We start from the raw sequence: 56,259 nt of genomic DNA, 5'->3' as shown, positions 1-56,259 counted from the left end.
GATTTCCCGTCTCCGCCGTGTATGTCTGGTTGGCCATGGTGGCCTTCGGCGGCATCGCGGTCGAGACGATCGTCATCTATCCCAACGTCTTCCACGACGTTCCGCGGTCGTTGACCGAGGCCAGCGAGTTCTTCGACGTCACCGGACCCGCCGACTTCTTCCCGCCGATGGGCGCGGCCACACTGATCGTCGCCGTGGTCACGTTGTTGCTCGTCAGGAAGGTTCGGGCCGCACGGTGGTGGATCGCGGCAAGCCTCGCATCGCTCGCACTCGGCGAGTTCCTGTTCTCGGTGCTGTACTTCTGGCCCCGCAACGAGATCATGTTCGACGAGGGGGCGGCGATGCACACCGCGGAACTGCTGCGGAGCACCGCCGTCGAGTTCGAGGTCGGCCACTGGTTCCGGCTCGGCATGAGCGCGGTGACCGCAACACTCGCCTTCGTAGGGTTGCAGCGGCTGCACCGCGACCGGATCGCCTCGGAACCGCGAGCGTGACAGCCGACGCCCACGGCCACGTCCGCCACGATGCGGCGGCTGCCGCGGCGGTGCGGCCGCCGCACGGAACGGCCCCCGCACCCGGTCCGGGCGGGCCGAATGCGGGGGCCGGGGACGCGATGCTCCGTCAGTCGTCCCGATCCTGCTCGAACGAGACGATCTTCCCGTTGTCCGCGTCGATCTCGATCTCGTACTCCGCAGCGCCCTTGCGGAGGTCGACCTCCCATTCCAAGCCGTAGCAGCGGTCGAGGTCGATCTCGATCACGCTCGCGCCGGGCACCCGCTGCAGCGCGATCCGCTCCGCCTGCTGCGCGCCGACGGCCGGCTGCTCGCTCGAGCAGTGCTCCGGCCACGGGTTGCCCCAGTGGGACGGCGCCTGCTCGCCCTTCGGGCCCGTGTGGATGTCGTCGGAGTCGGGACCGGTGTAGTGGTCGCCAGGACCCGTGTAGTGGTCGCCGGGTCCGGTGTAGATGTCCTCGGGGTCCGGACCGGTGTAGGGCCGCTCGGACTGCTGCTGGGCCGATGCCGGACGCGAGTCCCCGGACTGGCCGCCGTCGGCCGCGAACGCAACGGCCGTGCCACTCATGGCCAGGACGCCACCTGCGACCGCAATCGCTCCGACCAGCTTCTTCTTGCCCAACACGTCGAATCCTCCTGTGCGTTTCCGTGATGCTCGGGCGGCATCGGCGCCGCCGTCGAGCACGACGTTCCCAGCGGAGGAACTAACCGGGCGCTACTCGAACGTTAAGGCGAGGCTAAAGCGCATCACCGCAGTTCGGGGCGGGTTGACGGGTTCGCGTACCCGAGTTCGACGACCACCCGGGCGCCGCCGCCCGGGGCCCGCTCCAAGGTCACGCCACCACCCGAATCGGCGGCCGCGCGGCGCACGATGTCCAACCCGAGACCGCTCGACCCGCTTCCGCTGGCGCCGCGCCGCAGCGGACCGGTGCTCGTCTCGGGAAAGCCCGTTCCCTCGTCGTCGACCACGAGTCGCACCAGGTCGTCACCCCGCTCCAGGGTCACGGAGAAACCGACGCCGTCCACGGTGTGCCCGAAGACGTTGCCGAGCAGCGCGTCGACGCACGCGGCCAGGTCCGCCTCGCTGACGGCGACCGGCAACGGTCCCTCGGCGAGGTCGGTGCGCACCTCACGGTCGGTGTCCTCGGCGAGCACCGACCAGAACACCACCCGCTCCGACACGACCGTGGCCGCGTCGCAGTGCTCGGCGACGTCGCCGGTGGACGTACCGCTGCGGCGCCCCGCCTCGTCGATGATGCGGGTGACGGCGCGCTGCAACGCGTCCACGTGACCGGTGATCCGCTGTGATTCCACCGGATCGGACAGCGCTTCGGCGTCCAACCGCAGCGACATCAGCGGTGTGCGCAGCCGGTGCGACAGGTCGGCCGCTCGTTCGCGCTCCTCGGCGAGCAGTTCGCGAATGCGGCCTGCCAGGTGGTTCAGGGCGGTGGCGACATCACGCATCTCCCGCGGCGCCGCCACGTGGGCCCGCGCGTCCAGCTCACCGGCGGCCAGCCGGTGCGACACCGCGGCGAGTTCCCGTGTCGGGCGCACCAGGCCACGCGCCATACGGTCGGCGACGAGCACGCTCAGCGCAGCCAGCGCCACCCCCAGCGCGCCCAGCAGCAACCATGCGCGGTGCACCCCGCGCATCAGCTCCTCCTCGCTGACGGCGGTGCGGATGACCGCCTGACCGCCGGAGGCGTCGCCCACCGACACCACCACTTCGACGCCGTTCTCGGTGTCCACGGTCAGGCTGCGACCCCGCTCGGCCAGCCGAACCGCGGACGTGCGGTCGGCGTCCGCGCCGATTCTCGTGCCGTCGCCGAGGAAGACCGTGACCGGGAAGCGTCCCTCGGCGTTCGCCTGCTGGACGCTCAGCTCGAGCACTCGCGGATCCGCTGTGGACACGACCGACGTGAGCGCCTGCGCCTGGACGGTCGCGTCGTTGACCGCCCTGTCGAACGCCACCGTGCGCGCGAGCACGGCCAACGGGATCAGGAACGCCACCACGACCAGGACCGTGGTGGCGACGACTAGCAGGGCGATCCGCCGCCGCATCAGGAGTTCCCCGGTTCCTCGGCCCCGCCGAGCCGCACCCCCACACCGCGCACCGTGTGCAGGTACCGCGCGTTCTTGGCGGTCTCGCCGAGTTTGCGGCGCAGCCAGGACACGTGCACGTCCACGGTCTTGTCGGCCCCGCCGTAGGGCAGCTGCCACACCTCGGTGAGCAGTTCCCGCTTGCTCACCACCTGACCGGGACGTCGGGCGAGATAGTGCAGCACGTCGAATTCGCGCGGGGTCAGTTCGAGCGGCTCACCGTCCAATGTGGCCGTTCGGGCAGCCGGGTCGAGCCGCAGTCCGTCCACGACGAGCGTCTCGGGCTCCGAACGCTGCCCGCCGCGCCGCAGTACCGCGCGAATCCGCGCGTCCAGCTGACCGGCCCCGAACGGTTTGACCACGTAGTCGTCGGCCCCCGAGTTCAGCACGTCCACGATTTCCTCTTCCGCACCGCGCGCGGTGGCCACGACGACCGGGACGTGGCTGACCGCGCGGAGCATCCGCAGCATCTCCCGCCCGTCCAGATCGGGCAGGCCGATGTCGAGCACCACCACGTCCGGACGCTGCGCCACGACCTGGTTCAGCCCGTCCATGGCCGTCCCCGCCGAGGTGACGGCGTGCCCGAGGTCGTGCAGGGCCCTGCTCAGCGAGCTACGAATGGTCGCGTCGTCCTCGACCAACAACACTTGCGCCACGCACCGCACCGTAGCCCGCGCGCCCGCCGGAAGCGGCTTGGCATAGTGGGTCGCATGGCTCGCCCCAACCGCGCCGCGCGCACCGCCCTGGCTGTGGCGGGTTGGCTGGCCGCGGCCGGGGTCGCGGTCGCGGTCGGTCTCGTCGCCGTGTCCGCGCTCGGCCGCGGCATCCTCGCCCCCGGCCCGCCGATGGCCGAACCTGCCGAGGTCGAGGCGGAGCTGAGCAGCCCTGCCTCGTCGGCCACGGCAGACCGGGAAGGCCCCGAAGGCCCCGGCGACCGGCCACGGACACGTCACGTCGAGCACACGCCGGGCGGGACCGTGGTGGCAGCCTGCGACCGGGACGGCCAGGCCTCGCTGCTGTCGTGGAGTCCCGCCCAGGGGTTCCAGGCCGACGATATCGAGGACGGACCCGACGACGAGGTGGAGTTGACCTTCGAATCGGAGGATCGCGACGTGGACGTCTCCGCGGAGTGCCGCAACGGAAAGCCGCGCGCCACCGTCGACGCCGACAACTGACCGCAACCGGCACGGCCGGCCTCCCACGACACCGTCGTTCGCGCAGGCCTGCTCGCCACGGGCCCGCTAGGGTCGCGCCATGTCCCTCGACGACCGGACGCTGCGCTACTACGGCGCCGTCTGTGAGACCGGGTCGATCCGGTCGGCCGCCGAGCAACTCGGCCTCGCCCCTTCCGCGGTGAGCCGAGCGATCGGAGCGCTCGAACGACGGCTACGGACGACGCTGCTCGAACGCAGCGCCCGCGGCGTGCGCCCCACCGAAGCGGGCGAACTGCTGCTGCGCTTCGCCAAGGACCGCGCCCACCTCGAAGAGCTGCTCACCGAGAACCTCGACGAACTGCACGACCTGCGCCGAGGCCGGGTGCGCGTGGCGGCGGGCGAAGGGTTCATCGACGACCTGGTGGAACACGGGCTCAACAGCTTCCTCGCGAACTACCCCGGGGTGTCGGTGGAGCTGAGCACCGGCGGCACCGACGAGATCCGCGACCTGCTGCTCGCCGACGAGGTCGACCTCGCCCTCGCCCTGCACACGACGCCGCACCGCGAGCTCACCGTCGTCCGGCAGGCCCCGCAGCCGCTGCACGTCATCTGCGCGCCGGACCACCCGCTCGCCGACCTCGACGAGGTCACGCCGCAGCGGCTGGCCGACGAACCGGCCACCGTGCTGCCGGCACGTTTCGGGTTGCGCGCGCTGACCGATCAGATTCAGCGCACCCACGGCGTTCTGCTCGACATCCGGCTCGTCAGCAATTCCATCCACGCGATGACCGGCTTCGTACTGGCGGGTCTCGGCATCACGCTGCTGCCGCGGTTCGCCGTCGGCAGGCACCTGACGAGCGGGCGGCTGCGGGCGATTCCCCTCGGTGACGCGGACAGCGGCCGGGTCCACGCCCAGTTGCTGACGCGGGGTGGGCGCACTCCGTCGTTCGCCGCATCGCGGCTCCTCGAACACTGCTCGGAACAGCTCGACTCGCTGAACCCCCGGTGAGTGTTGCCCGAATGGCAACACCCTGGTCCGAAAATTGTCTTCTTGTGCACCACCTGCCGTGAACGTAGCGTCGCCTGCCATCGAGAGTTCCGTCGCCGACCCCCTCATCAGCAGGAGCCGCCATGCGTGCACCGGGCAGCGTGTTGGACATGTGGCGACTGCACGTCGCCGTGCTCGTCGTCGCCGTCGTCGCGCAGCTGATCGACGTGCGGGAGATTCCGATCGGCCCCGCCGCGATTCTGCTGCTTCCGTTGCTCTACGCGTTCCTTCTCAGCGTGCTGATCAATCCGCACGTCGTCCGGGCCGCGTCGAAGTTCATCCGAAAACGGGAAGTGAAAGCGGCTTCGCCGATGATCGTCATCGCGATCATGCCGTTCATCGCGAAATTCGGCACCACCATCGGACCGTCCTTTGAGGAACTGATCGAGGCGGGGCCCGCACTTCTGCTGCAGGAAATCGGAAACCTCGCCACGGTCGCATTCGCCTTCCCACTCGCGATCTGGGCTTTCAAACTCCACCGGGAGGCGATCGGCGCGACCTTCTCCGTCGCCCGTGAGCCGAACCTGGCCATCATCGTCGACCGCTACGGCCTGAAAAGCCCGGAAGGCACCGGGGTCATGGTCGTCTACGTCGTCGGCACCCTGTTCGGCACGCTGATCTTCTCGGTTCTGGCCTCACTGATGGCTTCGCTGGGGATCTTCACGCCCGAGGCGCTGGCGATGGCCTGCGGGGTCGGCAGCGGGTCCATGCTGGCGGCGTGCAGCGGCGCGCTTTCCGGGATGTGGCCGGGAATGGAGGACACCGTCGTCGCGCTGGCCGGAGCCAGCAATCTGCTCACCTACGCCACCGGGCTGTACGTCAGCTTGTTCGTCGCACTTCCCGTCGTCGAATGGCTGTACAAGAAGGCACGCCCCGGCGAGGCGTCGGCGGCACGGAAGGAGAGCTGACCGTGAGCGCAGAAGACACCGCGAGCGGGAGCACCCGGATCCCGCGCGAGAAGATCGCCGTGGTCCCGACGTTGCGCGATCTGGCTCTGGTCAGCGTGCTCGGCTGGGCGTTGCAGCTGCTGGCGACGGACATCTCCGCGCTGGCCGCCGTCGGCGGCATGGCCGGGCTGTACCTGATCTGCGCCGGCGGCATCGTGCTGACGCGCTTCGCCCCGTTCTACCTGCCGAGCATCGCGTGGATCTCCCTGCTCGGCATCGCCGCCACGCTCCCGTTCACGCCATGGGGAAGCGCCGTCACGGCGCTCGTGGCCGACATCGACTTCCTCGCACTGAGCGTGCCCGCACTGGCCTACGCCGGGTTGGCGCTCACCGAACGCGAGATCGACGTCGTCAAGAAGTCCGGCTGGAAACTGCTGCTGATCGCGGTGTTCGTGCTCGCGTCCACCTACATCGGTTCGGCCGTCGTCGCCGACATCGTCCTTCGCATCACCGGCTGACCGGATAAGGAGAGAACCAGATGCACGACTCCGTGGCCGTGATCGGCCTCGGCAACATGGGTGCCGGCATCGCGCGAACCCTCGCGCAGACAGGCCGTTCCGTCCTCGGTGTGGACCCCGCGCCCGAGGCGGCAGCACGCGTCGACGACCTCCTCCCGGTCGTGGACCTCGACAAGGCCGTGGCGGACGCGGACGTACTCGTCCTGTCGCTGCCGGGATCCGAACAGGTCGAACAGCTCGTGGACCGCCTGCTCGAGGCCGAACCGGGACACCGGCTCGTCGTCGACACCTCCACGAGCAGTCCGGTCTCGACCCGGGCGCTCGAGCAACGGCTCACCCGGCACGGCCACAGCCTGCTGGACGCCCCCGTCAGCGGCGGTCCCGCCGGGGCACAGAGCGGCTCGCTCACGGTGTTCCTCGGCGGACGCGACGACGCAGTGGCGGAGGCCGAGGACGTGTTGGCCGCGATCGCCCAGCGCGTGGTCCATGTCGGCGGCCCCGGCGCCGGCAACGTCGCCAAGCTCGTGAACAACCTGCTCTGCGCCACTCAGCTGCAGATCGCGGGCGAGGCCCTCCGGCTGGCGGAAGCGGCCGACATCGACCCGGCACGGGTCGTCGAAGCCGTCAACGGAGCATCCGGACGCAGCGCCGTGACCGAGGTCAACCTGCCCCGCTGGGTGCTGTCGGAGACGTTCGACTCGGGTTTCCCGCTCGGGCTGATGGCGCGCGACGTCGCGTTGGCGACCGAGACGGCGCGTTCGCTCGGCACGCCGTCACCACTCGCCGACGTGGTGTCCGCGGCGTGGCGCGACACCCGCGACCGACTCGGCGCAGCAGAGGACTTCAACCGCATGGCACAGCCGGAGAGGACCCAGAACCGATGAGCGTGACACCGACGAGCGGCACACCGGACCTCACCATGCTCGCCGACAGGGATCCGGGCGAGCGGGCGCGCGTACTCCTCGACCGTCACCTGCCCGACGGCATCGGCGTCCGTGCCGCGGGCGTGACGCATCCGGGCTCGGGCGAGCCGATCGAACTGCGCGACCCCGCGACCGGCGCGCTCGTGACGACCTGGGCGGATCCCGGCGCCGAAGGAGCCGCCGTCGCGGTGGACGCGGCACGGCGGGGCGCCGCGACGTGGGGTGCGGCGAATCCGTTCGAGCGCGCGCGGATCCTGCGGGACGTCGCGGCGGCCGTGTCGGACAACGCCGAGGAACTGGCCGTACTGGAGAGCGCCACCACCGGAAAGCCGCTGCGGGACACCCGGGTCGAAGCGGCGAAGGCGGCCGAGATGTTCGCCTATTTCGCGGGCTGGGCCGACAAGATCATCGGGGACACCATCCCGGTGCCGGGCGAGTGGGCGACCTACACCCGCAAGGTGCCGTGGGGGGTCGTCGCCGCCGTGACGCCGTGGAATGCACCGCTGTTCACCGCGGCCTGGAACGCGGCACCCGCACTGGCCACGGGGAACGCGGTCATCGTCAAGCCCAGCGAGTTCACCCCCGTGACCTCGCTGCGGCTCGCCGCGCTGGCCGAGGACGCCGGCCTGCCGCCCGGTGTCCTCACGGTCGCGCCCGGTCTCGGCGGCACGCTCGGTGCCGCGCTCACCGGTGATCCGAGGGTCGGCAAGATCGCGTTCATCGGCTCGGTGCCCACGGGGCGCGCGGTCGCGAGCGCCGCTGCCGCGGTCGGAACGCCCACGCTGCTCGAACTCGGCGGCAAGAGCGCCAACATCGTCTTCGACGACGCCGACCTGGACCGCGCCGCGCACGGAGCGATCGCGGGCATCTTCGCCGCGGCCGGCCAGTCGTGCGTCGCCGGTTCGCGATTGCTCGTCCACCGGGACATCCACGACGCGCTGATCGCACGGATCCGGGAAGGAGTCCGGCACCTCCGGCTCGGCGACCCACTCGATCCACGGACCGAGATCGGCCCGATCGTCACGCGGGCGCAGTACGACACGGTGTGCTCACTCATCGACACCGGTATGTCCGACGGCGCCGACCGGGTCGCCGGGCACGAACTGAGTCCGCACCTGCGCGAATCCCCGTGGCAGGGCGGCAACTGGGTGATGCCGACCGTGCTGGACGGCGTCGGCCCGGAGCACACGCTCGAACGGACCGAGGTGTTCGGACCGGTGCTGTCGGTCGGCACCTTCACCGACGAGGCCGAGGCCGTCGCGAGGGCCAACGGGACCGGCTTCGGCCTCGCGGGCGCCGTGTGGACGGCGGACGTCTCGCGTGCGCACCGCGTCGCGCACGCGGTCGACGCGGGCACGTTCTGGATCAACTCCTACAAGACCATCCACGTCGCCGTGCCGTTCGGCGGCGTCGGCGACTCCGGTTGGGGACGTTCCTCGGGACCCGGTGTGCTGGACGAGTACACCCAGACCAAGGCCGTGTGGGTGCCGACCGTGCCGACCCCACCGCCGTTCCCTTCGCTCACCTGAGGCGCCCGCACCGGCGCCGCTCGCGGGCCGGGACGGTTCACCGCGGGTCGCGAGCGTGCCGGAGCACGTCCACGACCGGGTCGATCCAGATGTCCGCGTTGCGCCACAACAAATAGGTCGTGAGCGTGGCGCCGAGGTCGTCGACCGGCAGGATCGTCGACTCGGGGTCCAGCGCGAGCACCGTCGCCGACTCCAGCGGTGCGAGGCTGAAACCCTTCGTGCTGCGCAGCAGGACCAGCAGCCCGGACGTGTCGGTGAACTGCGCGTCCTTGTCGACCACCACGCCGTGCGCGGCCAGCCGGTCGGCGCGGTGCGAGCCCAGATCCCAGTGCCGCGGGCCCTGGATGTAGGTGAATCCGCGCAGGTCGGCGAGGGTGAGCGAGGTGCGTCCCGGGAAGCGGCCGGAGTCGACCACGGCGCCGAGCGGCTCGCGGTAGAGCACGAGCGCCGCCAGCCGCTCGTCGCTGGTGCCGACGTGGGACACGGCGACGTCGAGCGAGCTGCTCAGCAGAGCCGACTGCATGTCCAGCGACGGCAACTGCCGGATGGTGACGCGGTAGTGCTCCTCCAGCGAGCGGATCGACTCACTCAGGTTGCGCCGGTGCGTAGGGTTCAGCACGTCGGGCACCGCCAGTCGCACGTCGCACCGCCGGTCGCGTGCGCCGACGAGCCCGGGGATCGCGTCGAAGTTCGACACCACGGATTCGGCCAGCGGCAGCAGGGCGTGCCCTGCCGATGACAGCCGCGTGTGGTGGGTCGAGCGGTCGAACAGGGTCTCGCCGAGTTCGCGTTCCAGGTCGCGGATCCGGCGGCTCAGCGGCGGCACCGACATGTTCAGTGACCGCGCCGCGCGGGTGAAGTTGAGTTCACGCGCGACGGCGAGGAAGTAGCGCAGGTGGTGCATCTCCACGCCTGCAGCCTATGTGGTGTTGCCGCTGTGGACATACCAGCGTGAGGCAGTCGGTCATTCCCTCGTCACTCTCGGCTTTCTAACGTCGAAGGTGAGCTGATCACCCGAGGGAAGGACCGCGATGACCTCGCCCAACCGTTCGGGTCCCGACACCGACACCGCCACCGGCGCACACTCGCCGAGCGACGCGGACACCGGAGCCGGAGCCGCGGACACCGCACTCTCCGCCGAGACCGACACCTCCACCGGCCACCCGGCCTCGACCGGCAGCACAGCCGCAGCCGGCACCACAGGCCCAGCCGGCACCGCAGCCTCAGCCGACGCCGCAGGCCCAGCCGGCACCACCACCGGCAAGGGACCGCTCGACGGCGTGACGGTCGTCGACCTCTCGTCCGCGGTGATGGGCCCCCTCGCGACCCAGCTCCTCGGGGACTTCGGCGCCGACGTCATCCGGGTCGAACCAGTGCGCGACGTCGCGAGGCACTCGCCGGCCAACATCGGCCGCAGTCCCGGCATGGCTCCGCTGCATCTGCAGGTGAACCGCAACAAGCGCAGCGTCACCATCGATTTGAAGGACCCGGCGGGCCGCGAGGATCTCTTCGCCCTGCTCGCCGACGCCCACGTACTGGTCACCAACATGCGCGCGGGAGCACTCGAACGACTCGGACTCGGCTACGCCGAGGTCGCCGAACGGCTGCCACACCTGATCTACGCCCACGCCCAGGGATTCGCCGCCGACTCCTCCCGCGGCGACCGGCCCGCCTACGACGAGGTGATCCAGGCGTCGTCGGGCCTGGTCAGCCTGCAGAACCGAGCGGCGGGCAGCATGCAGTTCGTGCCCACGCTGATCGCGGACAAGACCGCGGCGCTGTACCTGTTGGGCGGCGTGCTGGCCGCGCTGTACCACCAGCAGCGCACCGGCGAGGGGCAGGAGATCACGCTGGCGATGGCCGACGCGATGATCGCCGTCAACCTCGTCGAGCACCTCGCGGGCGAGCTGTTCGTCCCGCCTGCGGGCGAGGTGGGCAACCCGCTCTCGCTCTCGGACACGCACGCGGCCATGCGCACCGCCGACGGCGGCGCGATCGCCGCCGTCCCCTACACCAACGAGGGTGTCCGCATCCTGCTCAAGGGCGCGGGGCTGGACGACGCGGCCGCCGACCCGGCGTGGGACTCCCCGGTGATCGACCGCGAGGTGTTCACGGCGGGTGTCGAGAAGGTGCTGGCCAACTCGACGCATCGGACCACCGCGGAGTGGGAGGAGTACCTCACCGCCCACGACGTTCCCTACGCCCGCGTGGTCGACATAGCGGAACTGCCCGACGACCCCTATGTTCGGGAAGTCGAGTTGATCAAGGAACGGGAACACCCGACGGAGGGCACGATCCGGGTCGTGGAAAGCCCGCTGCACTTCTCGGCAACACCCGTAGGCTTCCGCCGGCACGCCGAGCGGGCCGGACAGAGCACGGCCGAGGTCCTCGCCGCCACACGCGCGGACCGTTGAACCGTCGTCGAAAGGATACCGACGCCATGGATCTGGAACTGTCGAGTGAGGACATCGAGTTCCGGGACGGCTTGCGGGAGGTGTTCCTGCGCGAGATCCCCGAGGAGATCCGCAGGCGCAACGCGCTGAGCCGGATCACGCGCGAGGACATCGTCACCACCCAGCGCATCCTCAACTCCCACGGGCTCGCGGTGCCGCACTGGCCCGTCGAATGGGGCGGCAAGGACTGGACACCGACCCAGTCGCACATCTACGCCTCGGAACTGCAACGAGGCTCCGTTCCGCAGCCGTTGGCGTTCAACGTGAGCATGATCGGCCCGATCATCGCCGAGTTCGGCACCGAGGAGCAGAAGCGCACGTTCCTGCCCGCGACGGCGAACCTGGACATCTGGTGGTCGCAGGGCTTCTCGGAGCCGGAGGCGGGATCCGATCTCGCGTCGCTGCGCACCACCGCACGCCGTGAGGGTGACGTCTACGTGCTCAACGGCCAGAAGACGTGGACCACGCTCGGGCAGTACGGCGACTGGATGTTCGTGCTGGCCCGCACCGATCCCGACGCACCGCGCAAGCAGCAGGGCCTGTCGTTCCTGCTGCTGGACATGACGACGCCGGGGATCGAGCGCCGCCCGATCACGCTCGTCGACGGCAGTGCCGAGGTGAACGAGTTCTTCTTCGACAACGTGCGCGTCCCGGTCGAGAACCTGGTCGGGGAGGAGAACAAGGGCTGGAGCTACGCCAAGTTCCTGCTCGGCAACGAGCGCAACGGCATCGCGCAGATCGGCACGAGCCAGCGGGTCTTCGCCGACCTGGCCGAGGCCGCGGGCGGCATTCCGACCGAGACGGGCGCGCTGGCCGACGACCCGCAGTTCCGCGCGTCGATGCACCGCTCACGGACGACGCTGCTGGCGCTCGAGGCCACGCAGCTGCGGGTGACCGGTGCGTCGGAGAACGGCCAGGCCAGCCCGGTGTCCTCGCTGCTGAAGATGGAGGGAACGAAGGCGCTGCAGGAACTGAGCAAACTGCGCAAGGAGGCAGCGAGCCAGGACAGCATGCTGCTCGACACCGAAGCGGTGGTGGCCGACGAGGCGTCCGCGGTCGCGGCCGCGCAGTATCTGAACCAGCGCAAGCTGTCGATCTTCGGTGGCTCCAACGAGATCCAGCGCGGCGTGATCGCCAAGACCATCCTGGGACTGTGAGAAGGCGAAAGAGGGCACGGCCATGAATCTGGAATTCAACGAGGACCAGGCACTGCTGTTCGAGACCGTCGATTCGGCGGTCGGCCGTGGCTACGCGGCGGGCGGCCGGGCCGAGGCGACCGGCTCGGAGCTCGGCTGGAACGAGGGCGTGTGGCGCACCCTGGCCGAGATGGGCATCACCGGGCTGACCATCACCGGCGAACACGGCGGAGCCGATGCCGGACCGGTCGAGGTGTACGCGACGCTCGAGGCGCTGGGCAAGCACGCCGCAGCCGAACCACTGCTCGACGGCGTGTTCCTGCCGTCGTGGCTGATCACCGCGGTCGGCACCGACGAGCAGGCCAAACAGCTGCTGCCCGCGCTCGCCGAGGGCACGCAAACTGTCGCGGTCGCCCACGCCGAACCGGGCAGGCCCTGGAACGCCACCCCGTCGGTCACGGCGACCCGCCGCGCCGACGGCTCCGTGACACTCGCCGGGGTCAAGGCGCCGGTACGGCACGCAGACCAGGCCTCGTCCCTGTTGGTGACCGCCTCCGACAGCGACGGCACAACCGGCGTCTACGTCGTCGAAGCAGGCGCGGAGGGCATCACACGCGCCGACGGGCGCAGCGCGGACTGGAGCCGCGCCTCGCAGGTCACCTTCGTCGACACCCCCGCCACTCCGCTCGGCACCTCGGGCGCCGACGTGGCCGCGGCGCTGGCTGCGGCGTTCGCACGGGCGCGGGTGGCCGTGCTGGCCGAAGCCGTCGGGCTGATGGAATCCGCACTCACCCTCACCGTCGAGTACCTGAAGAACCGCAAGCAGTTCGGCGTTCCCCTGTCGACGTTCCAGGCACTCGTTCACCGGGCCGCCGACCTCTACGCCCACGTGGAGCTGGCACGGTCCATGGCACTGTGGGCCACCGCGACCGTCGAAGCCGCCGACGGAGGTGCCGACGTCGACCTCGCCGCGATCGCCGACGACGCCTTCGTGTTCGTCGGCGACACCGCCACCGCCGTGGCGGAGGAAGCCGTTCAGCTGCACGGCGGTATCGGCATGACCTACGAGGCCGAGGTCGCGCACCAGGCCGCACGCCTGACCGCGATCACCGAGAGCTTCGGGGGCGTGGCCGCCGCCAGGCGCAGGGCCGTGGCGTCGGAGTCCGCACTGCGGGCGCCGAGCGCGCTGCTCAACAACTCCGGCGCCGTCACGGCGTGAGCCCGCCTGTCCGCCGGCGGCCACACCCATGCCGCCGGCGGGCAGTGCACACCACTCGACCCGCGGGCGGGGGGTCACCCGCGGGCCGGGGTTCGCGGGCCGGGGTTCGCGGCGCGGGCGCGGTACGTCGAAACGCGTAGTACGGAAGCGCGCTGTGACGGACGCGGCGACCGGCACCGGCGGCCTAACGTTCCGTTGGTAACCGCCCGTTCGGATCGATGTGGAGTCACGCCATGAGGTTGCGCCCGTTCCCACCGCGGCACCGAGCCCGCAGCACCGCAGCGGCGCGGTCGTGACCGCCCGCCTGCGCGAGCGGCTCGGCCTCGCCCCGCTCACGATCGTCGCCCTGGCGATGCTCGGCGCGCCGCGGGCGATCGTGCACGACCTCGGGCCCGTCGCCCCGGTGCTGAACGGGCTGCTCGTGTTCGTGCCACTCGCCGTGTGGGTCGCGTTCGTCCTCTGGCGGCGCGTCCCGTCCCCACTGCTGACGCTCTCGGCCGTCGGGGCGGTCTACGGCGTCGTGCTGGGCGTGGTGCACCAGGCCCTGTGGCATGTGGCCCACGCCGAAGCCCCTGAACTCGGCGGCAATCTCGCCGGCGCCCTGTCGCCCGCGCTCGAGGCCGTCGTGCTCCGCTCGGCCGCCTTCGGCAGCAGTGTCCTGACCGGACTGCTCACCGGTGTGGCGACGGGCGCCGTGGCTTGGCTGCTGTCCAGAATGGTCCCCGGATTCCGGCCACAGTGACGCCGGCCGAAACCGGGAGATGATCCACATCGGACCACGCAGCAGCATCGCACGGGGCAGGGAAGCGGCGCCGCCGGACGACCGCAGCCAGCTCGTGATCGACACCGCCCTGGGTGTGGTGGTGCTGATCGTCGTGGGGACGGCCGTCACGGCGAACGTCGGCGGTGACGGCACCGTGAGTCCCGCCGCGTACGCGTTCGGGGCGCTCTTCGGTGCGCTGATGCTCGTGCGCCGCCGCCTGCCGGTCACGGTGCTGATCGTGACCGCGGTCGCGCTGCTCGGCTACTACATGCTCTCCTATCCGCCCATCGGGTTGGCCGTTCCCGTGGCCGCGGCGCTCTACTCCGCCGCGGAATGCGGCCGGCTCTACTGGGCGTGCGGCACGGCGCTGGCGCTGCTCGGCGTGTCCACGGCCGTGCGAATCGGCCAGGGCGACGACCTGTCGTACGTGCTCGGCCTCGAAACCCCGACCTCCGCGACCCTGATGCTCGCCGTGATCGCGCTCGGCGACAGCGTGCGATCCCGCCGTGGCTGGCGGGCCGAATTGGACAGACAGACCGCTGCGGCCGCCCTGGAACAGGAGACCGAGGCGACCCGCCGGGTCGAAGAGGAGCGCGTGCGCATCGCCCGCGATCTGCACGATCTGCTCGCCCACACCGTGTCGGTGATCTCGCTGCACACCGACGTCGCCAGGGAGACATTGCACGACGAGCCCGCCACCGCGGAGCGGTCACTCGTCGCGGCGCGCACGGCCTGCCGGGACGCCGGCAGGGAACTGCGCGCGACGGTCGACGCGCTCCGCGCCCCGGACGCCGAGAACAGCGAGCCGGGAAGCGCAGGCGCACGTCCCGGGCTGAACCGTCTCGAGGAACTCGTCGACACCGCCACCGTCGGAGGGCTGCACGTCGACGTGCACACCGCCGGCACCCCGCGCACACTGCCGGTCGTCTCGGACGTGACGGCCTATCGTGTCGTGCAGGAGGCCTTGAGCAACGTGCTGCGGCACGCCGACGCCACCACGGCGACCGTGGCCGTGGATTACGGCGAGGACGTGGTGACGGTGCGGGTGAGCGACGACGGCCGGGGCGCAGCTGCCGCGGACCCTGCCGGCGGCTGGGGCATCACCGGCATGCGCGAACGCCTGACGCTGCTCGGCGGCACCCTGCGGATCCGAACCCGGCCGGGAGAGGGCTTCAACGTGACAGCACGCATTCCTGCGCGGGAGGACTCGTGATTCGGGTCGTGCTCGTCGACGATCAGCACCTGATCCGCGCAGGACTGCGGACCCTGCTCGAACGGGCTGCCGACATCGACGTCGTGGGAGAGGCCGACAGCGCGGACACCGGCGTCGCCGTCGTCGCCACGGAGCGTCCCGACGTGGTGCTGATGGACATCCGCATGCCCGGCGCCGACGGGCTGGACGCCACCCGGCGCATCGTCGCCGACCCGCGGCTGCGCGCCGTGCAGGTCGTCGTGCTCACCACGTTCGACACCGACGAGAACATCCTGCAGGCGATCCGCGTCGGTGCGGCGGGATTCCTGCTCAAGGACGCGACGCCGGACGAGCTGCGCGACGCGGTGCGGATCGTCGCGCGCGGCGACGCCCTGTTGTCCCCGGCCGTGACCCGGCGCGTCATGCGTGCCGCCGCGGAGGGACCGGCCCCCGTAGCGGCCGGCCGGCTGGAGGTGCTCACCGGGCGGGAACGCGAGGTGCTGGCCGAGGTCGGCGCGGGCCGTTCCAACGGGGAGATCGCCGAGCGCCTTTTCATGAGCCCGGCCACCGCGCGCACGCATGTCGGCAGACTGTTGACCAAACTCGACGCCCGCGACCGCTCACAACTCGTCGCGCTGGCCTACGAGACCGGCCTCGTCGCGCCGGGCCGCCACGACGACTGACGTAACACCGCGTTCCGACCTACCGCACCGCCGTCAGCCGTCAGCCGTCAGCCGTCAGCCGTCGACGATCAGCTTGACCACGTCGTCGATCGCCGGGCCTCATGCCGCACGGTGACCCTGATTTTCCAGCCGGTCCGCGATCCAGACCTTGATGACTGACTGCCGAGTCACACCCAGCCGCTTGGCCTCTCTGTCCAGCGATTCGATCATCCACGCCGGGAAGTCGACGTTGACCCGCCGCTGCTCGGCGTTCGGACGCCTGATCCCGGACAGATCGAGGTCCCCGGTCACGTCCTCGCCACGGTCGAAACGCTCGTCGAACTCCTCAGCCTTCATAGAGCGCTACCTCCTCGTTGCGCGCTCCGCGCACTGAAATGATCCTCGTTCGGCCACCTCGATACGTCACGACCGCCGACCAGTGCTTTCCGTCGATCATGCCGATGACGAGCCACCGAGGTTCGTCGGTGGCACGGGCCGGCACCTCCACGAGCATCGGATCCGACCACAACGCCTGCGCTGCATCGAAGTCGATGCCGTGCTTAACCCGGTTAACTCCGCTCTTGCGCGGATCGAATTCGAAGTCCACGGCTCCCTCGACTTGGTATAGAAACTATACCCATTTGTGGGTCAGCGCGCCACACTTCAGCCGTCAACGATCAGCTTGACCACGTCGTCGATCGCCGGGCCCGCGGCGACCTCGGCAGCCAGTTCGCCTGCGCGGCGGCGGTACGACGGGCCGCTGAGCACGCGGCGAGCGGCCGACCGCAGGGCGGGCACCGGGATCGAACCCCGCGCGTAGCCGAGGCCCGCACCCGACCACGTCACACGCGCCGCCACCTCCGACTTGTCCTCACTCGCGCCCACGACGACCAGTGGCACGCCGTGGCGCAGCGCGTGGTTGACGCCGCCGTAGCCGCCGTTGGTGATCATCAGGTCGCACCGGGGCAGCAGTTCGTCGTACGGCAGGAAATCGGCCACGCGCACGTTGGCGGGCAGCGGATCGACGTCGGGCTCGGCTCCTCCGGTCGTGACGACCACGAGCACGTCGTCGTCGGCGAGCGCCTCGATGGCGGGGTCGACGAGACGTCCGAGGTCGCCGTTCGCGATCGTCCCCTGCGTCACGTGCACCACCGGCCGCTCCCCGCCGAGCTCGTCCCACCACTCCGGCAGTGCGTACTCGCGCGCCGAGCTGGTCGTGGTCGGGCCGATGAAGTGGACCGGCGCGGGCAGCGGGCGCGGATACTCGAAGCCAGGGCTCGTCATCTGCAGTACGCCGTCGCTGCGCATGGGCCAGTCCATGAAGGACAGATCGGTGTCGACACCGACGAGCTCACGGATGTGCCGTCGCGCGGTCGCCCTCGCCGGTGCGGTCATCCAGCCCATGAACCGTCGCAGCGCCGCGCCGTGCAGGCGCTCGCCGAGCCCGCGCGGCGCGGGCCGATACGGCGTCGGCTGCGTCAACGGCACGAACCCGAGCACCAGGACCCGCGGCGCGTCCCGACGGAGGACGAGTGCCATACCGGCGGCGAACAGCGGATCGCAGAGCACGACGTCGACTCCGCGGGCCAGCACCTCGTCGACCGCCCGCAGCTGCCCCGGCATCGCGCCCGCGAACGTGGCGAGGTCGAACCGGCCCAGTTTCGGGCCGCGTAGTCCCGCCCTCCCGGGGATCGAGCCGTTCAGGTCGGTCTCGTCGAAGTCGACCTCGTCGTCGAGCACGGTCACGTCGGCGCCGATGTCGGCGAACGCCTGCTCGTAGCGCGCGCCGGTGACCACCGCGACGTCGTGGCCCGCGGCGAGGAGCGCGGCGACGAGCGGTTTCGTCGGCCCGACATGCCCGCGTGCGGGCTGCACACATACGAGAACCGAAGACATGACAGACCTCCGCGGGCTACCTCGCTGGCGACATTTCGTCGATACGCTGTATCGTCGAATTTCGATGGTAGCCGAATCCGACGCATCGCGCCGCCCTCGTCGGCAGTACGAGTCCCCGGTACGACAGGAACGCGCCGAGCGCACCCGCGCGCACGTGATCGCCACCGCCGGACGACTGTTCGCCGAGCACGGCTACGCGGCCACGAGCATGCGGCGGATCGCCACCGAGGCAGCGGTCGGACTCGAAACGGTGACGCAGACCGGGCGGAAAGCCGACCTGCTGCTCGCCGCGTTCCGCTCCGGCTTCGCTGGCGATCCGGACGCCGTCGACATCACCGCGCTCATCGGCGGCTTCCCGGGCGGCGCCGAACCGGGCCACACAGAACCGGGCAGCGCTGGAGCGGGCAGCACAGGACCAAGCAGCGCTGGAGCGGGCGGCGGCACCGACCTGGTCGAGGCGATCACGACCGCAACGGCCCGGCTGGCCGACGGGCTGCGCGACTCGCTGGGCATCTGGCGTGCGTTCACGGTCGCCGCGGCTGCCGACGAGACGGTTGCCGCCGCGCGGGCGGAACTTGCCGGCCTGCGCCGAAGGGAGATCACCACGTGGCTCGAGGCGTCCGAGAGCGCGGGCATGCTGCCGACCCGGGACGCCACGTCCCGAGCACGCCTCGCCGACATGCTCGGGCTGCTCACCTCGCACGACGCCTACGACCACCTGGTGACCGTCTGCGGCTGGCCCCACGACGACTTCGCCTCCTGGACCTCCGCCGCGATCCTCGACCGGCTCCGCTCGCCGTGACGACCGGCGCAGACTGCGGCGCTGCGGCGCCGCCGCACCCCCGGCGAACTCGGCGAAGCAGCCCCCTCGAACCGGTGACCATGCTCACGAGGCGGCACCTGGACTCGGGCGAACCGGAGCGTGGGCGCTATCCTTCCGCGCGTGGAGATTCTGTTTACGACGCTGCTGATCCTGGCCATCGTCGCCTCGATGTGGTTCGCGGGCTACGTCGTCTACCGGCTGTACACCGACAGCTGAGCCGACACGGTCCGGCAGCAACAGCACCTGTCACCAACGCTGAGTAGGGCTTACTCCGATGTCGAGCGGCGACGAGGCCATCGAGGCCGCAGCGCAACGCGCTGAGAAGACGGCCCACCGCAACCTTCCGCAGCTGGAGGATCTGCCGATCCCCGGCGACACGGCCAACCTGCGCGAGGGCGCCGACCTCAACGACGCGTGCCTGGCACTGCTGCCGCTGATCGGCGTGTGGCGCGGCGAAGGCGAGGTCAACTACCCGACGATGGACGAGCCCGTGCGTGTCGCGCAGCAGCTCACCATCGCCCACGACGGCCGCCCGTTCCTCTACCACGAGGCGCGGTCCTGGCTGCTCGACGCCGACGGGAACATCATCCGTCCCGCCGCGCGCGAAACGGGATTCTGGCGCCCGCAGGCCGACGACACGATCGAGCTCGTGCTGTCGCACTCCTCCGGCATCGTCGAGCTGTACTACGGCAACACCCGTGGACAGTCGGCGTGGCAGCTCGCCACGGACGCCGTCGTGCGGTCGCAGACCGCCAAGGAGGTCACGGCCGCCGAACGGCTGTACGGGATCATGCCCGACGGCAGCGGCAACCTCGGCTACGTCGAGGAGCGCGCCATGGTGGGCCACCCGAAGACCCCGCACGTCTCCCTCGTCCTCGAACGCGTCGTCGGCTGAGGCTCACACCTCCGAGCAACACCCGTTCAGCCCAGCGTGCGCGTGCCCCCAGGGGCACCTTTGCGGCACTCAACGCCACCAAGGCGCCCCTGGGGGCATCTGCCTCAGCCGTGCGGGTCACTCCGCGTGGTTGCGCACCTCGCCCACCTGCGCACCAACAGGGCTCAGGTGGGCGAGGTACTCACTCGTACTGCGCGTCGTAGGCCTTCGCCAGTTCGGCGTGGATCTCCACGGCGGGATCGTCGGCCAGCCGGACGTCGTCGAGCGTGTGCACCCGCGTCAGCTTGCGCACCGACGACGCCAGCATCAGCGCGTCCCCTGTGACCAGTTCGTCGGCCTTGAGCTGCGTCACCTCGGTCTTCCAACCGGCCCGCTCCGCCGCGCGGAACACGTCGCCCTGGGTCGTACCGGGAAGGATGCCGTTCGTGGGCGGCGGCGTGTACAGCGTCCCACCGCGGGCCAGGACGACGTTCGACGTCGGACCTTCGAGCACGTACCCCTCCGTGCTCGTGAAGATCACGTCCGCGGCGCCGCGCCTGCGCGCCTCCCGCTGCGCCGCCATGTTCACCGAGTACGACAGCGTCTTCGCGCCGAGCAGCAGCCACGGCGCGCGCTCCATCAGGTCCGCCTCGAACCCGCGGTTCAGCGTCACCACGCCGATGCCGTCGCGCCGCGCCTGCTTCGTCGACTCCGGGATGTCGGTTCCGTACGCGAACGCCGTCGGCTTCTCGTCTGGGTCACCGTCGATGCCGCGGGTCAGCACGATCTTCAGCGCGAGCTCGACGTCGGCCGGCCAGTTGTCGATGACCAGGCGCACCACCCGCTCCCACGCCTCGCGGTCCGGCGGCGCCATGTCCATCTTCGCGGCGGACCGGGCGAAGCGGTCCAGGTGCGCGTCCAGCTCACGCGGCACTCCGTTGGTCACGAGGATCGTCTCGAAGATGCCGTCGCCACGCACCAGGCCGAGGTCGTCGACACGGATGTGAGCCTGGTCGGGGTCGGCGAAAGTACCGTCTAGGAAAGCGAGGACGCGCATGGGCTTCACCGTACCCAGCGGCGCGGCGAACGCTACCGGCCATCGTCCCGGACTCCGACATACGATCGCGGTATGACGTACTCCTCGCCCCTGTCCGAACTGCCCGGCGCCGTCGCAGCACCCGACGACCACCCCGAGGCAGGCGTGCCGTGGCATTGGGGTGATCCGTTCGCCGAACAGCGCACCGCCGTGCGCGCCGCGGCGGTCGTGGATCGGTCGCACCGGCACGTGATCACCGTCGGCGGTCCGGAACGACTGTCGTGGCTGCACCTCGTGCTGTCGCAGCACGTGTCCGAGCTGCCCGCCGAGACCGGCACCGAGGCGCTCGTCCTCGACGCCCACGGCCACATCGACGCGCACATGGTCGTCGGATACACCGGCGACGTCGTCCACCTCGACACGGACCCCGACTCGCACGCCACGAGCGCCATGCCGAACGGCGGCAAGCAGACCCTGATCGACTACCTGCAGGCCATGAAGTTCTGGTCCGACGTCGACATTCGCGAGGCCACCGGCGAATACGCCGTGCTGACGCTCCTCGGTCCGGACTCCGAGCAGACGTTGGCCGCCCTGGGCGGCGACACTCCCGTCGAGCTGCCGGCCGAGCCGTACGCGATCGCCCCGCTGCCCGGCGGCGGGTTCGCCCGCCGCATGCCGTGGCCCCGGCCGGGCGCCATCGACCTGCTCGTCCCGCGCGCCGACCTCGTCGACGTCTGGAAGCGCATCACCGACGCGGGCGCGCGGCCCGCGGGCTCGTGGGCGTTCGACGCGCTCCGGGTCGAGTCCCAGCGGCCGCGCGTCGGCGTCGACACCGACGACCGCACCATTCCGCACGAGGTCGGCTGGATCGGCTCGGCCGCCCACGTCGCGAAGGGCTGCTACCGCGGGCAGGAGACGGTCGCCAAGGTGTTCAACGTCGGCAGGCCGCCGCGCAACATGCTGCTGCTGCACCTGGACGGGTCGATGGAGGTCTACCCCGAGACCGGCGACCCCGTGCTGCGCGGCGACCGCACGGTCGGCCGCGTCGGCAGCGTCGCCCAGCACCACGAGCTCGGCCCGATCGCGTTGGCGCTGATCAAACGGTCCACCCCGGTGGATGCCGAACTGATCACCGGCTCCGGCGACGAACGACCGCAGGCGGCCATCGACCCCGATTCGGTGCCCCAGGAGGGCGCCGCACCGGGCCGCGAGGCCGTGCAGCGGCTGCGAGGGTGACATGATCACCAGAGCCCCGGAGGTGTCCGGCCTCTGGTCCAGATCGACGACGTAGAGCAGGATGAACCCGTGATCGAAGTCCGGCCCGGCGGGCGACGTCGCATCGACCGCGTCCTCGCACCCGGTTACGCGAGCGAACCGGAGGCACTGCCGCTGCCGACCTTGCGGGAGCGGCGCGACGAGGCCGCCCAGGAGGAGACCGACCTCTCCTACCTGCGCAGACTGCTGCACGCCCGGATCGACATCGTCAAGGCCGAGCAGCTGCGACGGAGCTCGGACGACCCGGGCGACGAGGACGTCGTCGCCCGGCTCACGGCGATCCTGGCCGACAACGCGCTCGGGCCCGCGACGGGTTCGGGCAGACACCAGACGCTCGAGCCGACACGTGCGGGCGAGTACCGCCGCGCGGCCGAGGCTCTGGTCGGCGACGCGAACCTGTCGGACGTCGTGTCGCTGTCCGACGACCGGCTGGCCGAGACGCTCGACTCCTACCGGGAGCAGGAGGGGTCGGTGTCGCAGCGCAGGCGGGAAGTACAGGCCGTCGTCGACACGTTCAACGCCGAGATCGCCCGCCGGTACGCCCGCGGCACGGCGTCGGTCGACGAACTGCTCGACTCCCAGCGTTCCGTGTCCGGCCCCGACAACGAACAGGACCCTGCATGACCGCGCTCGTCGAAGTGGTGCGCTCCGGATTCGTCGAAAGCGTGCACCACGGCAGCGTCGTCGTGACCGCACCCGACGGCTCGGTGCGCGCGTCGCTCGGCGACGTCGACGAGCCGATGTACCCGCGGTCGTCGAACAAGCCGCTGCAGGCACTCGGCATGCTGCGGGCGGGGCTGGACGTGGCCGACGACGACCTGGCACTGGTGTGCGCCTCGCACAACGGGGAGCCCGAGCACGTCGAGCGTGCGCTCACCCTGCTGGCCAAGGCCGGACTCGACGAGGACACCCTGCACTGCCCGCCCGACACGCCCCGCGACCGGCCAGCGGCCGAGCGGCGCAGGGCCGCGATGAACTGCTCCGGCAAGCACGCCGGGATGCTCTCGACCTGCGTGTCGGCCGAGTGGCCTACGGCGACCTACACCGACCCCGAGCACCCGCTGCAGCGCGCGATCGCGGAGACGGTGTCCGAGGCGACGGGCGAACCGATCGCGTGGACCGGCGTCGACGGATGCGGCGCCCCGCTACTGGCCTACTCGCTGACCGGCCTGGCGCGCGCGTTCGGGCGCCTGGTCACGGCGGACTCCGACGACCTGCGGCGGGTGGCCGACGCCATGCGCGCGCATCCGTGGCTGGTCGCCGGCACCGGCAGGGAGGACACGGTGTTGATGGACGCCGTGCCGGGACTGCTGATGAAGGGCGGCGCCGAGGGCGTACACGCGTTCGCGCTGGCCGACGGCACGGCGGTGGCGCTGAAGGTCGCCGACGGCAACGCCCGCGCCCGCGAGCCGATCCTGGTCGAGGCGCTGCGACTGCTCGGTGCGACGCCGGCAGGCGAGGCCGTCGACCGCATGGCCGTCGGCGCCGGTGTCGTCACGGGTGCCGACCGCGACGTCGGTTCACTCCGCGTGACCACCGCGTTGGCGGACGCTCTGAACTGACACTTTTACGCGCCAACGTGTCGGTGGGGGTGGTGGCCGGGCCGGCGGGTGGGCGCCCCGAAGGTGCCCTTCGGGGCACGAGCGGTCTCCGCGCTCAGTTGAAGCGTTCGCGGGCGGCCAGCTCGCCCCAGTAGTCGCGCAGCGTCTGGAAGATCTCGCCGACCTCGTCGACGTCGCCGTTGCGGAGCGCCTCGAGCAGCATGTGCACCTCGTCGGCGGACGTGTCCGACTCGAGCGTCAGGTCGTCGACGAGCTGCACCAGCCCGCCGTAGTCCAGCTCGACCGCAGACGCCGGGTGGAAGTTCCCCAGCCACCGGTGCGTCTCGCTGAGGATCTGCACCGGTCCCGCGTCGTCGCCGAGCGCGTTGCCCACCAGTTCCTCGGCCTCGCCGACCCGGCGCAGGGCGTCGGTCATCGGCGCGCGCCACGACAGTTCCCGCTTCGGATCGCCCTGCCCCGAGCCGAGCTCCAGCCGGAACTGCCTCGGGTCGACGAGCGAGAACCACGGCAGCGGCACCGTCCACGTCGTCGACAGCACGTGCATCGACGTTCCGTAGAGGTCGCGCAACGCCGAGTTGGCGCGCGACTTGATGCGGTCCTCCGGCGCCCCCAGCGCGTCGACCACGGCGCCCCGCAGCGCGGGGTGCGCCTCGCCGAGGAAACCGACGAGCGCGGCGGCCGACCGGGGGCGGATCTCCAGCGGGCACACGAGCGGCCCCGGCCCGACCTCGGCGCTCGCCTCGGTCGGCACCTCCTCGGGATCGAGCACCAGCACATCCGGCAGTGAGGACGACTCCTTGGGCAGGATCCGCGGGTTCTCACCAGCCTGTGACTTCAGCCACATGACCATCTCACGCTCGCCCGCGTCGGGCCGCGTCAGTGCGGCTTCCTCGACCGCGCGAGACAGCCGCTCGTCCGGTGGCTCACCGAAGGCGACGAGCGGTTCGTAGACCCGCAGATAGGCGACGAATGGTCGGAGCACCCCGGAATCCTGGCACGCCGCCGGGGTGGCGCGGGCATCGGCTGGCCCGTCCGAACGTGATCTACATCAGTGTCGCGTCCCGCACACCGCGCCACGTCGCGTCCGGCCCGGGGGACACGGTACGGTGTCCTCTAGGAAATAGTTGTCGAGACGACGCGGGGCCGCCGATTTCCCCCGGCCGCCCCGCCCCTGCGCAAGGGGGTCGAGCCATGGGGCGCGGCCGAGCTAAGGCCAAGCAGACGAAAGTGGCCCGGGAGCTCAAGTACAGCGTTCCCACCACGGACCTCGAGGCACTTCAGCGAGAGCTGTCGAGCAACTCCTCGGACCAGAACGGCCATGAGGACGAGGAGCGGTACGAAGACCCGTACGACGACGGGTACGACGACTATCGTCGATGACGCAGGCGAATGCGGGGGTGGCACCGAGCGGATCGGTCGCCACCCCCGCATTCCGCGTGCCCAATGACACCTCAAGGGAGAGAACGTGCCGGAAATCCAGCGGATCGGTGTTGTCGGTGCGGGCCTGATGGGCTCGGGTATCGCCGAGGTACACGCGAGGGCAGGGCTGGACGTCGTGGTGAACGAGGTCAGCCAGTCGGCGCTGGACGCCGGGAAGGCCAAGATCGAGAAGTCGCTGCAGCGCGCGGCGAAGGCGGGCAAGATCGCCGACGCCGACGTCGAGGCGACGCTCGGGCGGCTGACGTTCACCACGGACATCGAGACGTTCGCCGACCGTGATTTCGTCGTCGAGGCCATCCTCGAGCAGGAACAGGCCAAGACGGAACTGTTCGGCAGGCTCGACAAGGTCGTGGCGAGCGACAGCGCGATCCTGGCCTCGAACACCTCCTCCATCCCGATCATGAAGCTGGGCATGGCGACCCGGCGACCAGAGCACGTCGTCGGCGTGCACTTCTTCAACCCGGTCCCGGTGCTGCCGCTCGTGGAGCTGGTCGCCTCGGTGCGCACGGCCGACGACGTGGTCGCGCGCGCCGAAGCGCACGTCACCGGCGCGCTCGGCAAGACGGCGATCCACTGCCAGGACCGCGCGGGCTTCATCGTCAACGCGCTGCTGGTGCCGTACCTGCTGTCGGCGATCCGGATGTACGAGGCCGGGTTCGCCTCGGCCGAGGACATCGACGAGGGCATGGAGAAGGGCACGGCGCACCCGATGGGCCCGCTGCGGCTGTCGGACATGATCGGCCTGGACACGATCAAGGCCATCGCGGACTCGATGTACGACGAGTACAAGGAGCCGACGTACGCGGCGCCGCCGCTGCTCATGCGCATGGTCGACGCCGGGCTGCTCGGCAAGAAGTCCGGCCGCGGGTTCTACGACTACAGCTGAGCATTCGCGCGAGTGCACGGTCGCGACGCCTGGCACTCCCACGAGTGATCACCGGCCGCCCACGCCCGCGTTCCGGGTCCTACGCTGCGAGACATGAACGACACGCAACTGCGCGTCGGCCTGGTCGGCGGTGGGCCGTGGGCGCGGACCGTGCACGCACCGGGCCTGGCGGATCATCCGGCGACGAAACTCGAAGCCGTGTGGACGCGACGTCCCGAGGTGGCGAGTGAGCTCGCCGAGGCGCACGGCGGGTCGGCGGCAGGCACGTTCGAGGAACTGCTGGACGCGGTCGACGCGGTGGCGTTCGCGGTTCCGCCGTCGGTCCAGGGCGAGTTCGCCGAGCGTGCCGCACGGGCCGGTAAGCACGTCATCCTCGAGAAGCCGTTGGCGGGCGATCCGGAGACGGCCGAGCGCATCGCGGCCGCTGTCGACGAGACCGGCGTGACGTCGCTGATGATGCTGACGATGCGCTACACGCAGCAGACCCGCGAGTGGCTGGCCGGGATTCGCGAGGCCGGCGGCTGGACGGGCGGTGCCGCGCGGTGGCTGTCGGGGGCGCTGCTGGGCGACACCTACGGCACGGCGGGATGGCGCGTCACCGACGGCGTGCTGGTGGACGTCGGGCCGCACGTGATCGATCTGATGGACGCCGCGCTGGGCCGGGTGACGGACGTCGTCGCCGCCCACCGGACCGACGCAGACCTGTGGCACATCGTGCTCGAGCATTCCGGCAGGGCGACCTCGACGGTCAGCATGTCGACCCGCGTACCGGTGCGGCCGACCGCGGCGGAGTTCACGGTGTACGGCGAGCACGGGTTGCGGACACTGGCACGCACCGCGGGCGCCGCGGCCGAGGCGTACACGGCACTGCTCGATGATTTCGCGGCACTCATCGCGACGGGCGTGCGAGACCACGAGTGCAACGCCGCCAGGGGTGTCCACCTGCAGCGGATTCTCGGCAAATGCCTGATGGCCGCCGAAACGAGCCCCGCATAACCGGCCGCGGCCGCTGATCGGTTCCCCGGACACCCGGAGTGGGATAACTCCGCGGGGACCGGCGGACACCGGGCATGCATACCCTTTCTGGACATTCCGGCCGTCGGAGAATACCGGGTGAGTGCCGCGATACCGCGACTTCCGGAAAAGGGGGCCCGCGAATTCGCCCGGCCGGACCACCTACGAACGGATGGTGTCACGGGGCGCGAGGTTCGCCTGCCGGAACTCCCTGTTAACAACGGGAAAGCGCGACGGAAACAGCGGCCGGAAAATCGGGGCAAAACGAGGCTCGGATACCACCGAATCCGATGTCGGGACAAGCTCTGAAAAGTCACGACGATCGACTGTGTGCACCCTCGCGGAACCTTTGCGATTCTTTCCTTGGCGCGCGAAAAGCAAGGGGGTCCGTCGCGTGGAATTCTTGCTGCACCATTTCGGCCGACTCATTCCCGTCGGTGTGACGATGTTGATTCCGGCCTCGGCGGCGTGGCTGATGCTCGTCTCCCGCAGGCGCCGGCGGCTCCCGGTGCGGCAGGCCGTCACGACGGCGAGCCTCGACACGGTGATCTGCCTGGTGATCGGCTGGATCCTGCTGCTGGTCGCGATGCCGACGGCAGGCGAAAGCCGGGTACACCTGATCCCCGGTACGGATCTCCTCCCCGTGACCGCCGACGACGAGGCGGCCTGGCAGTTCGCCGCCAATCTCGGCTTGCTGCTGCCGCCGGCGATGTTGCTGCCGCTGCGGTGGGCGTGGTGGCGCAGCATTCGCCGGGCCACGGCGTGGGCGTTCGCCGCGTCCTGCGGCATCGAACTGTTGCAGTACGTCGCCGCCATCGGACGCGTCGCCTCCGTCGACGACGTCCTGGTGAACACAGTCGGGGCGATGGTCGGCGCGACCGTCGCCGCGTGGATCACGCGGCCGGACGTCGGGGTGCTCCCACCAGTCGCCCACCGCCGCCCAGCCCGGGCAGACGGCTCCCACCGAACAGACGGCCGGACACGTGGCGACACCCGTGTTGCGTCCTCCGGGGCCCGTGTTGCCGATCCGGGTGCCCGTGTTGCGGATTCCGGAGCCCGTGTTGCGCCCTCCGGCGGCCGTGTTGCTCCCGCCCGTCGCCCGACAGCCGCCCCTCACTGACGCGCTGGCGCGCGGCAGTGGGCGTTGAGTGCCTCCTGAGGGCCGCTGTTGCGGATCCGGGTGCATTGCGAGTCGAGAAGAGTCCGTAGCCCCGAACCCCGCACCGAGTGCGCGCGAGCTGACGTGTGACGCCAACCTCGCCGGATGCGGCGGAAACTCAGTCGTCGTTGCGGGCGCGGCGGCCCCGCTTGATGTCCGAACGGCGCTTCTTCGCGGCGATCCGGCGTTCCTTCGAACCCCGTGTCGGTTTCGTCGGCTTGCGCTTCCTCGGCGGTGGCGCGGCCGCCTCGCTCAACACGTTCGCCAACCGCTGCCGGGCGGCCTCGCGATTGCGGAGCTGCTCCCGGTGCTCGGCGGCCACGACCGTGAGCACCCCTGCGGCCAGGCGACGGTCCAAGCGGGCCAACAGCCGTGGCCGCAACGACTCCGGCACGGCGACCGACCGCGCCACGTCGAACGACAACTCGACGCGCGAGGACGTCGTGTTCACCCCCTGACCACCGGGGCCGGAGGCGCGCGAGAACCGCTCCGACAGTTCCCCCTCGGGGACGACGAAGCCCGGCGTCACACGCAGTTCGTTCACGTCAGCCACGATGTCCTGCCCGCCCGGGATGTGTCGAGCGCATTCGACGGCGACGCGGGGCCCACAGCCGGCGTCCGTGGCGGCCCACGCCGAACGGCGGCAGCGATCAGAACCGCGGGTGGTCGCCCGACAGCACGGCACGCGGACCGTCGGCGGTGTCGCCGTCGGCCGTCTTGACCTCGCCGAGCACCCACGCGGGCACGTGCCGCGCGGTGAGCACGGCCAGTGCGCGGTCGACGTCCTCGGCCGCGACGACCGCGACCATGCCGACGCCCATGTTGAACGTCTTCTCCATCTCGGCCCGCTCGACCTTGCCGCGCTGCTGGATCACCGCGAACACGGGCGCGGGCGTCCACGAACCGCGGTCGAGGTGGGCGACGAGGCCCTGCGGCAGCACCCGTTCGAGGTTCGCCTCCAGACCGCCGCCGGTGATGTGCGAGAACGTGCGCACCCCCGCCTCGGCGACGAGCGCGAGGCAATCCTTGGCGTAGATACGGGTCGGTTCGAGCAGCTCCTCGCCGAGGGTGCGGCCGAGCTCCTCGACGTGCCCGTCCAGCGGCAGCCGCGCGATGTCCAGCAGCACGTGCCGCGCCAGCGAGTAGCCGTTGGAGTGCAGGCCGGACGAGCCCATCGCGATGACGACGTCGCCGGGACGGACGCGCTCGGGGCCGAGGACGTCTGCCGCTTCGACGGCACCGACGCCCGTGGCCGAGATGTCGTACTCGTGCTCGGCCATCATGCCGGGATGCTCGGCGGTCTCACCGCCCAGCAGCGCGCAGCCCGCCTGGACGCAGCCTTCGGAGATACCTTCCACGAGCGCGGAGACCCGCTCGGGCACGACCTTGCCGACGGCGATGTAGTCCTGCAGGAACAGCGGCTCGGCACCGGTCACGACGAGGTCGTCGACGACCATCGCGACCAGGTCGATGCCGACGGTGTCGTGCTTGTCCATCGCCTGCGCCACCGCGATCTTCGTGCCGACGCCGTCGGTGGACGACGCCAGCAGCGGTTCCTTCCAGCGGTCGAGCTTCAGCGAAAACAGGCCGGCGAACCCGCCGACACCGCCGACCACCTCCGGGCGGGTCGCACGCGCTGCGTGCGGCTTCAGCAGTTCGACGGCGTCGTCGCCCGCGTCGATGTCGACGCCTGCCGCGGCATACGTGGCACCGGCACCTTCGGTACCGGAGCCGTCAACGACCGGCTCCTGGCCAGACTCGCTCATCGGGACGCGGACTCCTCACTCGGCATTACTGACGGCGTGGTGTTCGGAAACCTACGGACGCCCGACGGCGTCCTCGGCACCGTACCCCGCACCCGCGACGGGCAGTTCCTGCGATGCACCGCCGAGGTTCTCGAGCATGTGCTTGCCGATGAGCGCCTCATCGGGCAGGGCCACGGGGTACTCGCCGTCGAAGCACGCCGCGCACACCCGGTTGCGCGGCTGTTCGGCCGCCGCGACGAGCGAGTCCACGGACGCGTAGCCGAGCGAATCGGCGCCGATGGCACGGCGGATCCCGTCGAGGTCGGCGCCGTTGGCGACGAGCTCGGCGCGCGAGGCGAAGTCGATCCCGTAGAAGCACGGCCAGCGCACCGGCGGCGAGGCGATCCGCACGTGGACCTCGACCGCGCCGGACTCACGCAGCATCCGCACCAACGCTCGCTGCGTGTTGCCGCGCACGATCGAGTCGTCGACCACGACGAGGCGTTTGCCGCGGATCACGTCGCGCAGCGGATTCAGCTTCAGCCGGATGCCCAGCTGGCGGATGGTCTGCGACGGCTGGATGAACGTGCGCCCGACGTAGCTGTTCTTGACCAGGCCCTGGCCGTAGGGGATGCCGGACGCCTGCGCGTAGCCGATCGCGGCGGGCGTGCCGGATTCGGGCACGGGAATGACCAGGTCGGCGTCGGCCGGGTATTCGTCGGCGAGCCTGCGGCCGATGTCGACACGCGTGGCGTGGACGCTGCGGCCGGAGATCGTCGTGTCGGGCCGCGCCAGGTAGACGTACTCGAAGATGCAGCCCTTCGGCTCCGGGTTGGCGAACCGCGTGGAGCGGATGCCGTCGGCGTCGATCGCGATGAGTTCGCCGGGCTCGACTTCGCGGACGAACGAGGCGCCGACGATGTCGAGTGCGGCGGTCTCGCTCGCGGCGACCCAGCCGCGCTCGAGGCGGCCGAGCACGAGCGGGCGGAATCCCTGCGGGTCGCGTGCGGCGTACAGCGTCGACTCGTCGGAGAACGTCAGGCAGAACGCGCCACGCAGGGACGGCAGCAGGGCGGCCGCCGCCGCCTCGATGCCCTGGTCGGCCGCGGTCGCCGCGAGCAGCCCGCAGATCAGGTCGGAGTCGGTGGTGGCGCCGTTCTTGCTGACGACGCCGAGTTCGCGGGCGCGCTCGTGCAGTTCGTGGGTGTTGACGAGGTTGCCGTTGTGGCCGAGCGCGATACCGCTGCCCGCGCCGGTGGTGCGGAACGTCGGCTGGGCGTTCTCCCAGCTGCTGCCACCGGTCGTGGAGTAGCGACAGTGCCCGACCGCCACGTGCCCCTGCAGCGACGACAGCGACTTCTCGTCGAACACCTGGCTGACGAGGCCGAGATCCTTGAACACCACCACGTGACGGCCGTCGCCCGCGGAGATCCCCGCTGCCTCCTGGCCGCGGTGCTGCAACGCGTAGAGCCCGTAGTAGGCCAGCTTGGCGACATCCTCGCCCGGTGCCCACACGCCGAACACGCCGCATTCCTCGCGGGGTTCGGCTTCGGGTTGGCCGTCGGGGTCGGTGACCGACGCCGGCGATGGTTCGTGGTGGTCGCCGAGCAGGTTGTCATGCCTGTCGTTGTGCACCGAGGGGCTCCCTGAGGACGAGAACGGGCCGCCTCCAGTCTAGTCCGCGGAGGCGGCCCGTTCGGGGTGAGATGGCGCTCAGACCGAGCGTCACAGCGACGAGGGGGGAGGTGCACTGCTCCGCCGCGGTCTGAGCGCCGACCAGGGGACACGGCGGCGAACCGGCCGTGTCGAGAAGCGGGACTCGCGATGATCGCGTTCGGAGCCCCGCATCCGGGTTGGCTTCGTCGTGTCGAGTTGTCGGTTCGGTCCGAGGGTCAGGCCGTGGCCTGCAGCCACTTCGCGCGGCCGGATCCGTTCGGCACCCAGCAGCCCTTGCCGGTCCGGACCGGTGCGATCGGCTCGGCGAACTGGTCGTCCGCCAGCTCCAGCAGCTCGTCGACGACGCGGTCCATGTCGCCATTGCGCTGCCACAGCACCTGCTTGGGCTCGAGGATGTTCGGCTCGTCGTAGGGCATCCGCGTGGCGGTGACGTCGTCCTCGGCGTCGAGCCTGACCACGTCCACCACGGCCTCGTGCATGCGCACACCGACGACCGTCACGAGGTCGCCGTTGGTGTCACGAGGGTGCACGAACCGGTAGCCCTTGCTGATGAGCCTGCCGAGGGCGGCCTCGACCTCGCTGGGGGCGAGTTCAGACGAGCATGTCATCGAACTCGCCGTCCTTCACGCCAGCGACGAAGGCTTCGATCTCCGCGCGGGTGTAGACGAGAGCAGGACCCTGAGGATCACGGGAGTTCCGTACGGCGACGTCACCGCCGACGAGCGGTGCCACCTCGACGCAGTTGCCCATCGCGCCGCTGTACCGGCTCTTGCGCCACTGAACGCCGGTGAGTAGCTCCGACGAGACGCCGTTCTCGATCCGCTGCATGATCCTCACCTTCCCGACTTTCAACCTTTGGAGGATGCATCTGCACGTGCATTGACGTGTGCACCGAAGTTAGCACGCGTTAGTGCTCGTGTGAATGCACGTGCAAAAGCCCGTGATGCACTTCGCCCGGATGCAACACAGCGCAGAAACCGCAGGTCAGGGCAAGCCCCAGGGAGGCGACGACTACTCGGCGTCGACGAGCGGGATCATGACTGCGACGAGCGGTTGATCTTTGTCGGCGAGCGGGTGAACGCAATGCGGACACCTGACTGAGGTTCACCCGTCACGGCGAATGGTGACGGACCGTAGCCGCCCATCGCTCCGCGTCACGCGCGCCGTGCGCACACCACGGGATGCGCGGCCACGAGCATCGGAGTGCGAACTCGGCGGCCGCGCCGCCGCCACCACCGGCCGGCAACCGGTCTGCCGACCGGCGACCGCCAGACCGCTAACCTTCAACCGCGAATCCCGGGTGTCGGCGAATCCGGGTGCCGGCGAGCCGGAGTGCCGGCGAGCTGGGGTGCCGACGAGCTCAGGTATCGGCGCGAGCCTTGAGCATCATCTGGCGCGAACGATCCGGCGTCTCGGCGTCGACGGCGAGCCGGTCGAGGGCACGTCCGATGAGCTCGACATCGTCGGACCGGTCGAGGTAGACGCCACCGGCGATGTGCTCGACATAACCGATGTTCGGCAGCTCCGGCTCGGAGAACCGCAACAAGGTGAACGAGCCCTCCGCGGCGTAGCCGCTGCGCTCGTACGGCACGACCTGCACGGTGATGTGCGGCATCGAGGTCAGCTCGATCACCTGGTCGAGCTGTGCCCGATGAACCTCGCGTCCACCGATCGGCCGATACAGCACCGATTCGTCGACGACGGCCCACAGCTTCGGCGCGTCCGGCCGGAACAGCAGCCGTTGCCTGCGCATCCGCAGCCGCACACGCGCATCGGCCGCCTCCGAGGCATGCTCCGGCAACCCGTGAGTCATGATCGCCCGCGCGTACTCCTTGGTCTGCAGCAGACCGGGGAAGAACTGCAGCTCGTAGGTCTGGATCCGCGCCGCGGCCTCTTCGAGCCCGACGTAGTCGTCGAACCATCGCGGCATGTAGTCGTTGAACTTCTGCCACCAGCCCGGCTGCGAGGACTGCTCCACCAGGTCCAGGAAGGTCGCCCGCTGCGTCTCGTCCTGCACGCCGTACAGCGTGAGCAGGTCTTCGACGTCGCGGCCCTTGAACTTCACCCGGCCCAGCTCGAGACGGCTGATCTTCGATTCGGAAGCGCGGATGTGGTAACCGGCGTCGGCGCGGGACAGCCCCACGGCCTCACGCAGCCTGCGCAGCTGGGAGCCGAGGATCATGCGCCGCGCCGTGGGGCCCTTGTCGTCGGAGGCGTCCGGCATCCCGGCACGGGGCGAAGGAACGCCGGTGGTGGACGGCCCGGTCGGCCACGAAGCCTCTGATCCGGGTGTCATATCGGTCGTTCCGTCCCCTTCATCCACAAATCGGTAACCCACACGTACCCGCTGCCAGCTGGAATGATCATCGTAACGCAGCAGATTCAACCGGACATTCAACGTAGGCGCCCCCGGCCGGGCTATCAAGTCCGACGGCGGCGATGCCGATGTTTACTCTCGCACGTTTGTCCGACTACCCTGTGTACGCTCCTTCCCCGAACGTGGCGTACCCAGTCGAAGGCGAGGTTCCCCTCACGTGTCCACCGGCCCCGTCCCGCAGACAGAACGCGTGCCCGTGGGGGTGGACCCCACCCGGGCGAGCATCGCGCGCGTCTACGACGCCTTCCTCGGCGGCAAGGACAACTACGAGATCGATCGGCAGGTTCGCGACGGTGTCCTCACCGAGGCCCCGTACGCGGCGCACATGGCGGTCGAGAACCGAGACTTCCTGATCCGCTCGGTGCGCTTCCTCGCGCAGCAGACCGGCATCACGCAGTACCTCGACTGTGGTTCCGGCCTGCCCACCGCGGAGAACACGCACCAGGTTGTTCAGCGCGTCAACCCGGACGCCGAGGTCGTCTACATCGACAACGACCCCGTGGTCCTCGCCCACGGCCGCGCGCTGCTGGAGGAGAACGACCACACCACGCTGGTCGACGCCGACATCTTCGCCCCCGAGGACGTGCTCGACAACGACGTCGTGCGTGCCCACATCGACTTCACGGAGCCGATCGCGCTGCTGCACATCGGCACGCTGCACCACTACGAGGGGCCCGCGGACAAACCCGCCGAGATCATGCGCCGCTATTACGAGCGCCTGCCCTCCGGGTCGTTCGTCGCGCTCAGCCACTTCCTCGACCCGGAGAACGAGCACACGCCGATGGCCCGGCGCGCCGAGGAGAAGTTCCGCCACAGTCCCATGGGTTCGGGCTCGTTCCGCACCATGGAGGAGATCCGCTCCCTGTTCGGCGACCTCGAGCTCGTCGAGCCCGGCGTCATCCGGCTCGCCGACTGGTGGCGGGACGGTCCACGGCTGACGCCGCTCAACGAGGCACAGCACTGCATCGCCGGAGGCGTCGCCCGCAAACCGTGACCGCGCGAACCGTGACGGGTGAGACCCCGCCGGGGCGCCGGATCACACGCGAACGACGGGAAGCCAGTGCGAGACGTCGGCGCGGGCCCCGGACGCGGCGACCAGACCGCGCTCGACGGCGTCCGTCCACTGCAGCCTGCCCGTCGCCAGTTCGAGCCAGGTGCGCGGATCGGTCTCGACCACGTTCGGCGGTGTGCCACGGGTGTGTCTCGGACCGTCGACACACTGGACGGCACCGAACGGCGGGACACGCACCTCGACGCTGTGCCCCGGGGCGACCGCCGCGAGGGTACGCAGGCTCAACCGGACTGCCGAGGCCAGTTTCTTGCGGTCCGGTTTTGCCGGAGCGGCGCCGTCCAACCAGGCGGTCACGCTCCGGACAGCCTCTCGTAACTCTTCGGGATCGACCGAGCGCGATGCGGGCATGTGTCCACACTAGAGTGGGCGTCGACCGGATGCGGCCGCCTCCACCCCGGGCGGCGTGAGGAGGGCCGCGAAGAGGTCATGCAGGCGGCGGAAATGCCGGCGGCAAGGGCAGTGAACGTGGAGAGCTACATGGAACAGCGGGACGACGCGAACCGGCTGGTACCGGGAGAGCCCCAGCACCGGCCGGGCCGCAATCCCAAGATCACCAAGGAGATGCGGGCCAACGCGCGAGCGAACCCGAACAGCTGGCTGTACGTGATCGACGAGGCGTTCGACCCGGCGGGACGCGTTCCCTCCTGGGCGGTCGTCGGTGCTTATCCGGTGAACAACGAAGGCGAGATCGTGGAGGACTTCCACCCCAACGACCGGTACCGGCCCTCCCCGAAGGCGCTCGGCTACCCGGAACCGGCGTCCGATCTGGAACGGCTGCTGCAACTGGTGCACACCAAGCACCGGCCCGCCGAGGACCTGCCGCCGGTGATCCTGGACGCGACGCTGTTCGTCTACGCACTCTCGCCCGTGCAGCGCACCGTGATCGGGTTCCACAACGCCGACGGGCGCATCCTGGTTCCCGCGTACACGCAGAAGTCGCTGGTGCCCGCGGAGTGGCCGCATGCGCGCGCGGTGCTCGGCCGCGACATCGTCGACCTGCTGGGCGAGCATCCGCTGGCGATCAACCCACACGATCTCGTCACGGCCGTGGTTCCGGCGCACCACCTGCGACACGCACGCGCACAGGAGCAGTGACGCCCCGGCGGCAGCGCCGAACGGCCGCGGCAGCCGGGGCAGGTGGTGGCGGCCGAACCGCCGCCGGTGAGATGGCGGCCGAACCGTGACGCCCCGGCGGCAGTGACCGTTCGGCGGAGCAGTGACGCCCCGGCGGCAATTGTTCGGCGGATCGGTGACGATCCGACGTCGGTGACCGTTCGGCGGCAATGCCGAGAACGATGCGTGACGACGGAAACCGTGCGGCGGTGCTCTATACCCGCCGGCCCGAAAAGAAAACCGGTCGTCACTCGAACGAATCACGACGAGCGTATTTCCCGCCGGAGAACATCACCCGAATAGCGCCAACTCATACTGCGAGTGGACCCCGCTGCCGTTCCAGCGGCAATTCCGGATGTACATCACCCACCCGCAGCGGAGTTTTCACGCCAACTAGTGACAAAGTTCGCGAACTCCTATAACAATCAACGCCCGAACGGCTACCTGCAGTAAGCCGTTCACAGCGAGGGCACATTGTGAAGGGATACGTCGCATGTCCACTGCACGAAGAATCCGGCGGCGGATGCGTACCGCCGTGGTGGCCGGTTCGGTCGGCGCGCTCCTGCTCGGCGCGCTGACGACGCCGGCAGGAGCCGCACGGTCGAACACCGGCGAGACCGATGCGTTCGAAATCGGCAACCACGCGATGGGGTCGCAGATCGCCAGGGTCGAGGGCGACAGTTCGTCGCCGGCCACCGAGGCACGGGCGATGCAGCCGCAAGGCGTCGGCGCGGACGGGAGGAAGGCACAGGCCACCGTCGCCGGCATCGACGTTGCCAGCCATCAGGGCAACGTCGACTGGGACCACTGGTGGGGCCAGGGCAAACGGTTCGCATACGTCAAGGCCACGGAGGCCACCAGTTACAAGAATCCGTACTTCGCCCAGCAGTACAACGGTTCGTACAACGTCGGCATGATCCGCGGTGCATACCACTTCGCGGTACCGAATTCGTCGTCCGGGCGAGCACAGGCGAACTACTTCGTCGACAACGGCGGCGGCTGGTCCGGCGACGGCAAGACCCTGCCCGGCGCTTTGGACATGGAGTACAACCCCTACGGCGACGACGCGTGCTACGGCCTGAACCAGGCGCAGATGGCGTCGTGGGTCCGCGACTTCCACGACACCTATCACTCGCGCACCGGGCGCTGGCCCGTGATCTACACGTCGACGAGCTGGTGGAACATGTGCGTCGGCTCGGCGCAGTCGTTCGGTGACACGGTGCCGCTGTGGGTCGCGCGGTACGCCGACTCGGTGGGTCCGCTGCCCAACGGCTGGGGTTTTCACACGTTCTGGCAGTACACCTCCAGTCCGCTCGACCAGAACTCGTTCAACGGCGCCTACGACAGGTTGCAGGCGCTCGCGAACGGCTGATCGACTCCGTTTCCGGCAGGCCCGGTGGTTGGTGCAGACCACCCGCCGGGCCTGTTCGTGTGACCGAACCGGCTGTCCGAACCTCGCGGTTCACGACAGCAGGGGAGGAATCGGCGCGCCGGATACCCCACCGCCGACGCGCTGGTCGCGGCCCTTGTTCGGCCACCAACCGTGGTGGCGGCGCGCTGATCGCGGCATTCGGCAACGGCCACAAGGCCAAGGGCCGAGGAGAACACCGGCGAGAATCGCCTATCGGAGTCGACCGGCAGTCACGGGCCGACAACCGGAATCACCGACATTCGCACCTGAGCCCGACCTTCGCCTCGGCCGGCCACTCGCGCAATTGCGGCGACAGCCAGGAGTCTCGACTGCCCGGTGGTTCCGTGAGCACCCGTGAAACCACCGGGGAACCACCGGGGAACCACGGCCGCGTGGCAGAATCCGCGCGGTCGTAACGCGAGCAGGAGGCCCCGGTGACGTATCCACCACAACCAGGACAGGGCTATGGCCAGGGCGGCTGGGAACAGCAGGGCCACGGCCAGCCGGGACAGGGCCAGCCCGGTCAGCAAGGCTTCCCCGGTCAGCAGGGCTACCCCGGTCAACAGGGATACCCCGGTCAGCACGGATATCCGGGCCAGCAGGGGTATCCGGGCCAGCAGGGTTACCAGGGACAGCAGGGGTATCCGGGATACGACCCGACCGGCCAGTACGGCATGCCCGGCGGTCCCGGTGGAGAACCGCCCAAGAAGAAGACGGGCCTGATCGTCGGCATCGCCCTCGGCACCGTGGCGCTGCTGTTCGGCGTCTTCGCTCTCCTCGCCTGGGTCGCACCCGGCTTCCTCCTCGCCGATGACGAAGACGACTCCGGTTCGGGCGGTTCCGGCGCGCAGGCCCTCGCCGAGAAGATCATGCAGGGCTTCAAGGATCAGGACAGTCAGGGCCTGCAGCAGCTCGTGTGCTCCGACGCCGAACCCATCGTCCAGGGCGTCATCCAGTCCGCGGCCCACGTACAGAGTGCCGAGCTCGGCGACGTCAAGGAGAACGGCAACCGCGCGACGGCCGACGGGACCGTCAACATCGAAGGCCAGGACGTCCCCGTCAGCGCGGGCCTGAAGAAGGACGGCGAGTCCTGGTGCTGGCAGTCGGTCGAGGTCTCCGGCATGAATCCGGGCGACATGAGCGCCGAGATGCCGGACCCGGCGGAGTCGAGCAGCGCGAGCGTCCCCGACTCCGACAGCGGCAGCACCGACGAGACCGGCAGTGGTGAATGGCGCACCAACATGGACAAGTTCATCAGCGCCATCAACTCCGGTGACAAGGAGGCGGCGAAGTCCGTGCTCTGCAGCGACGCGGACACCGGCAACGGCCTGCAGGAACTGATCGACGGCCCGACCCAGGTCCAGGAGGCCGACGTCGACGACAGCGGCACGTACTACGCGTACGTCTACTTGACCGGGACCGTCGGCGGCGAGCAGCTGACCGATGACACCAAGGTGAGCATCGAGAACTTCGACGAGACCGGATGGTGCGTCGACTCCGGCTTCACCTACTACGAGTGATCCTCCCCGCCCGCGGCGGCCGCACCGGACACGCGGCCGCCGCGGGCTCCTCGCACCTGTCCGGATCGCCGGAAGTTCCCGTCACCTGCGCAGAAGCTGTGCGACACTTCGACAGCTACAGCGCGAAGGGGACGACCGATGACATATCCACCGCAGCCCGGCCAGGGCGGTCAGCAGGGTGGCTGGGAGCAGCAGGGCTACGGTCAGCAGGGGAACCCCGGATGGCAGGGCTACCCGGGTCAGGGCTACCCGGGTCAGCAGGGATATCCCGGTCAGCCGGGTTACCAGGGACAGCAGGGGTATCCGGGATATGACCCGACCGGCCAGTACGGCATGTACTCGGCAGACCCGGGCGGTGGGCCGCCCAAGAAGAAGACCGGCCTGATCGTCGGCATCGCCCTCGGCACCGTGGCGCTGCTGTTCGGCGTCTTCGCGATTCTCGCCTGGGTCGCGCCCGGCTTCCTCCTCGCCGACGACGAAGACGACGGTGAGTCCGGTTCCGGCGCCCAAGCGCTGGCGGAGAAGATCGTTCAGGGCTTCAACGACCAGGACAGTCAGGGCCTGCAGCAGCTCGTGTGCTCCGACGCCGAACCCATCGTCCAGGGCGTAATCCAGTCAGCAGGATCAGTGCAGAGCGCCAAGCTCGGCAACGTCCAGGACAACGGCGACACCGCGACTGCCGAAGCCACGATCAACATCGAAGGCCAGGACGTACCCGCCAGTGCGGGCCTGAAGAACGACGGCGAGTCCTGGTGCTGGCAGTCGGTCGAGGTCTCCGGTATGGACCCCGGTGGTATGAGCCCCAGCACCGACATGGCGGAACCGGAGCCGTCGGACGTCGATGACTACCCGGCACCGGGCGGTGACGGCGACGACGAAGAGTGGCGAGGCAACGCCGATGAGTTCGTCAGCGCCGTCAACTCCGGCGACAAGCAGGCGGCGAATTCCATGCTCTGCGAGAACGCCCTGACGAGGGGCGGCCTCGAAGACCTCATCAACGGCCCGGCACAGGTCGAGCTGGGCGAGGCGAAGCTGAACAGCGACTACATGGCCTCGGTCACGATGTCAGGCACCGTCGGCGGGACCGAGATCAGCGACGGCTCGCGGCTCACACTGAACAACACCGAGGAGACCGAGCCGTGGTGTGTCGACATGGCGTTGGTCCTCGAGTACTGACCGGCAGATGAGCCGGGACGGCCGGGCGGTGGGTGCGGTGCCCGCTGCCCGGCCGCTCCGCATTCCGGGAACCGGGCGTGAGGTCCGGGGTCCGTGCCTACTCGACGCGCGATCACCGGAGTCGCGGCGGCGACGTGGCACAATCCTGCGGTCGATCACACGAGGGGGCGAGCGATGCCGTACAACACCGGGCCGTACCCGGCCGGTTCGTACGGGTACGGAGCCGGGCCGCACGGACCCGGGTACGGCCCCGAGCGGCCATACCCGGGCGGCGCCGGGCAGCAGCACGGTGCCGCGGCGGGCCACGGACAGCCGTACGGTGCGAGCCACGGAACGGCAGGCCCGCCAGGGACTCCACCGGCAGGGCCGCCGGGCAGTCCGCACTCGGGAGGTCCGGAACACGACGGGCAGCGGAGGCAGCAGCACCGTCCTGGCCCGGAAGCCTTCGCTCCCCCGCCGCGCGGCAACCGGCCCGCACGGCTCGCCGCGATCGCCGGGGCCGGAGCGGCCCTGCTCGTCGGAGTGTTCGCGTTCACGGCGTGGGTCGCGCCCGGTTTCCTCGCGGGCGGTGACGCGCGCGAGGAGGCAGGCGAGGGTGCCCGCAACGTCGCGCAGCGGATCATGACCGGGTTCGCCGGCCAGGACAGGACCGCGCTGCGGAAGCTGGCCTGTGAGGGTGCGGAACGTCCCGTCACGGCGGCGATCGAGCAGGCGCATCAGACGACAGGGGCACGTCTCACCGGCCCCGTCACCGTGCACAACGGTTCCGCCACTGTCCCGGGCCGCCTCACGATGAGCAGCGACCACGTCGACGTCGAGACCGTCCTCGAACAGCGCGGCGAAGCGTGGTGCTGGCAGTCGCTCACCGTGCCCGGGATCGAGCTGCGCAGCCCCCGCCCGACCGGCTGACGGAACGGCGGCACGGATCGCGGCGGTGGTAGCCAGACTGCCGTGTCGGCCAGACTGCCGTGTCGGCCAGACTGCCTGTCGATACGCGACCTGGGTCGACACGGGGCCATGTCGACATGACGACAGTGCAGACGTGTCGTGTGCCGGCCGATCGAACGTAGGCGCACCACGGCTGGGCCGTGATCGACTACGGTCACGAGCCGTGAAACGCCCGTGGTCGCCGGAATCCCGGCAGCGTTCGTCGGTCGCGCTGGCCGTCACGCTCGTGCTGGCCGTAGCAGCGGTACTGACCATCGGCGCCTGGCTCATCGCGGACCCCGGAACGCCGCGGAGCGACGCGCTGCGCACCGCGGGCCTCGCGGGCGGCGCGATCATCGCGCTGTACGCATTGTGGCTCAACGACCGCAGGCGCCGGGTCGAGGAAGCGCGGCACGCGCTCGAAGGTGACCGGGTCTCGGACGAGCGGTTCGCCCGGTCGGTCGAACTCCTCGGTCACGAAGCCGACCAGGTCCGGGTCGGCGCCATGCACGCGTTGGCGGGACTCGCGAAAGCCCGCAGGGACTACACGCAAACGGTGCTCGACGTGCTGTGCGCCTACCTCCGCAGGCCCTACGCGCATCCGCGATGGTCCGATTCGGACAGTCCCACATCCGAGGAGCACGAGGAGGCCGAGCGCGAACTACAGGTCCGACTGACGGCGCAGCGCCTCGTGCACCACCTACTATCCGAATCGGACGACCCGAACGGCATCGCCTACGATCTCGACCTCACCGGAGCCGCCGTCGAGTACCTCGATCTCTCGCGCCGTCGCATGGGCACGGTCGTGCTGCGGTACGCGTACCTGCACAGCGATTCGAATCTCAGCGGATGCGTGTTCACCGGACCGGTCTGGTTCACCCGTGGCCGCACCGGCACGGGACGACTGCAGGGCCGGTTCCGTTGCGAGGACGCGGTTTTCGAACAGCCAGCGACGTTCAGCCACGCGACGTTCAACTCGCTGGCCTCCTTCCGCCGCACCCGGTTCGCCGACGACTGTTCGTTCTCCGGGGTCGCGTTCAACGGCACGGCACGGTTCACCGAGGCGACTTTCCGCGAGCTGGACCTGCGCCGCGCGCGATTCGCCGGGGACGTCGACCTCCGCTGGCGCGAGGCGGTGGCCGTGTCGACGGAGGACACCACTGCCGATCCGGCGCACAGCATCGAGCTCCCCGAAGACTGGCACGCCGCACCGACTCGCAGCCGAACTGACGCCAGCGCCGAGCTGGTCCCACCGCAGAGCTGACCCCGCCGCCCACCGGACGGGCCGACGGGGCGGCCGACCTCGCGGGCGACCGGGACGTCCTCGCGGCCGGCATCGGAGGTGTGCACCACGATGCGGGAGGAATCCGGCGGTACCGCACCGTGGGGTGTGCTCACCGTGGCACAGTGACCGCGACCCAGTTGTGATGTTGCTGTGAAATCTGGGGCACGCGGAGACTCGTACCCGAGTGAGGACTACGGCTGCGGCTACTGAGCCCGTCCGGACCGCCTCACCGCACCGACGACGGCACCACCGGTCCGGACCGGCTCACCGCACCACCGAAGCGCCGGCCCTCGCCGCCGGTCCAGCCGCGCCGGACACGGAACCACAGCGGGCGGCCGCGAGTCGAACGTCCATAGCGCCATGACAGAGTGACCCGCAACAGGGTCACCCAGTCGAGGCAGATGCAATGACAGCAGCATTGCGTGACCAGCAGAGGGGGAGTCGTGACCTACCCACCCCGGCCCGGCCCTTACGGCCAGCAACCCGGCCCCTACGGCCAGCCCGGACCGCACCAGGGCGGGCCCCAGCCGGGCGGCTATCCCCAGCCGGGAGCACCCCAGCCCGGCGCACCCCAGCCGGGAGCGCCGCAGTCCGGCGGCTTTCCGCAGCAGGGCATGCCCCCGCAGGGTGGCGGCTATCCGCCGCCCGGACAGCCGCACGGCTTTCCGCAGGGCCCCGGCGGGTTCGACCAGCAGCCGAAGGGCAAGAAGACCGGCCTCATCGTCGGCGTCGCCGCCGCCGTCGCGCTGATCGCCGCAGTCCTCGTCACCGGCTTCTGGGCACCGGGATTCTTCGTGGGTGACGACACCGAGACGTCCGCGGACAGCGGAAACTCGGGCGACGACTCCGGCGGCACCGCTGACGACAGCTCCGGCAGCGACAGCGGTTCCGGCGGGCAGGACGGTGGCTTCGGCGACTCCGGTGACACGAACGGAACGGACTCCGGTGGCCTCGACGGCGGCGACGCCGGCGGCGCTCAGGCCACCGCGACGCAGTACGCAGCCGCACTGTCCGACCTCGACGTGCCCGGCATGGAGGAACTCGCCTGTGCCGGCAGCACGGACGTCGCACCGCAGGGCGAGGCGCCCGACGGCCTCCAGATCCAGGCCACGGTCGCCGAGGTCGACGAGACCTCGGCCGACAAGGCGTCGGCGAAGCTCAACATGCAGGTAACGTCCGGCGACCACTCCGCGAACATGCAGGCCGACCTGACACTCGAGAATCAGGGCGGCTGGTGCATCTCCGACATCGAGGCGGACAGCGGCTCCGGATCCGGCTCCGGCTTCTGACGCGGCCCGCCGCGACCACCTCGCCGTCCTCGCCGGCGGCGAGGACGGCGAGGTGGTCGTCGAGGTCGTCGTCGTAACTCGCATCCGGGCGACGACGGTGCACGAGGACTGCACCACCCTCCTGCGGGACGGAACGTGGTCGGCCGGGCACACACGGGGAGCTCACGCCCGTGGAGACGATCTTGGGAACCCGGCCGGGGTACCGGCCCGTCCAAGTCGTTGCATATGAAGTAGTTTCACTGTCCGTTGGACGTCGGAAGACGCACGCGCGCGCGAGGAAATGGGAGCCCGCCATGACGTACCCACCCCAGCCCGGTCAGCCCGACCCGTACGGGGGGCAGCCCGGCCAGCAGCCAGGTGGCTACCCCCAGTCCGGCGGTTTCCCCCAGCAGGGCGGATACCCGGGCCAGGGCGGCTATCCACAGCAGGGCCAGCCCCCGCAGGGCGGCCCCCAGCAGCCGTACGGCCAGCAGGGCCAGTACGGCCAGCAGCCCTACGGTCAACAGCCCTACGGCCAGCAGCCGTACGGCCAGCCGCAGCAGGGCTACCCGCAGCAGGGCGGCTTCGGCGAGCCGCCGAAGAAGAACAAGACCGGCCTCATCGCCGGCATCGGCGGGGGCGCCGTCGTGGTCATCGCCGCGTTCGTCATCACCGCGTTCTGGGCACCGGGATTCCTCACCGGCGACAGCCCCGACGACGTGGCCGAGAAGGCCGTCGAGGCGCTCAACAACAAGGACGTGGACGTGCTCAAGGAGGTCGCGTGCAGCGCGGAGTCGGCCGGCGACGTCAGTCAGCTTGAGGACATGCCCGACGAGATGACCATGACGTTCGCGGTCACCGGCGACTCCACGGAGGACGGCGACGAGGCACGCGTCCCGATCAAGCTCGACGTCCAGTACCAGGGCAAGAGCAACACCAGCCAGGGCGAGCTCATCCTGAAGGACCAGGACGGCTGGTGCATCGACGACATCGAGGACGCCAACCAGTAAGCCGGGGGCGCTCCCTTCCGCGGCCGGCGACCTCCCGGATCTCCGGACGCGGACACCGGTGCCACGCATCGGCCCGGCTCGGCTCGGCGTTCGACGCGGACAAGGACAGGAACACGTCGGCCCACCGGCGAATGCCGTGTTCAGGGAGCTGCAGTCAGGAGGTGAGCCGCTCGGCGCGCAACGCCGAGCGGCGCATCTTCCCCGTGTCGTCCCGCAGCGGTTCGTGCACGATCTCGATACTCTTCGGCCGCTTGTGCGGAGCCAGCCGCGCACCGGCGTGTGCCGCGATCTCCGCAGCCGACACGGCATCGCCGTCGGGTGTTTCGACGATGGCGTGTACACGGTTGCCGGTATCCGGATCGGGAAGTCCGATCACGGCGCTGGAAAGCACGGCCGGATGCTCGACGAGTGCGTTCTCGACCTCGGCGGGGTAGATGTTCACCCCGCCGGCGATGATCATGTCGGAAAGACGATCGTGCAGGTAGAGGTACCCGTCCTCGTCGAACTCGCCCACGTCTCCGAGTGATTCCCAGCCGTCGAGTTCTTTCGCCTCCGCGCCGATGTACCGGTACGGTTCGGGGCTCTCCGGGGCCGGCCGCAGGTAGATCTCACCCGGCGTTCGGGGTGTCGTCACCTCGGCGCCGTCGACGTCCACGATCTTGATCTCGCCCCACGTGGTGCGGCCCACCGTTCCGGGATGGGCCAGCCACTCGCGGCCGTTCACCGTGCATCCCGCCTGCGCCTCGGTGCCGCCGTAGAGCTCCCAGATCACGTCCGCGCCGAGCCAGTCGATCCACGCCCGTTTCAACCACGGCGGGCACGGCTCGGCGACGTGCCACACGGACCTCAGCCCGGACAGGCCGCAGCGCTGCTTGACCTCGTCGGGGAGAGCGTGGATCCGGCGCATCATCGTCGGTACGAGATAGAGCCAGCTGATCGCGTGGCGGCTCACCTCCTCGAGCGTGCCCGCGGGGTCGAACTTCCGCATCAGCGTGACCGTGGCGCCCGTGAACAGGCCTGCCATGGCCGTGCCGAACGGCGCGTTGTGGTGCAGGGGCGCGGGTACGAGGAGCCGGTCCTCCGGTCGGATGCCCCAGACCTCCGCGTCGAAGGCTCGGTACGTCGCGGGCTTGCCGGACAGGATGATCTTCGGGCGGCCGGTCGAGCCGCCGGAGGTGGGCGCTTTCCACGACGGTGCGACCACAGTGGGCAGATCCTCGTCCGTGGCACCGAGTTCTCGAAGCCGGTCCACAGTGGTCGCACCGGGAACGCCGGAACGTTCGGTGTCCACGACGACCGCAGCAGGCTCGGCCAGTGCGAGGATCTCGTCCCGTTCCCGCTCGGTCAGCGTGGTCGACAGCGGCTGGGGAATCGCGCCCACCTTGTAGCAGGCGAACGCCGACACGATCATGTCGACGCCGCCCGGCAGCGCGAGCGTGACGATGCGGCCGATCGACACCCCGCAGCGTCGCAACCCGTGGGCGACACGGTTGCTCGCGCGGTGCAGTTCGGCCCAGGTCAGCTCGTCGCCGCCGCAACGGACCGCGACGGTGTTCGGCATGACGCCGGCGTGGTACTTCGGGACGTCACACAGCGGAAACTCTTCGGGTGGCATGAGAATGCGAACCTTTCGCCGGGATGACGAGTCGTGGCACAGCTGCCGTGGCTCGGTCATTGCGTGGCCGAATGCGCTTCGGCGTCGTCGACATCGTGGCGGAGCCAGGTGTGGTAGACCCACGCGAACAGCAGCGGGCCGACCACGCTGGTCAGGGGCCAGATCACGTAGACGAACACGGCCGTCGACGCCGGTAGGCCACCGATGACCCCGCTGCTGTGCAGCGTCGCGTTCGACACGACGAACAGCATCGTCAGCACCGCCCCGAAGGACACGATGCGGGCCGTCGCTCCCGGTTTCCATTCGTCGCGCCGGTTGAGCGACCCCATCAGCATGAAGACAGTCACCAGACTGGGGATCGCGTAGTACACCAGGTGCCAGACGTCGAAGACCACTCCGACGGTGACGCCCGTGACGACCACGAATATCGCGGCGACCAACGCGTCCGTGCGATCGATACTCATTCGGACATCCTTAGGTGGAGGGTTGGCGCGAGCGTGGTGTGCCGCTACTCGGCGGCGGTCGACGTCGGTGACCGCATGTCGTGCATCTCGGTGAATCGATCGGCGCATGCGCGGGACGGTAGGGCCACCGAGACGACGATGAAGATCAGGATTCCCACGACGGTGATGAAGCCACCGGCCTCGATGTAGTCGGGAATCGTAATGATCTCCTGCGACGTGAGGGCCGTGGTGACCAGGTTCGCGACGATGCCGAAGGAGATCGCGACGGCGGTGGCGAGCCCGGTCGCCCGTCGCCAGTACAGCCCGAGCGCGAGCGGCCCGAAGATCGCGGCCGCGAAGGCGGCGAATCCGAGGGCGCCCAACAGGAACACCACCTGCGACAGGTAGAGCGTGAACACCAGGGCGCACGCCACCACGAACACGCTCGCGAAACGTGCCCAGCGCACCTCGTTGCGCACGGTGATGCCGAGTGCGCCGGTGAGGTCCCGCATCAGCGAGGAGGCGCCGATGGCGATGAAGGAGTTGGAGCTCGACATGATGGCGGCGAGCAGCCCGGCGAGCACGAACCCGGCGAACACCGGCGAGACCATGTTGTCCAGGAACCACGTGGCGGTGTTGTCGACGTTCTCGAGTTCCGGCGCCCGCCCCTGGATCGTGAGTGCACGCACCGACAGTCCGACGCCGAGCGCGAACAGCGTCGTGATGCCGTATGCCAGTGCGGCCACGAGCGCGCCCCATTTCAGTTCCGAGGACGACCGCAGCATCAGGAACTTGGTGATGAGCTGCGGTTGCGCGGCGATACCGAGGATCGCGAGCAGGACGAAGGTGTAGACGTAGGTGAGCGGCTGCGAGGCGTCCAGACGGAGGAAGTCGAGGTCGTAGTTGCTGATGGTGGTGAGCATGGAGCCCCAGCCGCCGACGGTGCCGGTGGCCACGAAGAAGGCGCCCACCGACAGTCCGACCATGAGCAGCCCCTGGATGAAGTCGGTCCAGGCACCGGCCAGCATCCCGCCCGCGACCGTGTACACCGCCACGACCGCCGAGCCGATGATCGCACCGGTGGACACCGAGGTGTCGAAGATGAGACTCACGATGACGCCCGTGGCGGTGACCTGCGCGGTCATGTACGCGACCGAGCCGACGAACATCGCGACGGACATGGACACGTGAGCCGCCTTCCCGGGATACCGGATGCGGATCACGTCGGGTACCGAGTACACCTCGTACTTCCGCGCCAGCCGGTACAGCCGGGACCCGAGCAGGAACCAGGAAAGCGCGAACGCCAACGGCACGAGGAACGCAGCCGCCACTAGCGCCTGCACACCCCACGAATAGGTGTTGGCGGTGTGGCCGATCATGCCGAACCCGCTCTGGATGGACGAGAACGTGCCGATCGCCATCACGAAGAAGCCGAGCGTCTGACCGGCCACCAGAAAGTCCTTTGAGGACTTGATGCGAGATTTCGCCCAGTACCCGATGGCGAACATGAGCAGGAAGTACACCAGCATGATGACGACGACTGGGGTCATTCGACGATCCTCCGCGGTGAAGATGGTTGGGCACTTCGGGCGAGTACGTGCCGGCGACGGCGGTGCTCGTGCGGACGGCACGCTGCGATGGTCACCGCCTCCGGTCTTGCGGTGTTGCGGTCCTGCCGGTCGTAGCGTCCGGTCGTCACCGGGCGCCGGTCAGTCCACCGTCCACCGGAATGACCACTCCGGTGAGATACGCACCGGCACGAGAAGCGAGGAAGATCGCGGTTCCGGCGGCGTCCTCCGGAGTTCCCGTACGGCCGAGGGGGATTCGCTGGAGCACCCCCGAACGCAGCTCGGGATCGTCCAGCGCGTAGGCCATCATCTTGCTGGGGAACGGCCCCGGCGCGATGGCGTTGACCGTGATGCCGTCGGCGGCCGTGACAGCGGCGAGTTTGCGCGTGAGCATGTGCACGGCGGCTTTGCTGGCACCGTAAGAGAAGTTGTCCGACGCCGATACCGTCATGCCGTCGACCGAGCCGATGTTGATGACGCGCGCGGGATCACCCTCACGCGACGCGGCCCGCAGCTCGGGCAGCAGCCGTTGGGTCAGCGCGAAAACCGCCTTGACGTTGACGTCGAAAACCTTGTCGAACGCACTGTCCGGGAACTCGTCGATCGGCGCGCCCCACGTCGCACCCGCGTTGTTGACCAGTACGTCGATCCGGGGCGAGATCTCCCGTACCCGTTCGACCAGGCTCGCGATGCCATCCGGTGTGGACAGATCGGCGGGGTGGGCGATGCACGTTCCCCCTGAGGCGGACAATTCCTCCGCCGCCTGCCGGCACGCGTCGGCCTTGCGGGACGATATGACGACCGTGGCACCGGATTCGGCGAATCCCCTGGCGATCATCAGACCGATTCCCCGGGAACCGCCGGTGACCACCACCGTCTTGCCGGAGACGTCGAACAGCGCCGCCGGCTTCATCGTCGCACCGTTCACGGCACCGGCATTCGTCCCACCGGCATTCGTCGCACCGGCGTTCGTCGTGTCGGGGTTCGTCGTGTCGGGGTTCGTCACTGCGGCACTCCTGTCGGCTCACTGTGCGCGCCCGCGAGTTCGACGTAGCGGGCAGTCTGGTCGAACGCGGATCCGGTCACCACGGATGCGGACATGTCGCTGATCTCGCTCCAGCGGTCGGCGACGGTCTCCGGCAGGCGCGCCTCCTCCGGCAGGTACACGCCCGCGGACTCCTCCATGCGTGCCACCGCGAAGACACCGGCGCCGGCGGCGAGAATCGTCTTGTTCGGTGCCGCATCGGAGACGAGGAACAGTGCACCGGGGGCGATCGACTCCGGTTCGAGCACTGCCGTCGTGTCCGGGTCGATGAGGTCCTCGGTCATCCGGGTCGCGGCCGTCGGGGCGAGGGTGTTGACGTGGATTCCCTTGCGCGCGCCTTCGATCGCGAGCACGTTCATGAGGCCGACGACGCCCGACTTGGCCGCACCGTAGTTGGCCTGGCCGAAGTTGCCGTAGATGCCGGATCCGGACGTCGTCATCAGTACCCGCCCGAACCCCTGCTGCACCATGTGCGGCCAGACGGCCTTCGTGCAGTGCACCGCGCCCATGAGGTGCACGTCGAGAACGCGGCGGAAGTCCTCGACGTCCATCTTGGCGAACGACCTGTCCCGGAGAATGCCCGCGTTGTTGATCAGGATGTCGACGCGTCCCCAGCGCTGAATCGTCTGGGCGACCATGCCCTCGACGTCGCGCACATCGGTGACGTCGGCCCGGCTGACCATGGCCTCGCCGCCGCGGCGTTCGACCTCGGCGACCACTTCGGCGGCCGGCCGCTCGTCGGTCCCTCCGCCTGAGACGGCCCCGCCGACATCGTTGACGAGAATCTTCGCGCCGCGTTCGGCGAGCGCGAGCGCATGCGCCCTGCCGAGACCGCCGCCGGCCCCGGTCACGATGGCGACCTTGTCGGAGAAGCTGAAACTCACGGCCACCAGCCCTTTCACCTGGGATACTACCGCGTATTATGTGGTCCGGGACACGTTGCGTCAACACCGACCGAGTACGTCCGGCCGGCGGCGGTGACATGATGTGCAACTACGGCGAACGATGGAGGATTCGTTGACTACGAGCTCCGAGGTGGACAGTGGCGTCAAGGGACGCATCCTCGACGCGGCCGCCGAGGCGTTCATGCAGCGCGGATTCGGAAGCACCACGATCGACGACATCGCCGACGACGTGGGTGCGACCAAGGGCCTGATCTACTACCACTTCCGCTCGAAGTTCGACGTGTTCCTCGCCGTGTACGAGGAAGGCATGCGCCGCGTACGCGATCACGTGGAGCCGCACGCCAGCGGTGAAGGGAACGGCCGGCAGCGGCTCGTGGCGATGTCACTGGCCCATGTGCTCAACCTGATGCGGGACATCGCCTACCACAACGTCGTCCACCAGGGCGTGCGCGCCAAGGAGTCGACGGAGCTGAAGATCCGCCAGCGCGATGCGCTCGCCTCGCTGAACGAACTCAGACGGGACTACGAGCGGCTCTTCCACCGCGTACTGGCCGAGGGAATCGAGGACGGCTCGGTCCGCGACGTCGACGCCGCCCTGGCCACGCGAACACTGCTGAGCAGCCTCAACGCCGTCGACATGTGGTACCGCCGGGTCGACGACCAGTCCGATGAGGACATACAACACCTGGCGCGGCAGGTCGTCGACGTTCTCATCGGAGGCATCGCGGCACCGGGTCCGGCACCCGCGTAATACGGGCGAACGCCCGCACGGAACAGCGAACCGCCCCGTGGTCCACATCGGACCACGGGGCGGCTGGTTCACAAACCGGTGGTTCGCGGACTGCGAATCCCGCTCAGGCGAACAGCTTCGGCAGCGTTCCTTCCCAGGCTTCGCGCAGCTCGTCGAGGCCGAAGGTGGCGACGTCCTGGATCTCCAGCTGGTCGGACTGCTCGTCGGCGACACCGGCCTTACGCCACGGCAGACCGCGTGCGCTGCACATCTCGGTGAAGCGCAGTTCCTCGGTTCGCGGGACGGCGACCAGCGCGCGGCCCGCGGACTCGGAGAACAGCTGGACGAACGGATCGGCGTCGGGGTCGAGCAGGAGGCGAGCACCGCACTGGCCGACCAGTGCCATCTCGACGATCGCCTGCGCGAGCCCGCCGTCCGACAGGTCGTGCGCGGCCGAGATCATGCCGTCGCGCGAGCCCGCGACGAGGATCTCCGCCAACAGCCGCTCGCGTTCGAGGTCGACCTCGGGCGGCGTTCCGCCCAGGTGACCGTGGACGACGTGCGCCCACACCGAACCGCCGAACTCGTCACGCGTGTCCCCGAGCAGCAGCAGCGATTCGCCGGGCTCGTTGCCGATGCCCGTGGGGATGCGGCGCCGCACGTCGTCGATCACGCCGAGCACGCCGACCACCGGCGTGGGCAGGATCGCGGTGTCGCCGGTCTGGTTGTAGAAGCTGACGTTGCCGCCCGTCACGGGCACGCCCAGCTCGGCGCACCCATCGGCCAGCCCGTGCACGGCCCGTTCGAACTGCCACATCACGCCCGGGTCCTCGGGCGAGCCGAAGTTCAGGCAGTTCGTCACGGCCAGGGGCTGCGCGCCGCCGGTTGCGACGTTGCGGTACGCCTCGGCCAGCGCCAGCTGCGCGCCCCGGTACGGGTCGAGGTAGACGTACCGGCTGTTGCAGTCGGTCGACACGGCTACGCCCCGTGAGGTGGACTCGTCGACGCGGATCATGCCGGAGTCGGCGGGCTGAGCGAGGACCGTGTTGCCACGCACGTAGCGGTCGTACTGCTGAGTGACCCAGTCACGCGAGGCCAGGTCCGGCGAGGAGACCAGGCGCAGCAGTGTGTCCCGAAGTTCGTCCGGAGTGGACGGACGGGTCAGTGAATCCGGGGTGGCCGACTGGATGTCGTCCTGCGAGGCGGGCCGCGCGTAGGGACGGTCGTAGACCGGGCCCTGGTGGGCGACGGTCCGCGGCGGCACGTCCACCACCGTCTCGCCGTGCCAGTTGATCACGAGGTTGGCACCGTCGGTGACCTCGCCGATCTCGGTGGCGATGACGTCCCACTTCCGGCAGATCTCCATGAACGCGTCCACATCGGACGGGGCGACGACCGCGCACATGCGTTCCTGCGATTCGCTCGACAGGATCTCCGCTGCCGTCATTCCCTCGGCCCGCAACGGAACCCGGTCGAGGTCGATGTACATGCCGCCGTCGCCGGCCGCCGCCAGTTCGGACGTCGCGCACGACAGACCGGCGCCGCCGAGGTCCTGGATGCCGACGACGACGTCCTTGGCGAACAGCTCGAGGCAGCACTCGATGAGCACCTTCTCGGTGAACGGGTCGCCGACCTGCACACTCGGCAGCTTCTTGCGGCCACCCGCGCTCTCGTCGCCGTCGAACGTCGCACTCGCCAGCACGGACACGCCGCCGATGCCGTCGAGACCCGTACGCGCACCGAACAGGATGATCTTGTTGCCGGTGCCGGATGCGTGCGCCAGGTGCAGGTCCTCGGCCCGCATCGCGCCGACGCACATCGCGTTGACCAGCGGGTTGCCGGCGTACGTCCGGTCGAACACGACCTCGCCGCCGACGTTCGGCAGGCCCAGGCAGTTGCCGTAACCGGCGACACCCGCGACCACACCCGGCAGCACGCGGCGCGTGTCCTCGGCGTCGGCGGGGCCGAACCGCAGCGGGTCGGCGACGGCCAGAGGACGCGCACCCATCGCGAGAATGTCGCGCACGATGCCGCCGACACCCGTCGCCGCACCCTGGTACGGCTCCACATAGGAGGGATGGTTGTGGCTCTCGACCTTGAAGGTGACGGCCCAGCCGTCGCCGACGTCGACGACGCCCGCGTTCTCGCCGATGCCCGCGAGCATCTTCTCACGCATCTCGGCGGTCGTGGTGTCACCGAAGTAGCCAAGGTGCCTCTTCGACGACTTGTACGAGCAGTGCTCGCTCCACATCACCGAGTACATCGCCAGTTCGGCCTCGGTGGGCCTGCGGCCGAGAATCTCGCGGATGCGCTGATACTCGTCGTCGGCGAGGCCCAGCTCGGCGTAAGGCTGCGGTGCGTCGGGCGTCTCCGCGGCACGGGCGGTGGTGTCGGTCAGGGTCGTATCAGTGGCCACGACCCCCAGGGTACGTGGCCGCGTGAAGCACCGGTGGCCCGGTCCGCTCCGGCCGGAACCGCCGTGTCGGCCATCGGCGCAGGTCACACCTGCTGCCCGCGCCGCCCCGGCACTGGAGGCACCGGGGCGCCGGGCCGCGCGAGCGTCGACGACCGAACGGGTGTGGACGACTACGCGGCGCGGCCGGCGGGCCACCCGTCACACGCCGAGGCGCCTGCGGATCAGGGCCGACAACTGGTCCACCGCGATCACCAGGACGAGCACCACGACCAGGTGCGTGACCATCTCGTCGAACCGGAACAGCTTGATCGACTGGTTGATCAGGAACCCGATCCCGCCCGCACCGACGAGGCCGAGCACGAGCGAGGACCGCACGTTCACGTCGAACCGGTACAGCAGGAGGCCGACCAGCTGCGGCAGCGTCGCCGGCAGGACCGCGTGCACGGCCTGCTGCGCCCTGCTGGCGCCCGCCACTCTGAGAGCGTCGCGCGGGCCGAGGTCCGTCTCCTCCATCGCCTCGGCCCACAGCTTGCCCATCACCCCGGTGTTGTGGAACACCAGTGCGAGCACACCGGCGAACGGACCGAGGCCCACGGCCGTGATGAACACCAGTGCGAACACGACGTCGGGCACCGCACGCAGCAACGACAGCACACCGCGCGCCAGCTGATAGGTGACTGAACCGCGGGTCGTCGCCCGCGCCGCGAGCAGCGCGAGCACCAACGCGAACGGCACCGACAGCGTGGTGCCGAGCAACCCGATCCCCAGGGTCACGACGGCGGCGTCGATGCTGGGCCGTACGACGTCGTCCCATGCCAGGTCCGGTGGCAGTGCCTCCGCGAAGAAGTCGGCGATGCCCTCCCAGCCCGCCACGAGGGCGGCGGGCGAGAACCCGGTCGCGTTCCACGCGATGACGTGCAGGGCGACGACGACCCCGGCGATGCCGAGTGTGATCGCCGACGGCCACGGCCTGCGGGGTGGTTCGCTCGTGCCACGACGTTCCGGAGCTGCGGCGGTCATACGACCACCCCGCCCGGAACGTAGAGCGCGTCGAGTTCCGCGGACGACACCGCTCCGGTGGGCGCGTCGACCGTCACCCGCCCGCCGCTGAGCCCCACGATGCGGTCGGCGCACCGGACGGCCAGCTGCGGCTGATGCAACACGGCCACCACGGCGAGCCCCTCGGCGGCAAGGCTCGCCAGCAGCTCACTGATCCGCACGGCCGCGCTCGGGTCCAACGCGGACACCGGTTCGTCGGCGAGCAGCACGTTCGTGCGCTGGCACAGGGCTCGCGCGATCGCGACCCGCTGCTGCTGCCCGCCCGACAGCCGGCCGGTCCGCCGGCCGGCATGATCGGCCAGGCCGACGCGTTCCAGACACCACATGGCTTCCTCTCGCAGCTCGCGGGGAAACAGCCGCGGCGAGAGCGACCGGCGCAACGGCAGCCGGCCCAGCGCACCCGCACACACGTTGTCGAGCGCGCTCCTCCGGTTCACCAGGTGGATCCGCTGGAAGACCATGGCGGGACGACCGTCGACGGTGATCTCCCCGGCATCCGGCCGTTCCAGCCCGACCACGCAGCGCAGCGCCGTCGACTTCCCGCATCCGTTCGCACCGAGCACGGCGACGAACTCGCCCGCACGCACGTCGACGTCGATGCCGTCGAGCACTCGGTGCTCGCCGAACGACTTGCGCAGGTTGCTGATCCGCAACGCCGACCCGTCAGGCATCGTCTTCACTCAGACCCAGTGTGTCGGCGAGCCGGAACAGCGGCCGGTAGGTCTTCCTGTCGACCTCGACCAGCGGACCCGGCGGATCGACGTCGAGGTATCGGCCGACCTTCGCGATGTCGGAGGGGGAGAGATCCAGCAGCGCCTCCCTGAGGCGCTCCTTGAACTCGGGTGCGAGGTTTCCCCGCACCGTGATCGGATCGTTCGGGATCGGCTCGGACTGCCATATCCGCCGGTATCGGGACTCGTCGAAGGTCCCCTCCGCCTTCGCCGCCGCCAGCTGCTGACTGTTGATCTCGGCCGCATCGACCTTCCCGTTCGTCAGCGCGAGCAGCGCCTCCGGGTGACCGCCCGCATAGTCGATCTTGACGTCCTGCTCGGCGAGTCCCGCTGTGCGCAGCGCGTAGCGCGGCAGCGCGTCACCGGAGGTCGAACCGACCTCGCCGAGTGCGAGCGTGCGTCCCCGCAGGTCCTCGATGTCGCGGATGCCGGAGCTCTTCGGAACCCAGATGCCGCCGGTGTAGGTCGTCAGCCGGCCCTCGGCGTCGGCGAACGAGGCGAGCGGCTCCGCGTCGGCCTTGCGGCTGGCGAACACGTACCCGAGCGGGCCGAACTGGGCCAGTTCGAGCTGCTCGTTGCGCATCGCGAGCACCTCGCCGGCGTAGTCGTCGACGATCTTCAGCTCGACGTTGCAGTCCAGCTTCCGCTGCAGGGCGTCGGCGAGGACCCGGTATGCGGGCGTGAGTTTCGCCAGGTCCTCGTACGGTTCGATGCCGAAGCGCACCCCGCCGTCCGGGCAGGCGCCACCTGCGCCGTCCTGGGTGGTGCCGCACGCCGTACCCGTCGCGAGGACGAACGTCGCGGTCGCCGCGAACGTGGCGAACCGATTCATCGGGGAATGCATGGTGCGATCTCCTCGGGGTGGGGAGGGTTGGGGAGGATTCGTCAAGCGAGCAGGTCGTCGAGAACGGCCGGGGCGAGCCCGAACGCTGTGGTCATGCCGATGCCGGAGGTGACCGCGACGACGCGGACGTCGTCGCAGGGGGTCTCGACCAGGAACGGGTCGGGTGCGGAGGCGTACACGCCGGTCCACCGTTCGCGCACGGCCAGCGACCGCACACCGAGCAGTCGCGCGGTCTCCGCGAGCACGAGTTCGTCGAGGTGC

At 69.9% G+C, this 56,259-nt stretch carries 58 protein-coding genes (2 of these 58 running past the window's edge); 32 read left to right on the top strand and 26 right to left on the bottom strand.

The features are described from left to right. Positions 1–494 carry the 3' portion of a DUF1772 domain-containing protein gene (locus tag FB384_RS09805; protein ID WP_183781774.1) on the top strand. The gene continues 19 nt to the left of window position 1, outside the view, so 494 of the gene's 513 nt are visible here — the last part of the coding sequence; the start codon falls outside the window, past its left edge; the stop codon is at positions 492–494. A gap of 127 nt (positions 495–621) precedes the next feature. On the opposite strand, the gene FB384_RS09800 is transcribed toward FB384_RS09805, so the two are convergent. From FB384_RS09800 to FB384_RS09790, 3 genes are all read right to left on the bottom strand, one after another. After that, entirely contained in the window at positions 622–1,137 is a 516-nt protein-coding gene (locus FB384_RS09800) for a PepSY domain-containing protein (RefSeq protein WP_183781771.1), read from the bottom strand. Between the two features lie 122 nt (positions 1,138–1,259). Continuing rightward, a complete protein-coding gene (locus FB384_RS09795) occupies positions 1,260–2,573 on the bottom strand; it encodes a sensor histidine kinase (protein WP_183781768.1) in 1,314 nt (437 codons plus the stop codon). After that, entirely contained in the window at positions 2,573–3,268 is a 696-nt protein-coding gene (locus FB384_RS09790) for a response regulator transcription factor (protein ID WP_183781765.1), read from the bottom strand. The genes FB384_RS09795 and FB384_RS09790 overlap by 1 nt, the downstream gene beginning before the upstream one ends. Positions 3,269–3,322: 54 nt before the next feature. Here FB384_RS09790 and FB384_RS09785 point away from each other — a divergent pair, with 54 nt between their 5' ends. From FB384_RS09785 to FB384_RS09760, 6 genes are all read left to right on the top strand, one after another. Continuing rightward, entirely contained in the window at positions 3,323–3,787 is a 465-nt protein-coding gene (locus FB384_RS09785; RefSeq protein ID WP_183781762.1) for a hypothetical protein, read from the top strand. A gap of 79 nt (positions 3,788–3,866) precedes the next feature. Continuing rightward, positions 3,867–4,775, top strand: a complete 909-nt coding sequence (locus tag FB384_RS09780; RefSeq protein WP_183781759.1) for a LysR family transcriptional regulator — start codon at positions 3,867–3,869, stop codon at positions 4,773–4,775. A gap of 122 nt (positions 4,776–4,897) precedes the next feature. Further along, a complete protein-coding gene (locus FB384_RS09775) occupies positions 4,898–5,722 on the top strand; it encodes a DUF3100 domain-containing protein (protein WP_183781756.1) in 825 nt (274 codons plus the stop codon). A 2-nt stretch (positions 5,723–5,724) separates the two neighbouring features. Next, positions 5,725–6,219 (top strand): hypothetical protein, encoded by a 495-nt coding sequence (locus FB384_RS09770; protein WP_183781753.1) that lies wholly within the window; start codon positions 5,725–5,727, stop codon positions 6,217–6,219. A 20-nt stretch (positions 6,220–6,239) separates the two neighbouring features. Further along, positions 6,240–7,103, top strand: a complete 864-nt coding sequence (locus tag FB384_RS09765; RefSeq protein WP_183781750.1) for an NAD(P)-dependent oxidoreductase — start codon at positions 6,240–6,242, stop codon at positions 7,101–7,103. Beyond that, on the top strand, positions 7,100–8,671 hold the full coding sequence (locus tag FB384_RS09760) for an aldehyde dehydrogenase family protein (RefSeq protein ID WP_183781747.1): 1,572 nt from the start codon (positions 7,100–7,102) through the stop codon (positions 8,669–8,671). The genes FB384_RS09765 and FB384_RS09760 overlap by 4 nt, the downstream gene beginning before the upstream one ends. A gap of 37 nt (positions 8,672–8,708) precedes the next feature. Here FB384_RS09760 and FB384_RS09755 read toward each other — a convergent pair whose 3' ends face one another. Next, complete coding sequence (locus FB384_RS09755; protein ID WP_221213149.1) at positions 8,709–9,575, bottom strand: LysR family transcriptional regulator; 867 nt, start codon at positions 9,573–9,575, stop codon at positions 8,709–8,711. 127 nt (positions 9,576–9,702) lie between these two features. Here FB384_RS09755 and FB384_RS09750 point away from each other — a divergent pair, with 127 nt between their 5' ends. The 6 genes from FB384_RS09750 to FB384_RS09725 all read left to right on the top strand — a co-directional run bounded on the left by FB384_RS09750 (position 9,703) and on the right by FB384_RS09725 (position 16,117). After that, positions 9,703–11,085 (top strand): CaiB/BaiF CoA transferase family protein, encoded by a 1,383-nt coding sequence (locus FB384_RS09750; protein ID WP_228725998.1) that lies wholly within the window; start codon positions 9,703–9,705, stop codon positions 11,083–11,085. 26 nt (positions 11,086–11,111) lie between these two features. Then, positions 11,112–12,281 carry an acyl-CoA dehydrogenase family protein gene (locus FB384_RS09745; RefSeq protein ID WP_183781743.1) on the top strand — a complete coding sequence of 390 codons (1,170 nt, stop codon included), beginning with the start codon at positions 11,112–11,114 and terminating at the stop codon, positions 12,279–12,281. 22 nt (positions 12,282–12,303) lie between these two features. Further along, positions 12,304–13,479 carry an acyl-CoA dehydrogenase family protein gene (locus FB384_RS09740; protein WP_183781741.1) on the top strand — a complete coding sequence of 392 codons (1,176 nt, stop codon included), beginning with the start codon at positions 12,304–12,306 and terminating at the stop codon, positions 13,477–13,479. 292 nt (positions 13,480–13,771) lie between these two features. Further along, positions 13,772–14,221 (top strand): hypothetical protein, encoded by a 450-nt coding sequence (locus tag FB384_RS09735; RefSeq protein WP_183781739.1) that lies wholly within the window; start codon positions 13,772–13,774, stop codon positions 14,219–14,221. A 19-nt stretch (positions 14,222–14,240) separates the two neighbouring features. Continuing rightward, on the top strand, positions 14,241–15,455 hold the full coding sequence (locus tag FB384_RS27300) for a sensor histidine kinase (RefSeq protein ID WP_183781737.1): 1,215 nt from the start codon (positions 14,241–14,243) through the stop codon (positions 15,453–15,455). Beyond that, on the top strand, positions 15,452–16,117 hold the full coding sequence (locus FB384_RS09725) for a response regulator transcription factor (protein ID WP_183781735.1): 666 nt from the start codon (positions 15,452–15,454) through the stop codon (positions 16,115–16,117). Before FB384_RS27300 ends, FB384_RS09725 begins: the two co-directional genes overlap by 4 nt. 99 nt (positions 16,118–16,216) lie before the next feature. On the opposite strand, the gene brnA is transcribed toward FB384_RS09725, so the two are convergent. The 3 genes from brnA to FB384_RS09710 are packed head-to-tail and all read right to left on the bottom strand — an operon-like array spanning position 16,217 to position 17,992. Further along, the gene (gene brnA / locus FB384_RS09720; protein WP_183781733.1) at positions 16,217–16,453 is read right to left on the bottom strand and encodes a type II toxin-antitoxin system BrnA family antitoxin; all 237 of its coding nucleotides are present in this window, start codon (positions 16,451–16,453) and stop codon (positions 16,217–16,219) included. Next, positions 16,443–16,703 carry a BrnT family toxin gene (locus tag FB384_RS09715; protein WP_183781731.1) on the bottom strand — a complete coding sequence of 87 codons (261 nt, stop codon included), beginning with the start codon at positions 16,701–16,703 and terminating at the stop codon, positions 16,443–16,445. The genes brnA and FB384_RS09715 overlap by 11 nt, the downstream gene beginning before the upstream one ends. 56 nt (positions 16,704–16,759) lie before the next feature. After that, the gene (locus tag FB384_RS09710) at positions 16,760–17,992 is read right to left on the bottom strand and encodes a glycosyltransferase (RefSeq protein ID WP_183781727.1); all 1,233 of its coding nucleotides are present in this window, start codon (positions 17,990–17,992) and stop codon (positions 16,760–16,762) included. 64 nt (positions 17,993–18,056) lie between these two features. Here FB384_RS09710 and FB384_RS09705 point away from each other — a divergent pair, with 64 nt between their 5' ends. Further along, the gene (locus tag FB384_RS09705) at positions 18,057–18,794 is read left to right on the top strand and encodes a TetR family transcriptional regulator (RefSeq protein ID WP_183781725.1); all 738 of its coding nucleotides are present in this window, start codon (positions 18,057–18,059) and stop codon (positions 18,792–18,794) included. 295 nt (positions 18,795–19,089) lie between these two features. Further along, positions 19,090–19,710, top strand: a complete 621-nt coding sequence (locus FB384_RS09700; RefSeq protein WP_183781722.1) for an FABP family protein — start codon at positions 19,090–19,092, stop codon at positions 19,708–19,710. Positions 19,711–19,891: 181 nt separating this feature from the next. Here FB384_RS09700 and FB384_RS09695 read toward each other — a convergent pair whose 3' ends face one another. Then, positions 19,892–20,746: an aminodeoxychorismate lyase gene (locus FB384_RS09695; RefSeq protein ID WP_183781719.1), complete on the bottom strand. Its 855-nt coding sequence runs from the start codon at positions 20,744–20,746 to the stop codon at positions 19,892–19,894. Positions 20,747–20,818: 72 nt separating this feature from the next. On the opposite strand from FB384_RS09695, the gene ygfZ reads away from it, so the two are divergent. From ygfZ to FB384_RS09680, 3 genes are all read left to right on the top strand, one after another. Continuing rightward, positions 20,819–21,961, top strand: coding sequence for a CAF17-like 4Fe-4S cluster assembly/insertion protein YgfZ (ygfZ, locus tag FB384_RS09690; protein ID WP_183781716.1), 1,143 nt, complete (start codon positions 20,819–20,821; stop codon positions 21,959–21,961). A gap of 69 nt (positions 21,962–22,030) precedes the next feature. Then, positions 22,031–22,624 (top strand): RsiG family protein, encoded by a 594-nt coding sequence (locus FB384_RS09685; RefSeq protein WP_183781714.1) that lies wholly within the window; start codon positions 22,031–22,033, stop codon positions 22,622–22,624. Further along, on the top strand, positions 22,621–23,562 hold the full coding sequence (locus FB384_RS09680) for an asparaginase (protein ID WP_183781712.1): 942 nt from the start codon (positions 22,621–22,623) through the stop codon (positions 23,560–23,562). Before FB384_RS09685 ends, FB384_RS09680 begins: the two co-directional genes overlap by 4 nt. Positions 23,563–23,656: 94 nt before the next feature. Here the strand turns inward: FB384_RS09680 and FB384_RS09675 are convergent, their stop codons facing one another. After that, a complete protein-coding gene (locus FB384_RS09675; RefSeq protein ID WP_183781709.1) occupies positions 23,657–24,544 on the bottom strand; it encodes a hypothetical protein in 888 nt (295 codons plus the stop codon). 209 nt (positions 24,545–24,753) lie between these two features. On the opposite strand from FB384_RS09675, the gene FB384_RS09670 reads away from it, so the two are divergent. The 4 genes from FB384_RS09670 to FB384_RS09655 all read left to right on the top strand — a co-directional run bounded on the left by FB384_RS09670 (position 24,754) and on the right by FB384_RS09655 (position 28,022). Beyond that, positions 24,754–24,942 carry a DUF3073 domain-containing protein gene (locus FB384_RS09670; RefSeq protein WP_183648247.1) on the top strand — a complete coding sequence of 63 codons (189 nt, stop codon included), beginning with the start codon at positions 24,754–24,756 and terminating at the stop codon, positions 24,940–24,942. 85 nt (positions 24,943–25,027) lie between these two features. After that, positions 25,028–25,888: a 3-hydroxybutyryl-CoA dehydrogenase gene (locus FB384_RS09665; protein WP_183781706.1), complete on the top strand. Its 861-nt coding sequence runs from the start codon at positions 25,028–25,030 to the stop codon at positions 25,886–25,888. A 93-nt stretch (positions 25,889–25,981) separates the two neighbouring features. Then, a complete protein-coding gene (locus tag FB384_RS09660) occupies positions 25,982–26,884 on the top strand; it encodes a Gfo/Idh/MocA family protein (protein WP_183781703.1) in 903 nt (300 codons plus the stop codon). Positions 26,885–27,296: 412 nt separating this feature from the next. After that, a complete protein-coding gene (locus FB384_RS09655) occupies positions 27,297–28,022 on the top strand; it encodes a VanZ family protein (RefSeq protein WP_183781700.1) in 726 nt (241 codons plus the stop codon). Between the two features lie 157 nt (positions 28,023–28,179). Here FB384_RS09655 and arfB read toward each other — a convergent pair whose 3' ends face one another. The 6 genes from arfB to FB384_RS09625 all read right to left on the bottom strand — a co-directional run bounded on the left by arfB (position 28,180) and on the right by FB384_RS09625 (position 33,707). Further along, positions 28,180–28,605, bottom strand: coding sequence for an alternative ribosome rescue aminoacyl-tRNA hydrolase ArfB (gene arfB / locus FB384_RS09650; RefSeq protein ID WP_183781697.1), 426 nt, complete (start codon positions 28,603–28,605; stop codon positions 28,180–28,182). Between the two features lie 106 nt (positions 28,606–28,711). Then, on the bottom strand, positions 28,712–29,827 hold the full coding sequence (gene purM, locus FB384_RS09645; RefSeq protein WP_183781694.1) for a phosphoribosylformylglycinamidine cyclo-ligase: 1,116 nt from the start codon (positions 29,825–29,827) through the stop codon (positions 28,712–28,714). Positions 29,828–29,878: 51 nt separating this feature from the next. After that, positions 29,879–31,417, bottom strand: coding sequence for an amidophosphoribosyltransferase (purF, locus tag FB384_RS09640; RefSeq protein ID WP_183785267.1), 1,539 nt, complete (start codon positions 31,415–31,417; stop codon positions 29,879–29,881). A 281-nt stretch (positions 31,418–31,698) separates the two neighbouring features. Beyond that, complete coding sequence (locus FB384_RS09635) at positions 31,699–32,091, bottom strand: hypothetical protein (RefSeq protein ID WP_183781692.1); 393 nt, start codon at positions 32,089–32,091, stop codon at positions 31,699–31,701. Continuing rightward, positions 32,075–32,311, bottom strand: coding sequence for a DUF397 domain-containing protein (locus FB384_RS09630; RefSeq protein ID WP_221212685.1), 237 nt, complete (start codon positions 32,309–32,311; stop codon positions 32,075–32,077). The genes FB384_RS09635 and FB384_RS09630 overlap by 17 nt, the downstream gene beginning before the upstream one ends. A 532-nt stretch (positions 32,312–32,843) precedes the next feature. After that, positions 32,844–33,707, bottom strand: coding sequence for a helix-turn-helix domain-containing protein (locus FB384_RS09625; RefSeq protein WP_228725997.1), 864 nt, complete (start codon positions 33,705–33,707; stop codon positions 32,844–32,846). Between the two features lie 349 nt (positions 33,708–34,056). Between FB384_RS09625 and FB384_RS09620 the strand changes: the two genes are divergently transcribed. Then, positions 34,057–34,854 (top strand): SAM-dependent methyltransferase, encoded by a 798-nt coding sequence (locus FB384_RS09620; RefSeq protein ID WP_183785261.1) that lies wholly within the window; start codon positions 34,057–34,059, stop codon positions 34,852–34,854. Between the two features lie 42 nt (positions 34,855–34,896). Here the strand turns inward: FB384_RS09620 and FB384_RS09615 are convergent, their stop codons facing one another. Further along, on the bottom strand, positions 34,897–35,280 hold the full coding sequence (locus FB384_RS09615) for a sterol carrier family protein (protein WP_183781689.1): 384 nt from the start codon (positions 35,278–35,280) through the stop codon (positions 34,897–34,899). 129 nt (positions 35,281–35,409) lie between these two features. Between FB384_RS09615 and FB384_RS09610 the strand changes: the two genes are divergently transcribed. The 8 genes from FB384_RS09610 to FB384_RS09575 all read left to right on the top strand — a co-directional run bounded on the left by FB384_RS09610 (position 35,410) and on the right by FB384_RS09575 (position 44,642). Further along, positions 35,410–36,027, top strand: a complete 618-nt coding sequence (locus FB384_RS09610; protein ID WP_183781686.1) for a type VII secretion system-associated protein — start codon at positions 35,410–35,412, stop codon at positions 36,025–36,027. Positions 36,028–36,538: 511 nt separating this feature from the next. Continuing rightward, on the top strand, positions 36,539–37,417 hold the full coding sequence (locus tag FB384_RS09605; protein WP_183781684.1) for a lysozyme: 879 nt from the start codon (positions 36,539–36,541) through the stop codon (positions 37,415–37,417). Positions 37,418–37,890: 473 nt separating this feature from the next. Then, positions 37,891–38,976, top strand: coding sequence for a hypothetical protein (locus FB384_RS09600; protein ID WP_183781680.1), 1,086 nt, complete (start codon positions 37,891–37,893; stop codon positions 38,974–38,976). 138 nt (positions 38,977–39,114) lie between these two features. Then, positions 39,115–40,152 carry a hypothetical protein gene (locus tag FB384_RS09595; RefSeq protein ID WP_183781677.1) on the top strand — a complete coding sequence of 346 codons (1,038 nt, stop codon included), beginning with the start codon at positions 39,115–39,117 and terminating at the stop codon, positions 40,150–40,152. Between the two features lie 174 nt (positions 40,153–40,326). Next, a complete protein-coding gene (locus tag FB384_RS09590; RefSeq protein WP_183781674.1) occupies positions 40,327–41,061 on the top strand; it encodes a hypothetical protein in 735 nt (244 codons plus the stop codon). A 202-nt stretch (positions 41,062–41,263) separates the two neighbouring features. Next, the gene (locus FB384_RS09585) at positions 41,264–42,343 is read left to right on the top strand and encodes a pentapeptide repeat-containing protein (RefSeq protein ID WP_258936829.1); all 1,080 of its coding nucleotides are present in this window, start codon (positions 41,264–41,266) and stop codon (positions 42,341–42,343) included. Positions 42,344–42,786: 443 nt separating this feature from the next. After that, entirely contained in the window at positions 42,787–43,653 is an 867-nt protein-coding gene (locus FB384_RS09580; protein WP_221212684.1) for a DUF2076 domain-containing protein, read from the top strand. Positions 43,654–43,946: 293 nt separating this feature from the next. After that, positions 43,947–44,642 (top strand): hypothetical protein, encoded by a 696-nt coding sequence (locus tag FB384_RS09575; protein ID WP_183781668.1) that lies wholly within the window; start codon positions 43,947–43,949, stop codon positions 44,640–44,642. Positions 44,643–44,796: 154 nt separating this feature from the next. Here FB384_RS09575 and FB384_RS09570 read toward each other — a convergent pair whose 3' ends face one another. The 5 genes from FB384_RS09570 to FB384_RS09550 all read right to left on the bottom strand — a co-directional run bounded on the left by FB384_RS09570 (position 44,797) and on the right by FB384_RS09550 (position 50,203). Then, complete coding sequence (locus tag FB384_RS09570) at positions 44,797–46,257, bottom strand: AMP-binding protein (RefSeq protein ID WP_183781665.1); 1,461 nt, start codon at positions 46,255–46,257, stop codon at positions 44,797–44,799. 56 nt (positions 46,258–46,313) lie between these two features. Then, positions 46,314–46,721 (bottom strand): hypothetical protein, encoded by a 408-nt coding sequence (locus FB384_RS09565; protein ID WP_183781662.1) that lies wholly within the window; start codon positions 46,719–46,721, stop codon positions 46,314–46,316. 44 nt (positions 46,722–46,765) lie between these two features. After that, complete coding sequence (locus FB384_RS09560) at positions 46,766–48,250, bottom strand: sodium:solute symporter family protein (protein ID WP_183781658.1); 1,485 nt, start codon at positions 48,248–48,250, stop codon at positions 46,766–46,768. A 145-nt stretch (positions 48,251–48,395) separates the two neighbouring features. After that, positions 48,396–49,181, bottom strand: a complete 786-nt coding sequence (locus tag FB384_RS09555) for an SDR family oxidoreductase (RefSeq protein ID WP_183785257.1) — start codon at positions 49,179–49,181, stop codon at positions 48,396–48,398. An 89-nt stretch (positions 49,182–49,270) separates the two neighbouring features. After that, the gene (locus FB384_RS09550; protein WP_221212683.1) at positions 49,271–50,203 is read right to left on the bottom strand and encodes an SDR family NAD(P)-dependent oxidoreductase; all 933 of its coding nucleotides are present in this window, start codon (positions 50,201–50,203) and stop codon (positions 49,271–49,273) included. Between the two features lie 127 nt (positions 50,204–50,330). Between FB384_RS09550 and FB384_RS09545 the strand changes: the two genes are divergently transcribed. Beyond that, on the top strand, positions 50,331–50,969 hold the full coding sequence (locus FB384_RS09545; RefSeq protein WP_228725996.1) for a TetR/AcrR family transcriptional regulator: 639 nt from the start codon (positions 50,331–50,333) through the stop codon (positions 50,967–50,969). 103 nt (positions 50,970–51,072) lie between these two features. Here the strand turns inward: FB384_RS09545 and purL are convergent, their stop codons facing one another. The 5 genes from purL to FB384_RS09520 all read right to left on the bottom strand — a co-directional run. Continuing rightward, positions 51,073–53,364: a phosphoribosylformylglycinamidine synthase subunit PurL gene (gene purL, locus FB384_RS09540; protein WP_183781653.1), complete on the bottom strand. Its 2,292-nt coding sequence runs from the start codon at positions 53,362–53,364 to the stop codon at positions 51,073–51,075. Between the two features lie 198 nt (positions 53,365–53,562). Beyond that, positions 53,563–54,384: a phosphonate ABC transporter, permease protein PhnE gene (phnE, locus tag FB384_RS09535; protein ID WP_183781650.1), complete on the bottom strand. Its 822-nt coding sequence runs from the start codon at positions 54,382–54,384 to the stop codon at positions 53,563–53,565. Next, complete coding sequence (locus FB384_RS09530; RefSeq protein ID WP_183785253.1) at positions 54,381–55,094, bottom strand: phosphonate ABC transporter ATP-binding protein; 714 nt, start codon at positions 55,092–55,094, stop codon at positions 54,381–54,383. Before FB384_RS09530 ends, phnE begins: the two co-directional genes overlap by 4 nt. Next, entirely contained in the window at positions 55,087–55,998 is a 912-nt protein-coding gene (locus FB384_RS09525; RefSeq protein ID WP_228725995.1) for a phosphate/phosphite/phosphonate ABC transporter substrate-binding protein, read from the bottom strand. Before FB384_RS09525 ends, FB384_RS09530 begins: the two co-directional genes overlap by 8 nt. A gap of 41 nt (positions 55,999–56,039) precedes the next feature. Beyond that, positions 56,040–56,259: the 3' portion of a TIGR03364 family FAD-dependent oxidoreductase gene (locus FB384_RS09520; protein ID WP_183781647.1), read on the bottom strand. 899 nt of this gene lie beyond the right edge of the window; only the last 220 of its 1,119 coding nucleotides appear in the window; its start codon lies off the right edge, out of view; the stop codon is at positions 56,040–56,042.

Source organism: Prauserella sediminis (assembly GCF_014195435.1).
Classification (GTDB): domain Bacteria; phylum Actinomycetota; class Actinomycetes; order Mycobacteriales; family Pseudonocardiaceae; genus Prauserella; species Prauserella salsuginis.
The sequence above is the reverse complement of the archived record's forward strand: the minus strand, read 5'-3'. Positions and strand labels throughout refer to the sequence as shown.

Bases quoted from the DNA above. Each gene is read 5' to 3' on its own strand.
- FB384_RS09795 (WP_183781768.1), bottom strand. From the start codon at position 2,573: ATGCGGCGGCGGATCGCCCTGCTAGTCGTCGCCACCACGGTCCTGGTC.
- FB384_RS09785 (WP_183781762.1), top strand. From the start codon at position 3,323: ATGGCTCGCCCCAACCGCGCCGCGCGCACCGCCCTGGCTGTGGCGGGT.
- FB384_RS09780 (WP_183781759.1), top strand. From the start codon at position 3,867: ATGTCCCTCGACGACCGGACGCTGCGCTACTACGGCGCCGTCTGTGAG.
- FB384_RS09775 (WP_183781756.1), top strand. From the start codon at position 4,898: ATGCGTGCACCGGGCAGCGTGTTGGACATGTGGCGACTGCACGTCGCC.
- FB384_RS09765 (WP_183781750.1), top strand. From the start codon at position 6,240: ATGCACGACTCCGTGGCCGTGATCGGCCTCGGCAACATGGGTGCCGGC.
- FB384_RS09760 (WP_183781747.1), top strand. From the start codon at position 7,100: ATGAGCGTGACACCGACGAGCGGCACACCGGACCTCACCATGCTCGCC.
- FB384_RS09755 (WP_221213149.1), bottom strand. From the start codon at position 9,575: ATGCACCACCTGCGCTACTTCCTCGCCGTCGCGCGTGAACTCAACTTC.
- FB384_RS09750 (WP_228725998.1), top strand. From the start codon at position 9,703: ATGACCTCGCCCAACCGTTCGGGTCCCGACACCGACACCGCCACCGGC.
- FB384_RS09745 (WP_183781743.1), top strand. From the start codon at position 11,112: ATGGATCTGGAACTGTCGAGTGAGGACATCGAGTTCCGGGACGGCTTG.
- FB384_RS09740 (WP_183781741.1), top strand. From the start codon at position 12,304: ATGAATCTGGAATTCAACGAGGACCAGGCACTGCTGTTCGAGACCGTC.
- FB384_RS27300 (WP_183781737.1), top strand. From the start codon at position 14,241: ATGATCCACATCGGACCACGCAGCAGCATCGCACGGGGCAGGGAAGCG.
- brnA (WP_183781733.1), bottom strand. From the start codon at position 16,453: ATGAAGGCTGAGGAGTTCGACGAGCGTTTCGACCGTGGCGAGGACGTG.
- FB384_RS09710 (WP_183781727.1), bottom strand. From the start codon at position 17,992: ATGTCTTCGGTTCTCGTATGTGTGCAGCCCGCACGCGGGCATGTCGGG.
- FB384_RS09705 (WP_183781725.1), top strand. From the start codon at position 18,057: ATGGTAGCCGAATCCGACGCATCGCGCCGCCCTCGTCGGCAGTACGAG.
- FB384_RS09700 (WP_183781722.1), top strand. From the start codon at position 19,090: ATGTCGAGCGGCGACGAGGCCATCGAGGCCGCAGCGCAACGCGCTGAG.
- FB384_RS09695 (WP_183781719.1), bottom strand. From the start codon at position 20,746: ATGCGCGTCCTCGCTTTCCTAGACGGTACTTTCGCCGACCCCGACCAG.
- ygfZ (WP_183781716.1), top strand. From the start codon at position 20,819: ATGACGTACTCCTCGCCCCTGTCCGAACTGCCCGGCGCCGTCGCAGCA.
- FB384_RS09680 (WP_183781712.1), top strand. From the start codon at position 22,621: ATGACCGCGCTCGTCGAAGTGGTGCGCTCCGGATTCGTCGAAAGCGTG.
- FB384_RS09670 (WP_183648247.1), top strand. From the start codon at position 24,754: ATGGGGCGCGGCCGAGCTAAGGCCAAGCAGACGAAAGTGGCCCGGGAG.
- FB384_RS09660 (WP_183781703.1), top strand. From the start codon at position 25,982: ATGAACGACACGCAACTGCGCGTCGGCCTGGTCGGCGGTGGGCCGTGG.
- purM (WP_183781694.1), bottom strand. From the start codon at position 29,827: ATGAGCGAGTCTGGCCAGGAGCCGGTCGTTGACGGCTCCGGTACCGAA.
- FB384_RS09635 (WP_183781692.1), bottom strand. From the start codon at position 32,091: ATGACATGCTCGTCTGAACTCGCCCCCAGCGAGGTCGAGGCCGCCCTC.
- FB384_RS09630 (WP_221212685.1), bottom strand. From the start codon at position 32,311: ATGCAGCGGATCGAGAACGGCGTCTCGTCGGAGCTACTCACCGGCGTT.
- FB384_RS09625 (WP_228725997.1), bottom strand. From the start codon at position 33,707: ATGCCGGACGCCTCCGACGACAAGGGCCCCACGGCGCGGCGCATGATC.
- FB384_RS09615 (WP_183781689.1), bottom strand. From the start codon at position 35,280: ATGCCCGCATCGCGCTCGGTCGATCCCGAAGAGTTACGAGAGGCTGTC.
- FB384_RS09610 (WP_183781686.1), top strand. From the start codon at position 35,410: ATGGAACAGCGGGACGACGCGAACCGGCTGGTACCGGGAGAGCCCCAG.
- FB384_RS09605 (WP_183781684.1), top strand. From the start codon at position 36,539: ATGTCCACTGCACGAAGAATCCGGCGGCGGATGCGTACCGCCGTGGTG.
- FB384_RS09595 (WP_183781677.1), top strand. From the start codon at position 39,115: ATGACATATCCACCGCAGCCCGGCCAGGGCGGTCAGCAGGGTGGCTGG.
- FB384_RS09590 (WP_183781674.1), top strand. From the start codon at position 40,327: ATGCCGTACAACACCGGGCCGTACCCGGCCGGTTCGTACGGGTACGGA.
- FB384_RS09575 (WP_183781668.1), top strand. From the start codon at position 43,947: ATGACGTACCCACCCCAGCCCGGTCAGCCCGACCCGTACGGGGGGCAG.
- FB384_RS09570 (WP_183781665.1), bottom strand. From the start codon at position 46,257: ATGCCACCCGAAGAGTTTCCGCTGTGTGACGTCCCGAAGTACCACGCC.
- FB384_RS09565 (WP_183781662.1), bottom strand. From the start codon at position 46,721: ATGAGTATCGATCGCACGGACGCGTTGGTCGCCGCGATATTCGTGGTC.
- FB384_RS09560 (WP_183781658.1), bottom strand. From the start codon at position 48,250: ATGACCCCAGTCGTCGTCATCATGCTGGTGTACTTCCTGCTCATGTTC.
- FB384_RS09555 (WP_183785257.1), bottom strand. From the start codon at position 49,181: ATGAAGCCGGCGGCGCTGTTCGACGTCTCCGGCAAGACGGTGGTGGTC.
- phnE (WP_183781650.1), bottom strand. From the start codon at position 54,384: ATGACCGCCGCAGCTCCGGAACGTCGTGGCACGAGCGAACCACCCCGC.
- FB384_RS09530 (WP_183785253.1), bottom strand. From the start codon at position 55,094: ATGCCTGACGGGTCGGCGTTGCGGATCAGCAACCTGCGCAAGTCGTTC.
- FB384_RS09525 (WP_228725995.1), bottom strand. From the start codon at position 55,998: ATGCATTCCCCGATGAATCGGTTCGCCACGTTCGCGGCGACCGCGACG.